Source organism: Paenarthrobacter sp. NPDC057355 (assembly GCF_042667405.1).
Lineage (GTDB): Bacteria > Actinomycetota > Actinomycetes > Actinomycetales > Micrococcaceae > Arthrobacter.
The window spans coordinates 1-55,892 of sequence record NZ_JBHVAL010000020.1 but is presented as its reverse complement, the minus strand read 5'-3'; the positions used below and the strand labels follow the sequence as shown (position 1 = coordinate 55,892).

General features: G+C 62.4%; 52 protein-coding genes and 2 pseudogenes (1 of these 54 running past the window's edge). 29 read left to right on the top strand and 25 right to left on the bottom strand.

The window, feature by feature from the left end; translation table 11 throughout:
* The 3 genes from ACFUOZ_RS18285 to ACFUOZ_RS18275 all read left to right on the top strand — a co-directional run.
* A protein-coding gene (locus tag ACFUOZ_RS18285) for a substrate-binding domain-containing protein (RefSeq protein WP_377550694.1) crosses the window boundary here: on the top strand, nt 1-786 show its 3' portion. 312 nt of this gene lie to the left of the window's left edge; only the last 786 of its 1,098 coding nucleotides appear in the window; the start codon falls outside the window, past its left edge; its stop codon occupies nt 784-786.
* A gap of 180 nt (nt 787-966) precedes the next feature.
* Nucleotides 967-2,400, top strand: a complete 1,434-nt coding sequence (locus ACFUOZ_RS18280; protein ID WP_377550692.1) for an ABC transporter permease — start codon at nt 967-969, stop codon at nt 2,398-2,400.
* 2 nt (nt 2,401-2,402) lie between these two features.
* A complete protein-coding gene (locus ACFUOZ_RS18275; protein ID WP_377550690.1) occupies nt 2,403-3,095 on the top strand; it encodes an ABC transporter ATP-binding protein in 693 nt (230 codons plus the stop codon).
* Here the strand turns inward: ACFUOZ_RS18275 and ACFUOZ_RS18270 are convergent.
* The 4 genes from ACFUOZ_RS18270 to ACFUOZ_RS18255 all read right to left on the bottom strand — a co-directional run bounded on the left by ACFUOZ_RS18270 (nt 3,073) and on the right by ACFUOZ_RS18255 (nt 6,707).
* A complete protein-coding gene (locus tag ACFUOZ_RS18270; RefSeq protein WP_377550688.1) occupies nt 3,073-4,254 on the bottom strand; it encodes an ABC transporter permease in 1,182 nt (393 codons plus the stop codon). The two genes, ACFUOZ_RS18275 and ACFUOZ_RS18270, sit on opposite strands and share 23 nt — an antisense overlap.
* Complete coding sequence (locus ACFUOZ_RS18265; RefSeq protein WP_377550686.1) at nt 4,251-5,027, bottom strand: ABC transporter ATP-binding protein; 777 nt, start codon at nt 5,025-5,027, stop codon at nt 4,251-4,253. Before ACFUOZ_RS18265 ends, ACFUOZ_RS18270 begins: the two co-directional genes overlap by 4 nt.
* Before the next feature lie 2 nt (nt 5,028-5,029).
* The gene (locus tag ACFUOZ_RS18260) at nt 5,030-6,130 is read right to left on the bottom strand and encodes a biotin/lipoyl-binding protein (RefSeq protein WP_377550684.1); all 1,101 of its coding nucleotides are present in this window, start codon (nt 6,128-6,130) and stop codon (nt 5,030-5,032) included.
* Between the two features lie 124 nt (nt 6,131-6,254).
* Nucleotides 6,255-6,707, bottom strand: coding sequence for a hypothetical protein (locus ACFUOZ_RS18255; RefSeq protein WP_377550682.1), 453 nt, complete (start codon nt 6,705-6,707; stop codon nt 6,255-6,257).
* On the opposite strand from ACFUOZ_RS18255, the gene ACFUOZ_RS18250 reads away from it, so the two are divergent.
* Nucleotides 6,706-7,776 carry a Gfo/Idh/MocA family protein gene (locus ACFUOZ_RS18250; protein ID WP_377550680.1) on the top strand — a complete coding sequence of 357 codons (1,071 nt, stop codon included), beginning with the start codon at nt 6,706-6,708 and terminating at the stop codon, nt 7,774-7,776. The genes ACFUOZ_RS18255 and ACFUOZ_RS18250 overlap by 2 nt on opposite strands.
* A gap of 21 nt (nt 7,777-7,797) precedes the next feature.
* Here the strand turns inward: ACFUOZ_RS18250 and ACFUOZ_RS18245 are convergent, their stop codons facing one another.
* Nucleotides 7,798-8,232, bottom strand: coding sequence for a DoxX family protein (locus ACFUOZ_RS18245; protein ID WP_377550678.1), 435 nt, complete (start codon nt 8,230-8,232; stop codon nt 7,798-7,800).
* Nucleotides 8,233-8,412: 180 nt separating this feature from the next.
* On the opposite strand from ACFUOZ_RS18245, the gene ACFUOZ_RS18240 reads away from it, so the two are divergent.
* Nucleotides 8,413-9,522 carry an FAD-dependent oxidoreductase gene (locus ACFUOZ_RS18240; RefSeq protein WP_377550676.1) on the top strand — a complete coding sequence of 370 codons (1,110 nt, stop codon included), beginning with the start codon at nt 8,413-8,415 and terminating at the stop codon, nt 9,520-9,522.
* Nucleotides 9,523-9,643: 121 nt separating this feature from the next.
* Here the strand turns inward: ACFUOZ_RS18240 and ACFUOZ_RS18235 are convergent, their stop codons facing one another.
* Entirely contained in the window at nt 9,644-11,863 is a 2,220-nt protein-coding gene (locus ACFUOZ_RS18235; protein ID WP_377550674.1) for an NADP-dependent isocitrate dehydrogenase, read from the bottom strand.
* A gap of 318 nt (nt 11,864-12,181) precedes the next feature.
* Between ACFUOZ_RS18235 and ACFUOZ_RS18230 the strand changes: the two genes are divergently transcribed.
* Entirely contained in the window at nt 12,182-13,183 is a 1,002-nt protein-coding gene (locus tag ACFUOZ_RS18230; protein WP_377550672.1) for a trypsin-like serine peptidase, read from the top strand.
* Nucleotides 13,184-13,281: 98 nt separating this feature from the next.
* Here ACFUOZ_RS18230 and purH read toward each other — a convergent pair whose 3' ends face one another.
* Both purH and ACFUOZ_RS18220 read right to left on the bottom strand, forming a co-directional pair.
* Nucleotides 13,282-14,952 carry a bifunctional phosphoribosylaminoimidazolecarboxamide formyltransferase/IMP cyclohydrolase gene (gene purH / locus ACFUOZ_RS18225; protein WP_377550670.1) on the bottom strand — a complete coding sequence of 557 codons (1,671 nt, stop codon included), beginning with the start codon at nt 14,950-14,952 and terminating at the stop codon, nt 13,282-13,284.
* Between the two features lie 361 nt (nt 14,953-15,313).
* Complete coding sequence (locus ACFUOZ_RS18220) at nt 15,314-16,243, bottom strand: endonuclease domain-containing protein (protein ID WP_377550668.1); 930 nt, start codon at nt 16,241-16,243, stop codon at nt 15,314-15,316.
* Between the two features lie 236 nt (nt 16,244-16,479).
* On the opposite strand from ACFUOZ_RS18220, the gene ACFUOZ_RS18215 reads away from it, so the two are divergent.
* Genes ACFUOZ_RS18215 through ACFUOZ_RS18205 form a run of 3 tightly spaced genes read left to right on the top strand, consistent with a single transcriptional unit; the run spans nt 16,480 to nt 19,742 of the window.
* Nucleotides 16,480-17,424 (top strand): N-acetylglucosamine kinase, encoded by a 945-nt coding sequence (locus ACFUOZ_RS18215; RefSeq protein ID WP_377550666.1) that lies wholly within the window; start codon nt 16,480-16,482, stop codon nt 17,422-17,424.
* A complete protein-coding gene (murQ, locus tag ACFUOZ_RS18210) occupies nt 17,399-18,349 on the top strand; it encodes an N-acetylmuramic acid 6-phosphate etherase (RefSeq protein ID WP_377550664.1) in 951 nt (316 codons plus the stop codon). Before ACFUOZ_RS18215 ends, murQ begins: the two co-directional genes overlap by 26 nt.
* Nucleotides 18,350-18,389: 40 nt before the next feature.
* Nucleotides 18,390-19,742, top strand: coding sequence for an MFS transporter (locus ACFUOZ_RS18205; protein ID WP_377550662.1), 1,353 nt, complete (start codon nt 18,390-18,392; stop codon nt 19,740-19,742).
* A gap of 57 nt (nt 19,743-19,799) precedes the next feature.
* Here the strand turns inward: ACFUOZ_RS18205 and ACFUOZ_RS18200 are convergent, their stop codons facing one another.
* Both ACFUOZ_RS18200 and purN read right to left on the bottom strand, forming a co-directional pair.
* On the bottom strand, nt 19,800-20,546 hold the full coding sequence (locus ACFUOZ_RS18200) for an endonuclease domain-containing protein (protein ID WP_377550660.1): 747 nt from the start codon (nt 20,544-20,546) through the stop codon (nt 19,800-19,802).
* Between the two features lie 308 nt (nt 20,547-20,854).
* Nucleotides 20,855-21,436 (bottom strand): phosphoribosylglycinamide formyltransferase, encoded by a 582-nt coding sequence (purN, locus tag ACFUOZ_RS18195; protein WP_377550658.1) that lies wholly within the window; start codon nt 21,434-21,436, stop codon nt 20,855-20,857.
* An 11-nt stretch (nt 21,437-21,447) separates the two neighbouring features.
* Here purN and ACFUOZ_RS18190 point away from each other — a divergent pair, with 11 nt between their 5' ends.
* Nucleotides 21,448-21,897, top strand: coding sequence for a hypothetical protein (locus tag ACFUOZ_RS18190; RefSeq protein ID WP_377550656.1), 450 nt, complete (start codon nt 21,448-21,450; stop codon nt 21,895-21,897).
* A 24-nt stretch (nt 21,898-21,921) separates the two neighbouring features.
* On the opposite strand, the gene ACFUOZ_RS18185 is transcribed toward ACFUOZ_RS18190, so the two are convergent.
* From ACFUOZ_RS18185 to ACFUOZ_RS18170, 4 genes are all read right to left on the bottom strand, one after another.
* On the bottom strand, nt 21,922-23,253 hold the full coding sequence (locus tag ACFUOZ_RS18185) for a DUF6350 family protein (protein ID WP_377550744.1): 1,332 nt from the start codon (nt 23,251-23,253) through the stop codon (nt 21,922-21,924).
* 299 nt (nt 23,254-23,552) lie between these two features.
* A complete protein-coding gene (locus tag ACFUOZ_RS18180) occupies nt 23,553-23,930 on the bottom strand; it encodes a hypothetical protein (RefSeq protein WP_377550654.1) in 378 nt (125 codons plus the stop codon).
* On the bottom strand, nt 23,927-24,322 hold the full coding sequence (locus ACFUOZ_RS18175) for a J domain-containing protein (protein WP_377550652.1): 396 nt from the start codon (nt 24,320-24,322) through the stop codon (nt 23,927-23,929). The genes ACFUOZ_RS18180 and ACFUOZ_RS18175 overlap by 4 nt, the downstream gene beginning before the upstream one ends.
* 226 nt (nt 24,323-24,548) lie before the next feature.
* Nucleotides 24,549-24,971, bottom strand: a complete 423-nt coding sequence (locus tag ACFUOZ_RS18170) for an Hsp20/alpha crystallin family protein (RefSeq protein ID WP_377550650.1) — start codon at nt 24,969-24,971, stop codon at nt 24,549-24,551.
* Between the two features lie 142 nt (nt 24,972-25,113).
* Between ACFUOZ_RS18170 and ACFUOZ_RS18165 the strand changes: the two genes are divergently transcribed.
* Nucleotides 25,114-25,545, top strand: a complete 432-nt coding sequence (locus ACFUOZ_RS18165) for a MerR family transcriptional regulator (RefSeq protein WP_377550648.1) — start codon at nt 25,114-25,116, stop codon at nt 25,543-25,545.
* 79 nt (nt 25,546-25,624) lie between these two features.
* Here the strand turns inward: ACFUOZ_RS18165 and ACFUOZ_RS18160 are convergent, their stop codons facing one another.
* Nucleotides 25,625-27,511 (bottom strand): FG-GAP-like repeat-containing protein, encoded by a 1,887-nt coding sequence (locus tag ACFUOZ_RS18160; protein WP_377550646.1) that lies wholly within the window; start codon nt 27,509-27,511, stop codon nt 25,625-25,627.
* Nucleotides 27,512-27,691: 180 nt separating this feature from the next.
* On the opposite strand from ACFUOZ_RS18160, the gene ACFUOZ_RS18155 reads away from it, so the two are divergent.
* Both ACFUOZ_RS18155 and ACFUOZ_RS18150 read left to right on the top strand, forming a co-directional pair.
* Nucleotides 27,692-28,861 (top strand): glycosyltransferase family 4 protein, encoded by a 1,170-nt coding sequence (locus tag ACFUOZ_RS18155; protein WP_377550644.1) that lies wholly within the window; start codon nt 27,692-27,694, stop codon nt 28,859-28,861.
* Nucleotides 28,858-30,240, top strand: a complete 1,383-nt coding sequence (locus tag ACFUOZ_RS18150; RefSeq protein WP_377550642.1) for a UDP-glucose dehydrogenase family protein — start codon at nt 28,858-28,860, stop codon at nt 30,238-30,240. Before ACFUOZ_RS18155 ends, ACFUOZ_RS18150 begins: the two co-directional genes overlap by 4 nt.
* A gap of 4 nt (nt 30,241-30,244) precedes the next feature.
* Here ACFUOZ_RS18150 and ACFUOZ_RS18145 read toward each other — a convergent pair whose 3' ends face one another.
* Nucleotides 30,245-31,498 carry a plasmid pRiA4b ORF-3 family protein gene (locus tag ACFUOZ_RS18145; protein WP_377550640.1) on the bottom strand — a complete coding sequence of 418 codons (1,254 nt, stop codon included), beginning with the start codon at nt 31,496-31,498 and terminating at the stop codon, nt 30,245-30,247.
* 187 nt (nt 31,499-31,685) lie between these two features.
* Between ACFUOZ_RS18145 and ACFUOZ_RS18140 the strand changes: the two genes are divergently transcribed.
* Nucleotides 31,686-32,126, top strand: coding sequence for a hypothetical protein (locus ACFUOZ_RS18140; RefSeq protein WP_377550638.1), 441 nt, complete (start codon nt 31,686-31,688; stop codon nt 32,124-32,126).
* 247 nt (nt 32,127-32,373) lie between these two features.
* Here the strand turns inward: ACFUOZ_RS18140 and ACFUOZ_RS18135 are convergent, their stop codons facing one another.
* The 3 genes from ACFUOZ_RS18135 to ACFUOZ_RS18125 all read right to left on the bottom strand — a co-directional run bounded on the left by ACFUOZ_RS18135 (nt 32,374) and on the right by ACFUOZ_RS18125 (nt 36,851).
* Nucleotides 32,374-33,624: an APC family permease gene (locus tag ACFUOZ_RS18135; protein WP_377550636.1), complete on the bottom strand. Its 1,251-nt coding sequence runs from the start codon at nt 33,622-33,624 to the stop codon at nt 32,374-32,376.
* Nucleotides 33,625-33,699: 75 nt separating this feature from the next.
* A complete protein-coding gene (locus ACFUOZ_RS18130; RefSeq protein WP_377550634.1) occupies nt 33,700-36,150 on the bottom strand; it encodes a LuxR C-terminal-related transcriptional regulator in 2,451 nt (816 codons plus the stop codon).
* 497 nt (nt 36,151-36,647) lie between these two features.
* Nucleotides 36,648-36,851 (bottom strand): cold-shock protein, encoded by a 204-nt coding sequence (locus ACFUOZ_RS18125; RefSeq protein ID WP_011773907.1) that lies wholly within the window; start codon nt 36,849-36,851, stop codon nt 36,648-36,650.
* A 362-nt stretch (nt 36,852-37,213) separates the two neighbouring features.
* Here ACFUOZ_RS18125 and ACFUOZ_RS18120 point away from each other — a divergent pair, with 362 nt between their 5' ends.
* The 5 genes from ACFUOZ_RS18120 to ACFUOZ_RS18100 all read left to right on the top strand — a co-directional run bounded on the left by ACFUOZ_RS18120 (nt 37,214) and on the right by ACFUOZ_RS18100 (nt 40,498).
* Complete coding sequence (locus ACFUOZ_RS18120; RefSeq protein ID WP_377550632.1) at nt 37,214-37,537, top strand: hypothetical protein; 324 nt, start codon at nt 37,214-37,216, stop codon at nt 37,535-37,537.
* Nucleotides 37,538-37,587: 50 nt separating this feature from the next.
* Nucleotides 37,588-38,832, top strand: coding sequence for a flavin-containing monooxygenase (locus ACFUOZ_RS18115; protein WP_377550630.1), 1,245 nt, complete (start codon nt 37,588-37,590; stop codon nt 38,830-38,832).
* 152 nt (nt 38,833-38,984) lie between these two features.
* Nucleotides 38,985-39,254, top strand: a complete 270-nt coding sequence (locus tag ACFUOZ_RS18110) for a DUF1778 domain-containing protein (RefSeq protein WP_377550628.1) — start codon at nt 38,985-38,987, stop codon at nt 39,252-39,254.
* Nucleotides 39,251-39,781, top strand: coding sequence for a hypothetical protein (locus tag ACFUOZ_RS18105; protein WP_377550626.1), 531 nt, complete (start codon nt 39,251-39,253; stop codon nt 39,779-39,781). The genes ACFUOZ_RS18110 and ACFUOZ_RS18105 overlap by 4 nt, the downstream gene beginning before the upstream one ends.
* A gap of 117 nt (nt 39,782-39,898) precedes the next feature.
* Nucleotides 39,899-40,498 carry an HNH endonuclease gene (locus tag ACFUOZ_RS18100; RefSeq protein WP_377550624.1) on the top strand — a complete coding sequence of 200 codons (600 nt, stop codon included), beginning with the start codon at nt 39,899-39,901 and terminating at the stop codon, nt 40,496-40,498.
* 35 nt (nt 40,499-40,533) lie between these two features.
* Here the strand turns inward: ACFUOZ_RS18100 and ACFUOZ_RS18095 are convergent, their stop codons facing one another.
* From ACFUOZ_RS18095 to ACFUOZ_RS18085, 3 genes are all read right to left on the bottom strand, one after another.
* Nucleotides 40,534-41,154, bottom strand: coding sequence for a dihydrofolate reductase family protein (locus tag ACFUOZ_RS18095; protein ID WP_377550622.1), 621 nt, complete (start codon nt 41,152-41,154; stop codon nt 40,534-40,536).
* A gap of 800 nt (nt 41,155-41,954) precedes the next feature.
* Complete coding sequence (locus ACFUOZ_RS18090) at nt 41,955-42,155, bottom strand: hypothetical protein (RefSeq protein ID WP_377550620.1); 201 nt, start codon at nt 42,153-42,155, stop codon at nt 41,955-41,957.
* Nucleotides 42,156-42,223: 68 nt separating this feature from the next.
* Nucleotides 42,224-43,615 (bottom strand): APC family permease, encoded by a 1,392-nt coding sequence (locus ACFUOZ_RS18085; RefSeq protein ID WP_377550618.1) that lies wholly within the window; start codon nt 43,613-43,615, stop codon nt 42,224-42,226.
* A gap of 549 nt (nt 43,616-44,164) precedes the next feature.
* On the opposite strand from ACFUOZ_RS18085, the gene ACFUOZ_RS18080 reads away from it, so the two are divergent.
* Complete coding sequence (locus ACFUOZ_RS18080) at nt 44,165-45,367, top strand: YDG/SRA domain-containing protein (RefSeq protein WP_377550616.1); 1,203 nt, start codon at nt 44,165-44,167, stop codon at nt 45,365-45,367.
* A gap of 215 nt (nt 45,368-45,582) precedes the next feature.
* On the opposite strand, the gene ACFUOZ_RS18075 is transcribed toward ACFUOZ_RS18080, so the two are convergent.
* Together ACFUOZ_RS18075 and ACFUOZ_RS18070 are read right to left on the bottom strand one after the other, a co-directional pair.
* Complete coding sequence (locus tag ACFUOZ_RS18075; protein WP_377550614.1) at nt 45,583-46,743, bottom strand: serine hydrolase domain-containing protein; 1,161 nt, start codon at nt 46,741-46,743, stop codon at nt 45,583-45,585.
* A 211-nt stretch (nt 46,744-46,954) separates the two neighbouring features.
* Nucleotides 46,955-47,288, bottom strand: a pseudogene (locus ACFUOZ_RS18070) (EamA family transporter).
* Here ACFUOZ_RS18070 and ACFUOZ_RS18065 point away from each other — a divergent pair.
* The gene (locus tag ACFUOZ_RS18065) at nt 47,239-47,739 is read left to right on the top strand and encodes a hypothetical protein (protein ID WP_377550750.1); all 501 of its coding nucleotides are present in this window, start codon (nt 47,239-47,241) and stop codon (nt 47,737-47,739) included. The pseudogene ACFUOZ_RS18070 and the gene ACFUOZ_RS18065 overlap by 50 nt on opposite strands.
* A 179-nt stretch (nt 47,740-47,918) precedes the next feature.
* Complete coding sequence (locus tag ACFUOZ_RS18060) at nt 47,919-48,047, top strand: hypothetical protein (protein WP_377550612.1); 129 nt, start codon at nt 47,919-47,921, stop codon at nt 48,045-48,047.
* A gap of 896 nt (nt 48,048-48,943) precedes the next feature.
* Here ACFUOZ_RS18060 and ACFUOZ_RS18055 read toward each other — a convergent pair.
* Nucleotides 48,944-49,672, bottom strand: coding sequence for a hypothetical protein (locus ACFUOZ_RS18055; RefSeq protein ID WP_377550610.1), 729 nt, complete (start codon nt 49,670-49,672; stop codon nt 48,944-48,946).
* Between the two features lie 360 nt (nt 49,673-50,032).
* Here ACFUOZ_RS18055 and ACFUOZ_RS18050 point away from each other — a divergent pair, with 360 nt between their 5' ends.
* The 7 genes and pseudogenes from ACFUOZ_RS18050 to ACFUOZ_RS18020 all read left to right on the top strand — a co-directional run bounded on the left by ACFUOZ_RS18050 (nt 50,033) and on the right by ACFUOZ_RS18020 (nt 55,576).
* Complete coding sequence (locus ACFUOZ_RS18050) at nt 50,033-51,547, top strand: purine-cytosine permease family protein (RefSeq protein ID WP_377550608.1); 1,515 nt, start codon at nt 50,033-50,035, stop codon at nt 51,545-51,547.
* Nucleotides 51,540-52,145 carry a TetR/AcrR family transcriptional regulator gene (locus ACFUOZ_RS18045; protein WP_377550606.1) on the top strand — a complete coding sequence of 202 codons (606 nt, stop codon included), beginning with the start codon at nt 51,540-51,542 and terminating at the stop codon, nt 52,143-52,145. The genes ACFUOZ_RS18050 and ACFUOZ_RS18045 overlap by 8 nt, the downstream gene beginning before the upstream one ends.
* Nucleotides 52,146-52,229: 84 nt before the next feature.
* Entirely contained in the window at nt 52,230-53,219 is a 990-nt protein-coding gene (locus ACFUOZ_RS18040) for a nitrilase-related carbon-nitrogen hydrolase (protein WP_377550604.1), read from the top strand.
* Nucleotides 53,216-54,235 (top strand): agmatine/peptidylarginine deiminase, encoded by a 1,020-nt coding sequence (locus tag ACFUOZ_RS18035; RefSeq protein WP_377550602.1) that lies wholly within the window; start codon nt 53,216-53,218, stop codon nt 54,233-54,235. Before ACFUOZ_RS18040 ends, ACFUOZ_RS18035 begins: the two co-directional genes overlap by 4 nt.
* A 90-nt stretch (nt 54,236-54,325) precedes the next feature.
* Nucleotides 54,326-54,682, top strand: a pseudogene (locus ACFUOZ_RS18030) (SRPBCC domain-containing protein); the annotation flags it as partial.
* 58 nt (nt 54,683-54,740) lie between these two features.
* On the top strand, nt 54,741-55,313 hold the full coding sequence (locus tag ACFUOZ_RS18025) for a hypothetical protein (protein WP_377550600.1): 573 nt from the start codon (nt 54,741-54,743) through the stop codon (nt 55,311-55,313).
* A 47-nt stretch (nt 55,314-55,360) separates the two neighbouring features.
* A complete protein-coding gene (locus ACFUOZ_RS18020; RefSeq protein WP_377550598.1) occupies nt 55,361-55,576 on the top strand; it encodes a PLDc N-terminal domain-containing protein in 216 nt (71 codons plus the stop codon).
* Nucleotides 55,577-55,892 lie beyond the last annotated feature (316 nt).

Below are 55,892 nucleotides of genomic sequence, written 5' to 3'. Positions count from 1 at the left end.
ATCGTAGGTGCCATCGACGGCGCCCAGCTGGGCACGCAGCTCAAGCAGGCCAAGGATGCCGGCGCCACCGTCATCGCCTACGACCGCTTGCTCCTCAACACTGAGAACGTGGACTACTACGTGGCCTACGACAACTTCAAGGTCGGTGAGCTGCAGGGCCAGGCCCTGCTGGACGGTCTGAAGGCCAAGAAGCCGAACGGTCCGTACAACATCGAGCTTTTCGCCGGCTCCCCGGATGATGCCAACGCGAAGGTCTTCTTCGATGGCGCCATGAGCGTCCTGAAGCCGAAGATCGACGACGGCACCCTTAAGGTCCTGTCCGGCCAGACGGCTTTCGAGCAGGCTGTGACCCAGGGCTGGAAGGCAGAGAACGCCCAGCGCCGCGCTGACACGCTGCTCACCGGCAGCTACGGCACCGCATCGCTGGACGGCGTCCTCTCGCCGAACGACACCCTGGCCCGTGCAGTCCTGACGTCCGTCAAGGCTGCCGGCAAGCCGCTCCCCGTCGTGACCGGCCAGGACTCCGAGGTTGAGTCCGTCAAGTCGATCATGGCTGGCGAGCAGTACTCCACCATCAACAAGGACACCCGCAAGCTGGTTGAGCACGCCATCACCATGGTGAAGGACCTGCAGGCCGGCAAGGAACTGGAGATCAACGACAAGGACTCCTACAAGAACGGCGTCAAGACCGTTCCGGCTTACCTCCTGCCCCCGCAGATCGTGACCAAGGAGAACGTCAAGACGGCTTACGTCGACGATCCGGTACTCGGCCCGATCACCAAGTAACACCCCTATACAGGAAGCCCCGGTCCGCCAGCAGGCGGGCCGGGGCTTTTTGTTGTGCCGGGCGTCTTTTCACAGCCCACGCATAGCTTGGGCCGGTGCACCGCACAGCAGCGCTCAGCAATGTTGGACCTGCAGCCCGCGACCAGTGGGCCCACAAACCTGCAGGTCAAAAGGAGAAACGTGAGCGTCCTTGCCCGAAGCGTAGGCAACGCCTTCCGCAACAAAATCAGAACAGCGGCGGTGGTCGCCGTCCTTGCTGTAGCGATCGGCCTGGCCTTGGCCATGCTCGTGGCCAACCAGGCCGTGGGCGCGAAGGTGCAGGAGCTCAACGCTTCGGTGGGCACCACCTTGACGGTGAACCCCGCTGGCGGGCAGGGCTTCGAAGGCGGCGGCGAACCGCTGACGACGGCGCAAGCCCAGACTGCTGCGTCCGTCACCAATGTCACGTCCGTGGTTGGAACGAAGGCGCTGCGCTTGCAGACGGCAACAACGGGCACCACCACCCAGCAAACCGGCCCGGCCGGGGGCTTCGGTCCCGGCGGACAGCAGGCATCGGTCAGCACCAGCCTCACAGCTGCCATCGACGCCGGAACCTTGGGCAACCGGAACAGCGCCAGCGGATCCACCGGTGCAACGGGAACACAGCCGGCACGCGCCCTTCCCATCACTGCCACTGGCATCGGCGCGGAGGTGGACAGCACCGGCAAGGCGCTGAACATTACCAGCGGCAGCGGGCTGGGCGACTACACCACGGCGTCGGACAAGGCACTGGTGGGCACGTCATTGGCCGAAAAGAACGGTCTGGCCGTTGGATCCACCTTCACTATCCAGGACAAAACCTTCACTGTGGCAGGCCTTTTCGACGCAGGAACCACTTTCGGCAACAACGCCGTCTACGTGACACTTCCTGAAGCCCAGACGCTGGCAGCCACACCCGATGAGCTCTCCACCATGATTGTCACGGTCAACAGCATGGAGAACGTGGACAGCACCAAGGCCGCCGTCCAAAATGTCCTCGGCACGGACAAGGCAGACGTCACCCAGGGCCAACGCAATCTGGAAACCGCAGTCAGCTCCCTCGACAGCGTCAAGAACATCTCGCTGGTCGCCTTCATCGCAGCCCTCGCGACGGCCGGGATCATCATCCTGCTGATCATGGTCATGCTGGTCCGCGAGCGTCGTCGGGAAATCGGCGTACTGAAAGCCATCGGCGCCCCCAACCGCACCATCGGCCTGCAATTTGTGCTTGAATCCCTGGTTCTTGTCGCCATGGGCAGCGTGGTGGGCGCAGTCGTCGCTTCATTCGCCAGCGGCGGCATAGCTTCGGCGTTGATCAGTTCGAATACCAGCACGACGGCGACACCCACCCAGCGTGCGGGCGGCCTCGCCGGTGCCGTGCCCAATGGCGCGGTCCCAGGGGGCGGCGGCTTCGGTGGACGGGGCGGCGCGTTCGGCGGCGCTTCCCAACTGCTCACCTCCGTTACCGCCAGTGTCTCCCCCGGCGTCCTTGCGGCGGGCATCGCAGCCGTGTTCGCCGCCGCCATTATCGGCGCGCTGGTTCCGGCGCTGCTGACTGCCCGCATCCGCCCCATCGAAGTACTCCGAGGAGAATAGCCGTGATTGAAGTCAAGGACCTGGTCCGTCAGTTCAAGTCCGGTGACCGGACCGTCAAGCCGGTCAACGGTGTGAGCTTCGAACTGGAAAGGGGCTCACTGTCGTCGATCGTGGGCAAGAGCGGCAGCGGCAAGAGCACCCTGTTGTCCCTCCTGGGTGCGCTGGACAAACCCACCTCAGGGGACGTCGTCGTCGATGGCGTCAGCCTTGCGGGGCTGCCCGACAGCAAACTGACGGAGTACCGGCGTCGGGACATCGGGTTCGTGTTCCAGCAGTTCAACCTGATCCCCAACCTCAGCGCCGTGGACAACGTCATGCTTCCCATGGAGTTCGCCGGGGTGCGGAAGCCAACCAGGCTGAAGCGGGCCAAGGAGTTGCTGGAGCAAGTGCAGCTGGATCCGGAGAAGCATTCGCGCCGGACCAACCGCCTGTCCGGCGGGGAGCAGCAGCGTGTTGCGATCGCGCGGGCGCTGGCGAACGAACCCAAACTGATCCTGGCGGACGAACCCACCGGAAATCTCGATGAGCAGACCGGTGAGCACATCATCGAGCTGTTGAGCTCCCTGAGCCGCGACCACAACACCACCATCCTGGTGGTCACGCACGACCGCAGCCTGGCGCAGAAGACGGAACGTTGCTTCCGGCTTCAGCAGGGCAGGCTGACCGAGGAGGTCAGAAGCGGATCGCGTCGATGACCTTGACGCGCACCGCCACGAGCGCGGGAATGGCTCCGGCGAGTGCGCCCACCATGACCGCTGCGCCAAAGCCCAGGAGCGCGGCGTCGATGGGGAACGGCGGATATTCCGTCAGGCCTGGGGCTACCTTTGATTGAATCCACGGGTTCTTCACCACGGCGATGGCCACCATGACGCCCACCAGACCCGCGACAGCGGTGGCCACCACAGATTCCATCATGACGCCGACGAAGATGCGTCCCGAGGTAGCGCCGAAGCTGCGGCGGATGCCGATCTCCCGGACGCGGTAGCGGACTGTGACCATGGAGATGTTGAGCATTCCCACTGCTCCAAGGAGAAGCACCAGTCCGGCTACGCCGCCGATGATCCACTGGGCAGGACCCAGCGGATCGCCATAGGCGGCAAAGTCTACGCGTTGGGCCTGGGCGAAATAGCCCGGGAACTGGCCCTGCAGGTCCGCAGTGATCGCGGACTGCAGGGCCCCGGCCTGTTCCTCCCCCACCCAGAGCTTGAACTCCGACATGTCCGGCTTCATGCCCGTCATGGCGGCAGCCTTCGTGAGGATGAAGGCGGCCGGAGGGGTGTCAGGCCAGGTGTCAGGAACGACGCCGATGATCACCGCCGTCGCCGGAAGGTCACCGGGGATGCGAACTGTGGGATTGGTAGCCAGGTCTGGCCTGCCCGCCCGGTTGTAAAAGCCTTCCGAGACCACGACTGCGGGGGCGAGCCTTTGGTCGTCATCGGCGTCGAACCATTTACCTTGGGTGAGCGGCACTCGGTGGATGATGCCGTAGCCGGAGTCAACGATGGTCATGTTCACGGCTGTCACGCCGCGGGGAAACTGGAAGCCTGCCTGGGTACGGCCCACGTGGGTGGAGGTGGTGATCCCATAGCGCTGCTGGATTCCTTCGTAGACTTTGTCCAGTTGTTGCGCATCCGGAGCGGATGGGCCGTTGACACTCAAGGTCAGGGTTGCAACCCGGCCGCCATCGCGCTCGGACTGCACCTTCATGCCTTCGCGGGCGAGGTTACCAAGGCCGACCACGGACGTCAGCGCCGCCACGGACAACGCCACCCCCAAAAGAGCCAACAGTATGCGGACTTTGTTGATGCGAAGTTCCTGCCACGCTTCCACCAGCGTTGATATGAAGCCGGTCATGCGTGGGCTCCCGATTCTGCGAGCGGTTCTGCGAGCGGATCTGCGCGTGGTTCTGCGAGCGGTTCCGCGAGCGCCAGCGGGGTCAACACTCCGGAGTCGAGCCGGTAGCAGGCACGGGCGAGTGCGGCGACGTTGGTGTCGTGGGTAATGGTTACCAGGGCCGCAGAGGTTTCCGTGGCGACAGTGTCCAGCAACGCCATCACCGCCTGGCCGGTCTCGACGTCCAGGGCACCGGTTGGCTCATCGGCCAGGATTAGCCTCGGCCGGCGAACCAGCGCACGTGCGATTGCAACACGTTGCTGTTCACCGCCTGAAAGCATGTTGGGCATCGTGTCCGCCCGTGCAGACAACCCGACCCGGTCCAGCATCTCCATTGCAAGTTCGCGGCGACGCCGGAATTCCCTGCCCTGGGCATAGAAAAGCGGAGTAATGACGTTGTCCAGGGCGCTTCGGCCCGGCAACAGGTTGAACTGTTGGAACACAAAGCCCACTGTTGAACCCCGGAGGCGGGCCCGGGCGTTGCTGCTGAGCCGTTGCGCTGGTTGGCCCATGAAGTCCATATCCCCGGAGGTCGGGACATCAAGCAGGCCGAGGAGGTTGAGCAGCGTTGACTTGCCGCAGCCGGAGCGTCCCACGATCGCGGTGTGGTCCCCGCTGAGTACCTCAAGATCAATGCCGCGAAGAATGTGCAGCTGTTGATCATCCGGCAGGGTGACTGACCGCGTGACCGATCGAAGGCTGACGAGGGTTTCGTTGCTGGCAGTGGCATCCATGTTTAGCCTGCCGGAATGTAGGTGCCTTGCCCTGGACCCATCATGGGCTCCGGGCCAGCGGGGGTGCCGGGCACAAACTCGAGGACCTGCTCGCCCTCGGTCAGCCCGGAGGTCACTTCAACCACGTTGCCATCGTTCAGACCGAGCTGCACGGTGCGCTGTTCGGGAGCGGCCCCGGCTCCTGCCTTACTGGCGACCCACACGATGCCGTCCTTGACACTGCCCTTGACCGAGGTAAGGGGAACCGTCACCACGTCAGGCGCGACGCCGGCGCTGACCGTCATGGTGGCACCGAGGCCAGGGAAGACCTGCTGGTTAGCCGGAACTGCGCAGCTGATGGTCCCTGTCGGATTGCTTCCGTCCGGTTGGGTTGAAGAACCTCCTCCCGGTCCAGCAATTGCCCCGCCGACTGCCATACCGGCTCCCCCGCCAGTGGCGGCCAAACCGCCCGAGGAGGCTCCGCCGTCGTCGGATGCGTTGTTCTTGAGCGTCACTTCGGCGCACTGGAACGGAGCCGGTCCGCCCACCAGGGCTATTTCTGCCGGACCGGGTTTGCCGAGGAGGCGGTACTGCTGGGCGGCAGAAACCGGGCCCGCCACTGTGTACGTACCGGGATCGATCTTGCCTACCGCCTCACCCACGCTGACCTGCTGGTCCACGAGCGTGGTCAACTGCTGCAGTGTCCCGGCGCGTGGGGCCAGGACGTTGAAGTAGTCGTAAGCGGGTTTCGCGGCAGTTGTGGGTCCATCCGGGGACGACGGCTGGGCGCCCGCGACCGCGCGCTCGGCCCTTACTTGGAAGAGAGCGTCGCCCTTGGCGACAGTAGCCCCTTGGTCCACAAAGACCTGCACAACTTTTCCCGCCGATGTGCTGCGGACGGCTTCGGCCGGGTCACTTTGGACGGTGCCCTTGATCTGGACGGTGTTGCTGACGGTGGCCCTGGTTGCCGGGACCGTCGGAATATCCACCTGGGCCAACGGCGCGGGCTCCGAAGCGGCAGATTTCAAACCGTCCACAAAGGCGATTTTGACCAGAGCCACCGCGATTATCGCGAAAACAAACAACCAGGCAACCGGCAAAATGACGCGCCGAAAAATACCCATCCCTGCTCCATTTCGGTAACTCCCCACAGAACCTCTGCGAGGGATGATTGCCATCAGCCTAAGCGAGGTAGTTGCCGGCGTCGGGCATTCGCGGGACGGACAGTGTACTTACTGTGTCGGCGCTTCAGAGGGCGCCCGGTGCCACCAACGCGAGAACGGCGCAGAGGACAACCACCACTGCCGGTACAAGGCACAGCACGATCAGAGGCATGAAATCCGGGACCCCGCGCCTCTTTCGCTGGAGAAGACTGATGGTGGCTATTGGCAGCAGAAACGGCAGGAAAACGAGGGCAAAGAGGACAGCGGCGTTCAGAAGATCGCCTTCGTAGCACCCCGAGCCGAGGGTTTCGGTGGTGCATTCCATCCGGGTTGGGTAAAAGCCAAGGGCAAATCCGAGCAATGCAGCCACCGGTAGTGAAAGCACCGTCCCCACCACTGCGAGCACTATTGACGCTATCCGCGGACCCGCTGACGGTTTCTTGATTTCTGCTTCCACAATTCCCCCAATGACGTTTTCCAGATGGACGCTATCAGAGCTTTCTGTCGGCGCTTTGGGAAATGAGAGGATGAGACTCATGACACTTCCAATCGCCGTGCCGTGGCTTTCCTCCCAGACCACCCAGGATCCCCGGGCAGCCACAGGCCGGCGATTGCGCTGGGGCGTGGTGTCCACTGGGAATATCGCCAACAGTGTTTCCCAGGACCTGTCCCTGCTCGAAGATGCTGAACTCTACGCCGTCAGCTCCCGCACCCAGGCTGCGGCCGACGCCTTCGCCCACACGCTTGGCTTCACGAAGGCCTACGGGGACGACGCCGGTGTTCCCGGCTACCAGCGGCTGTTCAACGATCCCGCCGTGGACGTGGTCTATGTGGCGACGCCCCATGCCCAGCACTTCCAGATAGCCTCGGCGGCTTTGCGGGCCGGGAAGCACGTCCTCTGCGAGAAGGCTCTGACCATCAACGCCCGTGAGGCCATGGAGCTGGTGGCGATTGCGCGCGAGCAGAACGTGTTCTTCATGGAAGCCGTGTGGAGCCGATTCCTTCCCAGCATGCAACGGGCTTTCGAGATCGCGGCTTCAGGGGAACTTGGTGAGCTCCAGTGGGTCAGCGCGGACCTCGGCTTCCCGGCACCATATGATCCCTCGGCGCGCATCTGGGCCCTGAACGACGGCGGCGGAGCACTTTTGGACATCACCGTGTACCCCCTGCTCTGGGCTTTGGGGACACTCGGTTTTCCGCAGTCCGTCAGCGCGATCGGTTCGTTGAACGAGGACGGAGTGGACACGCAGAACGCCCTGACCCTCGGCTACGACACGGGGGCGCAGGCGCAGTTGACCTCGTCCCTGATGGCGCATGGGCCCAGGACTGCCACAGTCGCTGGCGGCCTTGGCTTCCTCCAGACGGTGGGTTCGGTGAACAATCCCCGCGAACTGCTTATCCGCGTCGGGTGGGACGAGCCACGGACCGAGCGTTTCGACGTCGTGGGCATTGGCTACACCTATGAGCTGCGTGAGGTGACCCGCTGCATTCAACAGGGACTCGTCGAGAGTCCCGTGATGCCGTTGGAGGACTCGATCAATGTGATGCGCCTCTTCGACGGCGTTCGTTCACAACTGGGTGTCCGGTACCCCAACGATGCCCGGTGATTTAACCCACCCAGGTTAAGCTCATCGCCGTCCCGGTTGCCTTGCCAGCTTGCGGTCGAGCGAGAACGCACCGGACCCCAGGAAGACGAAGGCCACGGATACTGCGAAGTAGATGATGAGCAGTTCCGCCGTCACGCCCGCCTTGTCTGTGAGCAGGGGTTTGCCGGCTTCGGTCACGAACCAGATTCCGGCGAACATGATCGCAGCGAGGAACCCGGCGATCCGGGTCAGCGCCCCGAGGACCAGGAGCAATCCCAGGCCCACTTCCCCGGCAATGACCAGCCAGGCCACGATCTCCGGCTTCTGTACGCCCATGGCAGCGACGGACGCGGCGAACGCGGCGTGGCCGGCCATGAGCTTCTGGACTCCATGGATCAGGATGAGGGCACCGAACACCACCCGCAGGATCGTGATGCCGCGGGCAGAGGACGTGGGTGATGGGTGAAGGAATTTCACGGGATCCAATCTTCCATGCCCGTGGGCGCCGCGCCAACCCAACCCCCGCTACCCAACTGAGTAACAGCAAACGTCGCTACGGGGGCTCAATGGGACGTTTGCTGTCACCTAGTTGGGTGAGTGGGGGCAGAATAAGAGGTGGCTCTGGTCGGAGCTGCGGACTTTGTGGATGGAGCGGGCATGCAGGTTGACGTTGTAGTTGTCGGTGGCGGAGCGATGGGGTCAGCGGCTGCATGGCAGTTGTCCCGCGCCGGCAAATCCGTGGTTCTTCTGGAACAGTTCGAAGCGGGTCACCACATCGGCGCCTCCCACGGTGCCACCCGTAACTTCAACACCGCCTACGCCGAGGCCGACTACCTGGACCTCCTGGCCGAGTCCAAAATCCTGTGGGACGAACTCGCTGCAGAACACGGCGCTCCCCTCCTGGACCACGTGGGGCTCGCGAACCACGGCAACGTCCCCAAGTTGGAGCTGGTCCGGGAAGCGCACCAGGCACGCGGCGTCGAAAGCTACTTCATTTCCGCCTCCGAGGCCGCCGACCGTTGGCAGGGCATGAACTTCGCAACGGATGTCCTCTTCGTGCCAGGCTCAGGCCGGATCCGTTCGGCCGACGCGTTGGTGGCACTCCGTAAATCGGCCGAGTCCCGCGGCGCTGTTTTCAAGTACTCGACGCCGGTCCGGGACATCCGCGTCGACGGCGCCGACTCAGTGGTAGTGGTGACGGAGGAGACCGAATACACAGCACACCGCGTGGTGGTGACCGCAGGCGCCTGGACACCCAAAGTCCTGGATGGCCTGGTCAAGCTCCCAGCCATGGTGGTGACACAGGAGCAGCCGGCCCACTTCACCCCCACTGACAAGACACTGGTGTGGCCCAGCTTCAACCACAATCCTGACCCCGACCCGAACAACGAACTGTACGAATACTGGTTCAGCCCCGTTTACGGCATGCTCACCCCCGGCGAGGGCGTCAAGGCCGGCTGGCACGGCGTCGGCCCCGTTATGGATCCTGACGAGCGCACGTTCGAGCCCATCCCCCAGCAGCTCGACGCCTTGGTGCGGTACGCAGAAGAGTGGCTGCCCGGCGTCGACCCTTCCACTGCCGTTCCCATCAGCTGCACCTACACCACTACGCCCAACGAGGACTTTGTGCTGGACCGTTTCGGTCCTTTGGTGGTGGGCGCGGGTTTCTCGGGACACGGGTTCAAGTTCACCCCGGCCATCGGACGGGTACTGAAGGACATCGTCGACGGCGGGGTGGCACCAGAGAGGTTCCGCGCCGACCGCTAGCGAGTTTTTGTACAGATAACGCTCTTTAGAAGGGCTTTTTAGGGCGTTATCTGTACAAAAACTCCAGGGGGACGCAAAAAGACCCCGCAAGCGTGATGCTTGCGGGGCCTTTTCGTGGAACCTAGTTCAGGGTGGAGAGCACCTTGTTGAACGTAGCCGACGGGCGCATGATCTCAGCGGCCTTGGCGGCATCCGGACGGTAGTAGCCGCCAAGGTCGACGCCGGGGCCCTGGACCGCGGCAAGCTCGCCGACGATTGCCTCTTCGTTGGAGGTCAGGGCGTCCGCGATCGGTGCGAAGGCTGCTGCCAGCTCTGAGTCGGAGGACTGCTTGGCCAGCTCCTGGGCCCAGTACATGGCCAGGTAGAAGTGGCTTCCACGGTTGTCCAGCTCGCCGACGCTGCGACGCGGGGACTTGTTTTCCAGCAGGAACGTGCCTGTGGCGCGATCCAGCGTGTCGGCAAGTACCTGCGCACGGGCGTTGCCCGTGGTGGTTGCCAGGTGCTCGAAGCTCACAGCCAGTGCCAGGAACTCACCCAGGCTGTCCCAGCGGAGGTGGTTTTCCTTGACCAGCTGCTGGACGTGCTTGGGAGCAGATCCACCGGCGCCGGTCTCGAAGAGCCCGCCACCGTTGATCAGCGGGACAATGGAGAGCATCTTGGCGCTGGTGCCGAGCTCGAGGATCGGGAACAGGTCCGTGAGGTAGTCGCGCAGGACGTTGCCGGTGACGGAGATGGTGTCCTGGCCCTTGCGGATACGCTCCAGGGTGTAGGCCGTAGCCTCGACCGGGGAGAGGATCTTGATCTCGAGGCCCTCGGTGTCGTGGTCCTTGAGGTACTCGTTGACCTTGGCGATGAGGTTGGCATCGTGTGCGCGGCCCTCGTCCAGCCAGAAGACAGCCGGGGTCTGGGAAGCGCGTGCACGGGTAACAGCCAGCTTGACCCAGTCACGGACCGGGATGTCCTTGGTCTGGCAGGCGCGCCAGATGTCACCGGGGAAGACCTGGTGTTCGGTGAGGACGTTGCCCTTGCTGTCCACGAGCTGGACGGTGCCGGCTGCCTGGATCTCGAAGGTCTTGTCGTGGCTGCCGTATTCTTCGGCTGCCTGTGCCATGAGGCCCACGTTGGGGACGGTGCCCATGGTGGTGGGATCGAACGCGCCGTTTGCACGGCAGTCGTCCAGCACAACCTGGTACACGCCGGCGTAGGAGCTGTCCGGGATGACTGCCAGCGTGTCGGCTTCCTGGCCGTCCGGACCCCACATGTGGCCGGAGGAACGGATCATTGCCGGCATTGAGGCGTCAACGATGATGTCCGAGGGAACGTGGAGGCTGGTGATGCCCTTGTCGGAATCAACCATGGCCAGTGCAGGACCGTCTTCGAGGCCCTTGGTGATGGCTGCCTTGACGCCTTCGCGGACGTCCTCGGGCAGGTCTTCCAGGCCGCTGAGGATGGCTGCGAGGCCGTTGTTCGGGCTGATCCCTGCGGCTGCGAGCTGCTTGCCGTAGGTGTCGAACAGCTCGGAGAAGTAAGCCTTGACCACGTGGCCGAAGATGATGGGGTCCGAGACCTTCATCATGGTGGCTTTCAGGTGCGCGGAGAAGAGGATGCCCTCTTCCTTGGCGCGGGCAACCTGGGCCTTGAGGAATTCATCCAGGGCATCGGCGCGCAGGACGGTGGCGTCAACAACTTCGCCGGCGAGGACAGGGAAGTCCTTCTTGAGGACCTTGGTGGTGCCGTCTTCGCGGACCAGCTGGATGCTCAGGGCGTCGTCGACTTCGATGACAACGGACTTCTCGTTGGAGCGGAAGTCGTTCTGGCCCATGGTGGCAACGTTGGTCTTGGAGTCAGCGGACCAAGCACCCATGGAGTGCGGGTTCTGGCGGGCGTAGTTCTTGACCGACAGCGGAGCGCGGCGGTCGGAGTTGCCTTCGCGCAGCACCGGGTTTACGGCGGAGCCCTTGATCTTGTCGTAGCGCGAGCGGATGTCCGTCTCGGTGTCCGAGGAGGGGTTGTCCGGGTAGTCCGGGAGGGCGTAGCCCTGGGCCTGGAGCTCGGCGATGGCGGCCTTGAGCTGCGGAACTGAGGCGCTGATGTTGGGGAGCTTGATGATGTTGGCTTCCGGCCGCTTTGCCAGTTCGCCAAGCTCGGCAAGGGCGTTGCCCGTGCGCTGCTCTTCGGTCAGGAAGTCGCCGAAGACCGCGATGATGCGGCCCGCCAATGAGATATCACGGGTCTCAACCTCTACCCCTGCGGTGGAGGCGTACGCTTCCACGATCGGCAGGAATGAGTAGGTTGCCAGCATCGGCGCTTCGTCTGTGTGGGTATAGATAATCTTGGCCATTGGCGGGGTTCTCCCTGAAAGTCTGCATATTTCAACACTCCTAACTTACCCGAGTAGACCGTTTTGGCGGTTCTTCGTGTCCGGGATCACGTGTTCGTTACCCGGTTCCGGTGATTAACGCCCGACGGCGGCCCGCCCACCACCGCCGACTGCCGCCGTCGTGCCTTCCTCCCGCGAGCATGACAAGCAAGTGACAGTAAATTATCACAAACTCTGAAACATCTCTTTACAAACTTGTCATACGCCCGGTAGCTTCTAACTCGTCAGTCGGCGGTCGCCATCACTGGCCGCCTCACTCCCTCGATAGGTAGGAACAACGTGACAAAAACCAAGACCCTGGCCACAAGCCTGCTGAGTCTGTCCGCTGCCGCAATCCTGGCGCTGGTTGGAACCACCGGCGCCAACGCAGCACCGTCGAAAGACGCGGACACGTCAGGCGCAGCGGTCAGCAGCCATGCAGTCTCCGACGCCGGCGCTGCAGATTACTGGACACCGGAACGGATGAAGAACGCCAAGTCCGGCGACATCCTCGGCGCCAAAGCCCTTGAACGCGGCCGGCTCCTGAACCCCGGCAAAGCCCCGGTCACCGAAGCCCCGGGCGCCATCAGCAGCATCGCCGGCCAGCCCGCGGCCACAGACTCCACCACCATCGACCGCAAGGTCAACCAAAGCGAAACCCCGGTCAAGCACATCGGCAAGATCTTCTTCACCCTCGGCGGCTCCAACTACGTCTGCTCCGGCAACTCCGTGACAGCGGCCAACAAGAGCACAGTGTCCACCGCGGGCCACTGCGTCAATGAAGGTCCGGGAGCCTACGCAACCAACTTCGTCTTCGTGCCCGCCTACCTCAACGGCGCTGCACCCTACGGGAAGTGGACGGCAAAGGCGCTGTACTCCCCCAGCCAGTGGGCCTCCAACGGCAACATGCAGTACGACACCGCTTTCGCAGTCATGAACACCCTTAACGGCCAGAAGCTCGCCGACGTCGTGGGCTCCTCCGGCGTCCAGTTCAACGCCGCCCGCGGCCTGAGCTACAAGTCCTTCGGCTACCCGGCAGCCTCACCGTTCAACGGCGAATCCCTGAAGAGCTGCTCCGGCACCGCCACCAATGATCCCTACAACCCGCAGTTCGCCACCCAGGGTATCCCCTGCAACATGACCGGTGGGTCCTCGGGCGGTCCGTGGTTCATCGGCAACAGCTCCACCGGCTACCAGAACTCGGTCAACTCCTACGGCTACGGCAGCAACTCCACCACAATGTACGGCCCATACTGGGGCACCGTAATCCAGTCCACCTACAACACCGCGGCGGCTTCGTAACTTTTTGGCAAGTCCCTGTTAAGTACGACGGCGGCCGTCCCCTTGAGGGGCGGCCGCCGTTGCGTTGTGCTGCCTTTGCGCTCTGGGCGCGCCGCTTCTTAGTGGAAGAAGTGGCGTGCGCCCGTGAAGTACATCGTGATGCCGGCAGCGTTTGCTGCGGCGATGACTTCCTCGTCGCGGACCGAGCCACCGGGCTGGACCACGGCGCGGACACCGGCGTCGATCAGGATCTGCAGGCCGTCAGCGAACGGGAAGAACGCATCCGAAGCTGCCACGGCACCGCGTGCACGCTCAGGTGCGTTGGCACCGCTGGCGTTCGAGGCACCGCCGGCACCGTCGACGTCGGACTCCACCTGGACGCCCAGCGTGTTGGCGCGCTCGACGGCAAGCTTGCAGGAGTCGAGGCGGTTGACCTGGCCCATGCCGATGCCCACCGCTGCACCGTTGTCGGCCAGGAGGATCGCGTTGGACTTCGCTGCGCGGCAGGCGGTCCAGGCGAACGCGAGGTCGGCGAGGGTCTTCCCGTCAGCAGCTTCGCCGGCGGCGAGGGTCCAGTTGGCGGGGTTGTCGCCTTCGGCGTCCACCTTGTCGCTCATCTGGACCAGGACGCCACCGGAAACCTGGCGCATCTCTGACGGGTAGCGGCCGTAGCCCTCGGGCAGGGCGAGGAGGCGGATGTTCTTCTTCTTGGAGAGGATCTCAACGGCTTCCGGCTCGAAGTCCGGGGCGATGACAACCTCGGTGAAGATGTCGGCAACGGTGCGGGCCATGCCTGCGGTGACCGTGCGGTTGGCGGCGATGACGCCACCGAACGCGGAGACGGGATCGCAGGCGTGTGCCTTGGCGTGGGCGTCGGCGATCGGGTCGGCTGCGTCGGCTGAACCAACGGCAACGCCGCAGGGGTTGGCGTGCTTGATGATCGCAACAGCCGGCTCTGCGAAGTCGAAGGCTGCGCGGAGGGCGGCATCGGCGTCGACGAAATTGTTGTAGCTCATGGCCTTGCCGTGGAGCTGGTCAGCCTGGGCGATGCCGACCGGAGCTGCCTTGTCCACGTAGAGCGCGGCCTGCTGGTGCGGGTTTTCGCCGTAGCGGAGGACCTCGGAGCGTTCCAGGGCCAGGCCGGCGTAGGCGGGCCAGTCGATGACGCCGTCGCCGTCTTCATCCAGGAACTGGCTTGCGGTCCAGGAAGCAACCGCATTGTCGTAGCTGGCTGTGTGGGCGAATGCCTTGGCAGCCAGGCGACGACGGGTGTTCAGGTCGAAGCCGCCGTGGGCTGCGGCGTCAACAACAGCACCGTAGAAGTTGGGGTCCGTAACGATGGCGACGGCGGCATGGTTCTTCGCGGCCGAACGCACCATGGCGGGGCCTCCGATGTCGATCTGCTCGACGACGTCGTCCTGCGCAGCACCGGACTTGACGGTTTCTACGAACGGGTAGAGGTTGACCACCACGAGGTCGAAGGTTTCGATCTCCATTCCGGCCAGGGTTTCCATGTGCGCTTCCACGCGGCGGTCGGCGAGGATGCCGCCGTGGACGCGCGGGTGCAGGGTCTTGACGCGGCCGTCGAGCATTTCCGGGGAGCCGGTGACTTCTTCGACTTCCTTGACAGGGATGCCTGCGGCGGCGATCTTCTTGGCGGTGGAGCCGGTGGACACAATGGCGACGCCGGCTGCGTGCAGGCCCTTCGCGAGTTCCTCCAGTCCCGTCTTGTCGTAAACCGAGATCAGTGCACGGCGGATGGGAACACGGTCAAGCTGCGTCAAGCTCACAAAAGTCTCCGTCTTAGTTCGCGTAGATGTCGCGGGTGGTGTCGCGTAGGGGTGGGATACGGAGAGTTTATCGTGTTTCGCTGTGCGGCTGGTTTTGCGTCTTTCTGCGTTGCGAGGCCCGCTCTGCGCTCCATGGCTCGCGTTTGGCACGCAAACCAGGCCGCGCAAATCCACCCCCAGGCTTACGAGGCCCGCTCTGCGCTCCACCGCTCACGTTTGGCACGCAAACCAGGCCCCGCAAATCCACCCCCACGTTTGCGAGGCCCGCTTTGCGCTCCACGGCTCACGTTTGGCACGCAAACCAGGCCCCAGCAAATCCATCCCCACCCTTGCGAGGCCCGCTCTGCGCAAGCAACCCGACTTACGAGGGCAGGCGCCGCCAGCCGCGGGACAGCAAAGCGTCCTGGATCTTCTTTTCAGCATGACCCCAGCCGCCCTTCATTTGCACGTCTGAGAATCGGAGCACGGTCCAACCCAACGCCCGCAGCCGGTCGTCGCGTTCAATGTCCTTGCCCCATTGGACCGGGTCCGATCGGTGATGGTCGCCTTCGTATTCGAGGGCGATCTTGTACTCCTTGTATTGCAGGTCAGGAGTCGAAATGTAGTTTCCGTGATCATCGAAGACCGGCTGCGTTACGGCAGGCTCCGGGAAACCGGCGTCGAGAATCTTCAAACGCAAGCGTGACTCCCGGGGCGAGTCGACACCGGCTCGTAGCAGGGGAAGGATGGCCCGCGCCATCTGGATGCCTTTGACCTTTGGACGGCGGTCGATGACTTCCTGAATGGCTTCAATTGAGGTGAGCGGGTCCTTACGTTTAAGTAGGGCGTCCCCGGCCGCTACGAGAGATGACCTCCCAAGGTGCCGCGCCAGGTCCACCCAAGTCCATTCGGGCGAGGTGAGTTGAACTCCATTCACCACCCGAACATCCCTGGCCAGCAGCGGCGCCCGATGTCCGACCACGCCGCGACGCTTCACCCGACCGATCTCGTGCCGGCGAGTGACGTGGATCGGCCCTGTCGCCCCCTCGTCCTCCAGATACATCGGGAGCGGGATCGACCACAGGAGAGCTGCCGTGACGTGGCTGACTGCGCATCTCGGAGTGACAGCCGTGTGCAGCCGAGCAACGATTGCAAGATCGCGTTCCCCCGCCTTGGCCAGTCGGATGCCACGACTGGGAGTCACGAGCTCACTGGCTTGGAGCCGCCAACGCGGCACACCAGCGGCGTAAGCCTCAGCGACCAGGAAGCCTCGGGGGTCAACGTTTACCGGCAGAGGGTTGGGTTTCCGCATTGAACAATGCTTGCGGAAAACGAGGGTCCGCATTCGGTTATCCACAGAAATCGTGCCGATGAGCGGCCGGGACTTCTCCTCCACAGGCGTTGTGAGGCCCGGTCTGCGTTTCAAGGTGGACGAATAGGGCGCAGAGCGGGCCTCACAACGAAAGGGGGCACGTTTGTGGGGCCCGCTTTGCGCGGCAAGCCCACGCCGAACCACGCAGAGCAGGCCGCGCAACATAGGGTGGATTTATGGAATCCCCCAATGAGGTCATTCTTGTCGCCGATATAGGGAAGAGTTGCTGCCGCGTGGAACTGCGCCGCGGCGACGAACTCCTGGGCGCCGCCGACCAACACGGCTTCCCCGGCGTCCACGTCGACAACGGGCCCACCCAGGCGTTCGAGCTCCTCGTTGAGACGGTCAGCCTGCTCCCGCCCGGGCTCCCGGTCAGCACCCTGACCGGCATCGGTGCGGCCGTTGCGGGCGTGGAAGCATCAGCGGAAAAGTCGCGCGAGCTGGCCACGATGCTTTCGAAGCGGTTCGGTGTCCCGGCGGCTGTCCTCTCCGATGCCACGGCCGCGCAACTCGGTGCGCTCCAGGGTGCGCCTGGAACTACGTTGATCGTTGGAACTGGCGCCGTCGCGTTCCGTTTTGACCAGGCCGGCGTCCTGCACCGCGCCGATGGTTGGGGACCCTACCTTGGCGATCAAGGCAGCGGCCGGTGGATCGGCCAGCGTGGTTTGCAGGCCGTTCTTGAAGCGCACGACGGCGGCCCCTCCACATCGTTGTCGGCTTCGGCCGGGGCTCTGGTGGAGTCGCCGGAGCATCTGCCGGGATGGCTGGCGGAACAGGAGAACCCGTACAGGGCGATGGCCCGGTTCGCGCCGCTGGTTCTGCAGGCAGCGGAGGCGGGTGACGCCGTCGCACATGGGATCATCGGCGAGGCCTGCCGCATCCTGACCCGCACGGTCCAGCTCGCATCAGGCGGCGACGTTTCACCGCGGGTGGCGCTGCTGGGCGGGGTTGTCAGTTCCGAGTTCTTCGCCGAGCTCTTGCGGAAGTCCCTGGCTTCGGCTGGGATTGAGGTGGTGGCCCCGCTGGGCGACGGCTTGGATGGCGCTGCCCTCGCTGCGACGCGCCGCGGGCTCATCCAGGAAAGGTACATCCACCGTGACGGAACAAACTGGCCCGACTGACGCTGACAAACTCGCGGACCTCCGTACGGAACTCGCCGGACTTCAGACCGAAGCCGCGGCCGAGAACCTTAAGGACCTGGACATCCTGGGCACTGAGGAACTGGTGTCCGCCATGCTTGCCCACAGTGCAGGAGTACACGCGGCCGTTGAAGCGGCCAGCGACGCCATCGTGAAAACGGTCGACGCCGTTGCGGAGCGGCTCCAGCGCGGAGGTCGCCTTTTGTACGTGGGAGCCGGGACCGCCGGGCGTCTGGGTGTGCTCGACGCAAGCGAGTGCCCGCCGACCTTCGGCACCCCGCCGGGACTCGTCGTCGGACTTATCGCCGGCGGCACACAAGCGATCCAGAAGCCCGTTGAGTACGCCGAGGACAACGCAACCGCAGGCGCACGGGACCTGCACGATATCAACGTGACGGAAGCGGACGCCGTCGTGGGCATTACGGCCTCCGGGAGGACGCCCTATGTGATCGGCGCACTGGAGGAAGCACGGAAGCGCGGCGCGTTCACGGCGTCGTTGGCGTGTAACAAGGGCTCGGCCGTGAGCCATCTGGCGGATGCGGCGATCGAGGTGGTGGTGGGGCCGGAGTTCATTGCCGGGTCAACAAGACTGAATTCGGGGACTGCGCAGAAACTTGTCCTCAACATGATCAGCACGCTGGTGATGGTGAAGCTCGGCAAGACCTACGGCAACCTCATGGTGGATCTGCGGGCTACCAACGAGAAACTGCTGGCCCGTTCCCAGCGCACTGTGCAGCACGCAACCGGTGTGTCCGCAGAGGAAGCAGCTGCGGCGCTCGACTCGGTGGGCGGCTCGGTGAAGGCAGCGATTTTGGTGGTTCTGACGGGTATCGACGCTGGTCAGGCCAAGGCTGCGCTCGAAGAAGCCGGCGGTTTCCTGCGAAGGGCCATCGAGAACCAGAAGTAACGTTGCCCGGCAGCGCATAAGGTTGCATGCAGGAGGCCCAATGAATACATACACTGCCGTGCCCAGCGGCGAACAAGTAGTGCAGGAACTGCCGTGGCGTTGGAAGGTCCAAGGGAAGATTTTCCTGATCGGCGGCCTCGGGTTCATGTTCGACGCGTGGGATGTCACGCTCAATGGCATCCTCATCCCGTTGTTGTCCAAACATTGGTCGCTGCAGCCGGCTGACGCAGCGTGGATCGGCACGGCAAACCTGATCGGCATGGCAGTGGGCGCGTTTGCGTGGGGCACCATCGCTGACACCATCGGGCGCAAGAAGGCCTTCACCGCCACCCTCCTGATTTTCAGCATCTTCACGGTGCTGGGTGCGTTCGCGCCGGACATCGTGTGGTTCTGCCTCTTCCGCTTCATGGCCGGGTTCGGGCTCGGTGGCTGCATTCCCGTGGATTACGCCTTGGTGGGTGAGTTCACGCCCAGGAAGCAACGAGGCAAAGTGCTGACGGCCATGGATGGTTGGTGGCCCGTCGGCGCTGCTTTGTGTGGCTTTGTCTCGGCTGGGCTCGTGGCTTTGTACGGGGATTGGCGCCTGACCATGCTGGTCATGGTGATCCCGGCGCTCCTCGTTTTCTGGGTTCGGCGTTCAGTACCCGAGTCTCCGTTGTTCCTGATCAAGGCCGGTCGCAGGGCCGAGGCCGCCGCTGTGATTGATGGCCTGGTTGAAGCGACGGGAGCCTCCCCCCGCGCCTACAGCCTGCCTGATCCGCAATCCGCTCCCCGCCTTTCCCCCGGCAGTGCCTGGGCCCAGCTTCGGCGGATTTGGCAGTTCAACTGGAAGATCACCACCGCTGCGTGGGCCCTCTTCTTCTCCGTGCTCCTGGTCTATTACTTGTCCCTGACTTGGATGCCGCGCATTCTCATTGGCGCCGGGTTCGAGGAGTACAAGGCGTTCGTCACGACGGCGGGCATGGCCGCCGTCGGACTTTTGGGTGTGGTGGTCGCCGCGGTCCTGGTGGAGCGTGTGGGACGCAAGTGGATCCTTGCCATCACCGGTCCGCTGTCCGCGGTGACGCTGGTGATCGTGGCCTTGGTGGTTGACGTGCCTTCCGCAGCAGTGTTCTGGCTGCTGACGTTCGGCTTCGTGGTGCAGGTGGCAATTCCCGTCCTGTATGCCTATGTTTCCGAGCTCTATCCGACTGAGCTCCGTGGCTCTGGCTTCGGGTGGGCGTCGACGTTCTCCCGCATTGGCGCGGGTTTTGGGCCGCTGGTGTTTGCCTCGTTCTTCTGGCCGGAGTTCGGCCTGGCGACGTCGTTTGCCCTGGCGGGTGGGCTGGTGCTGCTGTCCGTGCTCTGGATGGCCTTCTTCGCCCCCGAGACCAAGCAACGCGTCCTCTCCTAACCCAACCAGGTAACAGCACCTGTTCCATTGAGCGCCCATTGGAACATGTGCTGTTACCTACTTGGGTGTCCACCCGTGTTCCTCAAGCGCCCGCCGGATCTTTCGTACCGCGGTTGTTGCGTCGGTGGACATGTGGCGCTTCGAGACCCTTATCAAGGTCCATCCTGCACGCGCAAAGTCCTCCTCCCGTTGGATATCCCTCACGATCTGCTCCCGCTGCGAATGGCCCTCACCCTCATATTCGACCGCAACCCGCCACAGACGGTAACCCAGGTCTGGTTGACGCACGACGCCGGGACTCAGCTCGGTGCGCACGTTGACTTCCGGTATAGGCAGCCCAGCCCGGCCCAGTGCCAGCCTCAGTCGCGTTTCCGGGGCCGAGTCGGCACCAACGCAGGCCTGTTCCAGGGCCAAACGGGCCTTTCGGATTCCGGGTGTTCCCCAGTGGCGGTCCAGCATTTCTTCCAATTCGCCTGGAGTGCAGTACGGTGCCGTTCGGTTTTCAAACTCAGGCCTGGGGATTCGGAGCAAGTGATCCGCCACGACGGTGATCTCATCAATGTCCATCTTCCTTGCGCAATCCAGCCACGTCCGTGCACGGCTGGTGATGTACAGGCCGTTCAGCGTGGTGATCTCGTCCTCGAAGAACTGTCCCCGATGTCCAATGACGCCCCTGCGCCGCGGTATGCCCATGGTGTCCGGCCGCGAGATGTGGATGCCTGTCTCGTGGCTCCCCGGCAGGAAACCTGGGAACTCCCACAGGAGGAATGCGGTGGCGTGTGAGGCGGCAGAAAAGGGTGACACTAGGGTCAGAGGCCGTGTGAGGTCTGCCAGTGGGGCTTCAGCGCTTGAGCCGGGAACGAATATTTGCCGGCTCGGTGAGTCCAGGTCCCTGAAGCGCAAGCGCCCCACTGTTACTCCGGCGTCGAGCGCTTCTCGCCGTGTAAAGGGTTTCGCTGAAAGGTTGTAGGCAGCGGCCGTGGGATCTTCATGGACCCATGCTGGCAAATCAATGGAGAGCCTGGGGCGTTATCCACAGCCTCACGGCACCCGGATGAAACTAGGTGACAGCAAACGTCGCTCTGAGCCCTCAGTGCGACGTTTGCTGTTACTTAGTTGGGTACACGGGAGGAGGCGGCGGCGAGGTCGGCCAGGGTCTGGACCAGCAGGCGGCGCTCCACTACCTTGATGCGCTCGTGCAGGCTTTCCTCGGTGTCCTCCGGAAGCACAGTGACGGCCTCTTGGGCAATGATGGGTCCCGTGTCCACCCCGGCGTCGGCCCAGTGAACCGTGCAGCCGGTGACCTTCACGCCGTAAGCCATGGCGTCGCGGACTCCGTGTGCACCGGGGAACGAGGGCAGCAGGGCCGGGTGCGTGTTGACGTACTTTCCGCCGAAAGCATCGATGAAGTCGGCACTCACGATCCGCATGAACCCGGAGGAAACAACAACATCGGGGTTGTAGGAGAGCACCTTGTCGCGCAGTGCGGCATCCCACTCAGCGCGGGTCTCGAAGGAGTTGAAGTTGACCACGAACGTCTCGATGCCGGCTTCGTCAGAGCGCTCCACACCATACGTGTCGGGACGGTCGGCGCCCACAGCGGCAATATCGACATCCAGCTCACCTGACTTCACGGCGTCGATGACTGCCTGAAGATTGGAACCGGTACCGGAGACGAGGACAACAATGCGCATTGCACTAGCTTATGGGCGGCTCGCGTAGGCTGGAAAACATGAATCCAGACGTCGGTTCCGCGCCGAGCCAGCAGCCCCGCTCCGAGGCGGAAAAGTCCGCCCTCGGTGTGACCCAGATCCTGTTCCGCGCCTTCCTTTTTTCGGCTGTGGGAGCGTTCTTCGTGTTCTCGCTGAACGTGAACTACGTGTGGTTGAGCGGCATCCTGACGCTGGCGGCTCTGGTGCTCGGCATCGTGGTACTGGTACGAACCATCAAGTACAAGCACCCCCGACTGATTCTGTTCGGCACCATCTCGGGGCTGGTGGTCACGGCCATCATGTGCCTGCTGGTCCTAACGTCGGCGCTCTTTTTCCGTCAGGTCAGCACGTATCAGGATTGCGCCCGCTCAGCGTTGACGGAGTCCGCAAAGACGCAGTGCCTCATGCAGCTCGAAAAGTCCATGCCGGGCTCGCTCAGGTAGCCCGACTGTCCCAAGCTTGACCGCTCAGGCGTGCTCGTCGTCGTACGCGTTTTCTTCCAGGTTCGCCTCGCGCAGCTTCTGGCTGCGTTCCAGCCACGGCCCCACCGCGTAACCAATTACGACGCCGATCCCCACTTCGGCGGCCAGCCAGACTGCCGTCCACAACGGATGGGGTCCGATTTCCGTGAGCCGCCCAATGCCGGCGGAACCGCGTGCGATCCAAGCCAACGCTCCGCCAAGCAAGCCCGCAACCGCGCCTATGAAAGCCCCCAGGAAAAGGGTGGAAACGGTGGCGGTGAACCAGCGGGCTTTGATCTTGATGGAGAGCCACTCGTCAAAGTGGTTTTCGCCTTCGCGCAGGAACCACCAGCCAGCCAGGATCCCGGCGACAACGGGCAAAGCCAGTGCCATCGCCCCAAATTCGAGCTGGCCTGCGGGGAGGCTGCCAAGGATGGGGACGGCCGGCAGCGGTCCCACCGCGGTGCCCAGCGGACCGGCTGTGGAGCCGATGCCGAGCGAGAAGCCCGCCCCCGAGGACCACGCCAAGGCGAAGATGACCAGGTTCGGCAGGAAGCCGAGTTGGGCAATGGTGAGCACGGCGCCTCCCAGAGCCCCGGCCTTCAGCCCTTCGTAAACAGCGATGATGTCGGTCCAGTGCCACACGATCGTGACGGCCAGCAGCACAGCCGACAGGCACACGGCGGCCATCGCCGCCACGAATCCAGCCTTCAGCACCGAGCCCACATAGGAGCCAGCCCACCGAGAGTGCTGACTGGTTTTGGCGAGCCAAGCGACGGCGTCCACGCCGATCAGTCGGCTCCACGAGCCCGCCTCCCGCCGGGCTCCAACGACCATGCCCAAGCCAAACGAAATCAGGGGTATGGCCATGGCCAACCAAAGGTTGATGACAACTTCGGTAGTGCGGCACACGAATCCGGTGGCAGCTCCGAAAGCCGCGTAGACAAGGAAGGCGCCGAAAAAGGCCTGCCACAGCTGGTCGGTGTAAGAGGCACGGGCCAGACGACGGCCTGCCCGCCACGCCAACAGGAACGGGATGAGCGTCAAGCCCAACGGGATCAAGGAAAGCAGCCCTGATCCGGGGTGGGCCGCGGGGCCGATATTCACATGAGCGAGCTCCAACGGAACACCGTGAATGAGCAACCAGGCCTGGCCTCCCATCCGTGCCAGGGCGTCCACATTCCGGTTCTGGAAACCATCGGTCGCCCATACGCCGACCAGCGGAAGCACCACCACGATGGCGGAAATGAACGCCGCCTGAGCCGCTTCCAGACCGCCCTGCAGCCAAAGGGGCATAGGGAGGCCACGGTTTCCGGTCTGATCAGCGCGCAGTTTCATCGTGATCAATCGTGCCACGGCCAGCTCTCCAAGCCCGTCAGGCGCCCCTGAAATACCGCGAATTCAAGCGCTTTTTCCTGTTGGTCGCCGTAAGATGGGAGGTGTTCTCCCGGGGCAGGCGAGCGCCCCCCGCTGATGTTGAAGGCCCGGAAAAATCGAAGCCGGGAACTAGGAGCGGCCAATGGATAGGTGTCATAACTTCTAACAGAAAGTCGTACTAGCAGCTGGTGCAGCCGCCTTAGGATTTTTCCCAGGCTGCACCAGCCTTCTTTTGTACAGGCCTGGTGCCGGGACTCCATTCACAACTGGGGCCCGTAGATGAACTCCTTGGCATGGTTGACGGCCTTTTTGAAGGCGTCGTTGCGGAGTGTCACCTGTTCCTGGTTGGCTCCCCCTCGAGGTTCAACGAACGTGGTTGGACCGGGGCGCAGCATCCAGATGTCGCCCGCCGGCGGGAGGTAGAACACCCCGAAGGAGCGGTGCTCGGGGTCATTCGTCCAGATGGGCACTACGGCGATCGCGGCCCCCGTATCCGGGTTGATCCACTGGGCGCGTGGCAGGGGTTGTTCGTGGACTTCGGGGTCCAGGAACGGCGCTGTCCCTCTCCCCCAGCGTTGTTCGAACCGTTCGTAGAACGCGGGAATAATGTGGTCGTCATAGGGACGCCAAGCACTCATGGATTGCTCCTCGGTGTTCTCAGGTTTCTGGACGAAGGTTCCCAGCGGGGTGGCCCGAAGGACAACGGTGACTGGCCGCCGTCGTTCCGTCCGGGCTGCTGCGCACGCTTGTGCACCCGGACGTTCACCGGCGTCCCGCCGCTTCCGAATCCGTTCCGCCGCGCCCGGTCGTATGCCGCCCGCTTTCCTGGGTCCGACAAGACGACGTACGCCTGCATGATGGCGTGCAGTTCCTGGAGGTCGGCCGCCGAGGTGGTGTCGCCGTCGTCGGCCTTTGGGCGCGTGTCCGGATGGTGGGTCCGAAGCAGCGCGCGATAGGCGCGGGCGATGTCGCGGGCCGTGGCGTCGGGCGCGACGCGGAGGGTGGCGTAGTGGTCTGGCTGCGTGTTCACTGCTGTGTCCGGTTCATGCTGCGGATCAGGAGATGGCCCCCGGCCGGAGCCGGGGGCCATCCATCGGGAGACGACGGGCGGGGACCGCTTTCATGTGCGCTAAAAAACGCTGTGACGTGGCGCGAAGCCTGCGCCCAACTATTCCGATGCGGCCGCCTCCGTTGTTCCCGGTCGCTGCCCTGCCGGTCGGCCACCCCCGGGTGGGCCTTCCGGCAGGGCGGACGGATCAGGCGTTGATTTCCTGCTTTTGCCCGCTGGATGTGATCTCGATGCGCCGCGGCTTGGCCTTCTCGGCGACGGGGATGCGGAGTGTGAGCACACCGGCGTCGTAGTTGGCTTGGACGCCTTCGGTGTCCAGGGTGTCACCCAGGATGAGCTGCCGGCTGAAGACGCCCTGAGGGCGCTCGGCGGCGATCATCTCGTTGTTCTCGCCCGCGGGCGACTTGCGTTCGGCCTTTACCGTGAGGACGTTGCGTTCGACGTCCAACTCCACTGAATCAGGGCTTACACCTGGCAGATCGAAGGCAACAACGAATTGTCCGTCCTCCTGCCATGCATCCATCGGCATTCCGGCCGGGCGTGCTGTTGTGCCAAAAACCTGTTGGGCGAGCCTGTCGAATTCGCGGAACGGGTCAGTGCGCATCAGCATTTGGTTCTCACTCCTTTGGATCTTGATGCTGATTCTGTTGTTGTTACCAGCCTCCAGATCTGTGGTGGTTGGTATAGATTTTTTATAGCACTGGTGAGAGAGTGGTGCAAGTAGGTTTTTGGAAGATTTTCGGAGGTTTTTGATGGCAGGTTCGGATCGCTCGGCCGCCGCCGCGGAGCACGACGGCGGACTGGTCGCCTCCGCTTCGGGCGCGGGTTCCGATGACGGACGGGGCGTTTACGCGATCTCGGTTGCCGCGGAACTGGTGGGCACCGGGCAGCAGAACATCCGGCAGTACGAGCGCAAAGGCCTGCTCACTCCCGAAAGGACCGACGGCGGCACTCGCCGCTACAGCGAAAACGACCTCGCGACTCTGCGTCGGATCGGGGTGTTGCTCGATGAAGGGCTGAACCTGGCCGGCGTGAAACGTGTGCTGGAGCTGGAGGAGGCGAATCGGGGGCTGACGGCGGACAACCGCGGGCTGAGTGAGCACAACGAGGAGCTGCGGGCGGACAACCGCGGGCTGCGGAAGGATTTGAAGGCGGCGCGGGGTGGGGCGGGAGCGGCCCCCTAAGCCATCGCCTAGGGGGCACATTCCTACGTTTATCGAGTCAAAGATCCATCAGCAGCGATCTCCGGACGTAACTCGTTGCCTACAAAATGGCAGTCATCACGTTCCATCCGGCCCCCGCTAGGCTTCCATTAGGCCACGCAGGTCCTCCGCTTCCCGCAAAGAGCCACAGCGCACCGGATGAGTCCCGCGACAGGATGTCAGTCTTACCGTCACCGTTGAAGTCCCCCGGTCCCACCAAGGCGTTCATCACGTTCCAGCCGGAGCCAGTTTGACGCGGAGCCAACCATCCACCGAATCCGTTCCCGGGATAAAGCCAGAGGGTGCCGGCACCGTCACGCGAGACGACGTCAGCCGTACCGTCGCCGTTGAAGTCGCCGACGCCTGTGATGGCCGACATGCCCGACCAGCCAGAGCCAACCTGGACGCGCGACAACCAGCCGCCCGAACCATTGCCTGGGTACAGCCACAGAAGCCCGGAACCATCCCGGGCCAGGACATCAACCTTTCCATCCCCGTTAAAGTCGCCGGCAGCAGTAATGGCGGTCATGACAAACCATCCGGCGCCCACCTGTTTGCGCGGAAGCCAGCCACCCACGCCGTCCCCCGGATACAGCCAGAGGGTGCCGGCATTATCGCGGGCGAGCACATCTGAGGTTCCGTCCCCGTTGAAGTCACCTGGAGCGATCAAAGCGGTCATGACATTCCAGCCTGAGCCCACTTGAACCTTCGGCAACCATCCGCCAGCACCGTTGCCGGGATACAGCCACAGCAAACCTCCGGCGTCCCGCGCCAGTACGTCAGTTGTTCGGTCACCGTTGAAGTCATTCTTGACGGGCGCAGGAATGTTTTCGTCGATGACCGTCACCGACGAACTTCCCCTGTTGGCGACGTAAGCCTTGCCTGATTTCGCATCGACTGCAGCAGCGACAGGTTCCGTTCCGGTCCGAACGGTGGAGGTGACGTTGCCTTTATCGAGGATGGTCGTTCCACCCCCGAAAGTAGGGATATAAGCTTTTCCGCGAAGAGAGTTCACACCCATTGCGCCCGGCTGTCCAGCGACGCCCACCCTGGCGATCTTTGATCTGTTCTTGGCATCAATCACCAACACTGACGCTTCGCTGTTAGTACCGGCAGCTTCAACGTACAGGACGCTGTTCGCCGCGTTGACCGCAATCTTGCCCAGCTTCTCAGAAGTGGAGTAAACCGTGTCCGCTTGGTTGATGTCGTGAATTGCATAAACTTCGCTGCCCCGGATGCCAGTCGTTACGGCATACACTCGCTGGTTCTCGGGGCTCCAGGTCATTCCAGAAACAGTTCCCAGGAAAAAGGTCCAGTTGGATGCCTCATTCGTCTGCCCGTTAATAATGGTCACTACATTCGAATATCCGACGTAGATGGTGTTCGTGGTCGGGTCGACAGCGATGCTCTGGGGGGCGTAGTTGTAAAAAGGGATGGTGTCAGTGGCGTGGGTGTTCCCGTCGATTACCGTGACGCCGAAGCTAAAGCCGACATAGATTTTGCCCGTCGCCTCGTTGATCGCGATGTTGCGTGGGTCCACACCGGTCGGGATCTTTGCCGTCAACATATTTGTCGAACCATCGATGACGGCTACTGATCCCGGCGCACCAGATGCGCCCGCCACACTCGCGTAAATCTGACCGTTGGGGTGGACAACTACTCCGCCGACAGGACCACCGGTGTCAATGATGCTGGCCTTGTTAGTCACGCCATCGATGACTGAAAGTCCACTCGCCGTCGCAACATACACCTTTCCGGTTGCGCCGACAGCCAAAGCATGAGGCGCCGTTCCCACCGGTATATCCGCCACGAGCACGTCAGCCACCGCAGGCGGACTGAGCAACAGCGAAGCTGCAAGCGCTCCGGCAACGGCAAGGGCCGCCGTCGTAATCCTTCGATATTTTTTCCTGGCTCCGGACACAGCTGTTCCGAGCGCGACAGACCTCATGGGACCCCCATAAATTGAGACGCGACTGTCGCGTCGTTGAGCGGAGTCTACAGCGCGCACAGGTAACTCCCAGCATTGAGTGCTTCAGCGCTCACCCCAACCCGCCTGTTAACCAACTCTTCCCCCACCGGCCACCCCCGCGCACCCAGTAAGCCAACCGCCGCGACCACCGTGGAAGGCGTGAGGATCGCAATCGTCGCCGAATCATTCCTGCCACTGATGAATGGGGTAACCCACTCGATACTGCGGGTGCTGGAGCATCTGCAAGAGCGCGGGGACGAGGTGATGGTGATCGCGCCGTCGACGTCGGACACTGATGTTACGAGCGTCGAGAAGGGTGCGTATGTGCACCGGCTTCCCTCGGTGCCGCTGGCCAGATACACGAATGTGCGGGTTGCGTTGGGTGGTGTGAATCGGGTCAAGCGAATCCTTGCCGATTTCGCCCCCGACGTCGTTCATCTTGCCTCACCGTTCGTCCTCGGCTGGCGCGCCGTGCAGGCCGCCCATCAGCTGGGCATCCCGACTGTCGCGATCTACCAAACCGAGGTTCCCGGCTACGCGGGCCGCTACGGTGTGCCGTTCCTGGAGAACTGGGCCTGGAACCGCGTGGACAACATCCATCTCCTGGCCACCCGCACCTTGGTGCCGTCCACCTTCGCGCTGAACCAGTTGCGCGGACGCGGCATCCTTCGCGTGGACATGTGGCGGCGCGGTGTGGATACCGCGCGCTTCAATCCCGCGAAACGTTCGACGGCGTGGCGCAGCTCGGTCGCGCCCGAGGGTCAGCGCATCATCGGCTACGTCGGCCGGCTCGCCGTCGAGAAGCAGGTTGAGGACCTCGCGGTGCTGGCGGATGTGCCGAACACCAAGCTGGTCATCGTTGGTGATGGCCCGCAGCGCGAAGCACTCCAGTCCGCACTTCCCCAGGCCCATTTCACTGGCTTCCTGGGCGGCGAGGCCCTCGCGGAAGCTGTGGCCGGCTTCGATCTTTTCGTCCATCCCGGCGAGTTCGAGACTTTTTGCCAAACCATCCAGGAGGCCATGGCGTCCGGCGTTCCGGTGGTGGCCACTGGCCGTGGTGGCCCCTTGGATCTGGTGGAAAACTCGCGCACCGGCTGGCTGTACGAACCGGGCAACCTCTCCCAACTGCGTGATTACGTCCAGGACCTGATGGGCGACGACGCCAAGCGCCGCGCGTTCGCAACGGCAGCTACCGCTTCGGTTCAGGGTCGGACGTGGCCGGTGCTCAGCGCGGAGTTGGTTCGTCACTACAACGACGTCATCTCCGGCGTGCCCAGCGAAGCAACGGGCCATTCAGAACTCACCTCAAGCAAAGGACCATCTTCATGAAGATTTCCGTGATCGGCTGCGGCTACCTCGGCGCAGTCCACGCCGCCACGCTCGCCTCCATGGGCCACACCGTGGTGGGGATCGACGTCGACTCCTCCAAGGTGGAGCAGCTCAACAAGGCGCTGGCTCCCTTCCACGAACCCGGTCTCGATGAGCTCCTGAAGGATGGCCGCACCACGGGCCGGCTGGCGTTCACCACGGACTTCGCCGAGGCAGCGGACGCGCAGGTGCATTTCCTCTGCGTGGGCACACCACAGTCCAAGACTTCGGACACCGCGGACCTCTCCTACCTGATGGGCGCCACGAGGAGCCTCCTGCCGCATCTGGCGAAGGGGGCCGCCGTCGTCGGTAAATCAACAGTGCCGGTTGGCACGGTGGAGACCGTCCGCTCGGTCCTGGCCCGCCGGCCGGACGTGCTGCTCGGCTGGAACCCGGAGTTCCTGCGCCAGGGCACCGCGGTGAAGGACTCGCTGGTCCCCGACCGGCTGGTGTATGGGGTGCCGGGCGGAAAGGGCGCCGCTGCCGGTGCACCTGTTACTGCCGTGCTGGATGCTGTGTACGAGCCCCTGATTGCGGCCGGAATCCCGCGTTTGGTCTGCAATTTCGCGACCGCGGAACTGATCAAATCGGCGTCGAACGCGTTCCTGGCCACGAAAGTCAGCTTCGTCAACGCGATGGCGGAGCTGTGCGACGCGTCGGGCGCCGACGTCAGCGAACTCAGTGAGGCGATGGGCCTGGACCCGCGCATCGGCAACCGGTATCTGCATGCGGGGCTGGGCTTTGGCGGCGGTTGCCTGCCCAAGGACATCCGGTCGTTCCGGGCGCAGGCGCGTGAACTGGATGTGCCCTCCGTGGATGAGTGGATGGCGTTGGTGGATTCGGTGAACCTGGATCAGCGTTCCCGCACTGTGGAGATCGCCCGTGACATGTGCCGCGGCTTCCTGTCCGGCCGCACGGTCACCATCCTCGGGGCCGCTTTCAAGCCGGACACCGACGACATCCGCGACTCCCCCGCCCTGGACGTCGCACAGCAACTCGCCGATGCCGGCGCGCACGTGACTGTCACGGACCCCAAGGCCATCAACAACGCCTGGATCCGCTACCCGCAGATCCGCTTCGAAGCCTCCACCAATCGCGCGCTGGAAGGCGCGGAGCTGGTGCTGCTGCTCACCGAATGGGACGAATACGTCTCCCTCTCGCCTTCGGTTGCGGGATCACTCGTACGACGCCGGATGGTGCTGGACGCTCGGAACGTCCTGAACGCTGATGCTTGGCGGAGTGCTGGGTGGACGGTCCGCGGGTTGGGAACGGGAGCTGCTGTGCTTGAAGCCAGCAACGCTCCCAAGCCTGCCGACAGGAAGAAGCACGCTCGGGCGTAGCTGGTTAGTCCCCCCAGCGACTCTGAACGTCGAGCAGGAAATTTATCCCGGCGGGGGACAATTCATTTTCATCTGTCCCCCATTTCTTAGTATTCCAGAGCCGTAGGCAGAGGAACGACTGGTGAACATCAATCCTCAAGCCGCGTGCCCAATCGAGCGGAATGTCGGCTCCAGCTACTGTTCGTAAACCGTGCTCGTGGAGCGCAAGCTGAATCACCTCGTCCCTGAGGCCCATGGGCGGATAGCTTCCCGTCAACTCCCAGTGCACTTTGAGCTGTGTTCCAATTTGTACGCCTGGGTGCCCAGGCGATGCCAAACGGTCAGCGATATAGTGCCAGAGCATTGCGGGTTTGTTCACGAGCTTTCGACCCGCTGGCGTCAGGAGAAGCTTGTCCTTGCTTTTGCGTAGAAGTTTCCATTCCTGAAGCCGTTCGCGTACCACCCGAACGGGTGCAGCATGGCTCTCGGTCGAAACGCTCCCCTGCCAAGGTTCGGTCCATTCGAGGTCTGCCATTGCCCTCTTGACCACCACGGGCTTTAGGTAGCCCGCCGTCGTCAGCGGCAGCCCGTCCGGGTTTGCTTCATTCAAGAACCAAAGGATCGGTCCCAGGACGAATTCGATGTCGGCCTCTGTGGTCTCCGCCGGCCACAACCGCCGCGCCAATAGTTCCAACTGACGGTTGATGGCCGCCATATCAAAAGCACCTGGATCGAACTTTGAGATGCCCTCCTGGGTCACGAACTCCAGCCATTCCACGGCTTCCCGGTGCTCGGGATGCCCCGGAGTGCCAACGACTCGAACCACGTTGGCGTACCCCTGCACTCCCCCGGAGTCCTCGACAGGGCCGCGCATCGCCCCAGCCACGCAGGTGATCGCCGGCTTCTGCAAGACAGCCTGTCCCACAACCTCAATCTCGTGGGTCCAGCTGTCGCCGAAGTCGTATTCATACTCAAGATCAGACAAGCCCACAGCGGCAGGATCGAACAGCTCCAGCAGCCGCACGTTAGCTGCCACTTCAGCGCCTGCGGGGCCATCGCCGTCGTCGAGCGCGAAAATCAGGCGCTTCTTGCCGGACTTGTTGTGGCCCGCCAAGGCGTATAGATGCGAGTTCTTCCATCCGAAGGCGCATTGGATAGCCTCATGCAGCTCGGCAACGGTAGAAGACTCCGGAAGGACGAGTTGCCGCCAGATCAGGGGTTCAGTCTCGCTGATGGAAATGCGCAGCTCGATGGCCGCGACGGTGGTGGATGGCTGCATAACCGCCATTCTGCCAGTTGATTGGCCCGACAGGATTTCAGCACCCTGGTCACGTTAGGGGCGGGGTTGCTGCCGTCCCGGACGGACATGCGTCGTGCAGTTTCGGTGAACGGGACGTCCAAAGTAGGCCCCCGAAAACAGCGTCACACATTCGCCCTTTGGGGCACTACCCCTATATCCGGGGGTAGTGCCAACGAACGACGAGGACTTGCCTGTGATCACGCACTTCTACCCAGCCGCACTTCGAATCCTGACCTGCGTGGTTGCCGTCTGTTCGGCTATAGCAGCCACGCTACTTGGCACAGCGCCGCCGCCTGAGGGGCTGAAGGTGCTGGACCCCTCAGACTTACGGACGACGGCGGTAGTACTCACCATGGCGTTGGGTGTGGTTGCACCGGTGGCCATGATGATCATGGATCCGCTCAAGTGCCTGCTGCTGAAAGCCTGCGTGTTCACGGCGTCGGCCATGGGAAACGCCATGATGCTCAGCCCTCTGTTGGTGGTTCCGTTTCAGGAAACCCCTACGGCGATGGCGGTGACGTGTTCAATTGCCGTCACGCTCGCCAGCATCGTCACGTTCATGGAATCGGTGGAGCGCAGGAACGCGCGACGCCGGGCCAACACCTAGACGGGCACAGTCACCACTCATTTTTGGGCCTTTTTGGGGATGAACGCGTCCGCGCACCACCTAGTTTTGGAGTTTGAGCACCTAGAGGCCGAAATTCGCCCATAGTCTTCCTATGTGCCTCCGGAGCGGGGATCCCGATGTCCGGCGGGTAACCCCACCCGCTCCAGACGTAGGCGGCACTACGGCACGGCTCCACCTGACTACCCCCGGGTGGGGTCGTGCCCAGCCTGCCGGTTCAGCCGTTGAATCAGTTCCGGCGCAGCCGCAGAAAACGGTAAAGGATCCCGACGGCGAACATCAGGACACCCAACCCCACGGACAAGGGCGGCAAGGTGGTCACCAGAACCACGCACGCAATGGCGCCTGCCACCTGGAGTGCTTTCGGGTAGCGGCGATCTTCAGCGGGCTGCGTGAACGCGGCAATGTTTGCCACCAGGTAGTAGAGCAACACCCCGAAGGATGAGAAGCCAATTGCCCCACGTAGGTCTGCCACGGCAATGACCACACAGATCACCGCACCGATGGTGATCTCGGCTTTATGCGGAACCTTGTACTTGGGATGCACCGCGGCGAGGGCATGCGGCAAGTCATGTTCGCGGGCCATGGCCAAGCTGGTTCGGCCAAGGCCGGCGACCAGAGCCAAGAGCGCCCCCAGCGACGCAACGGCTGCACCGACGCGAACCACTGGCGCGGCCCATGCCAGCGACCCGTTTTCGACGGCAGCGGCCAACGGCGTCGGGTTTCCGGCCACGCCGTCGGGGTCGAGCGCCGCGAGCAGGGTGATAGCTACGGCTGCGTACAGAACCACGGAAATAGACAAAGCGATTATTATGGCGCGTGGGATGGTCCTGCGCGGTTCCCGCACTTCTTCTCCCATGGTCGCAATGCGCGCATACCCCGCAAAGGCAAAGAACAACAGCCCCGCCGATTGCAGGACGCCGTACCAGCCCTGCGCGAGCAGTCCCTCGCCAAGCACGTTGCCAAAGTCGGGCCCCGAGCCACCCCACACAGCAGTCAGCGAGACGGCCAGGGCAGCCAGCACAGCGATCACCAGCACACGCGTCAGACCCGCGGTTCGGGTCACGCCGTGATAGTTCACAGCGGTAAGAAGTACGACGGCGGCAATCGCCACCGGGCGTTCCCAACCTTGCGGGGCAGCATAGGCGGCGAACGTCATTGCCATGGCTGCGGCGCTGGCCGTCTTGCCGATGACAAATCCCCAGCCGGCAAGGAACCCGGGCCAGGGCCCCAGCCGTTCGCGACCGTACACGTATGTTCCGCCGGATGTGGGGTAGGCGGCCGCCAGCTGGGCTGACGAGGTGGCGTTGCAGAAGGCCACGAAGGCAGCCACGACCAGCCCGATCAACAGCCCCGAACCTGCAGCCGCGGCTGCAGGAGTAAACGCGGCGAAGACACCAGCACCGATCATGGACCCCAGGCCGATCAAGGATGCGTCGAAGGTACCAAGACGTCTGGCCAACGTGGGTGGCTGGTTCACAAAGGCCCTTTCAGCATCAGGGCTCCCGGCACTTGGGTGAGCGCCGGGAGAGGGACGCTGACAGCATATCCAGCGTTACTCGGGCGGCAGTGAATTCCTGGCGAGGATGAAGAGACTATTGCGCGAAGTTGCACCGGTCTTTCGCAAAGCGTTGGAAATGTGGTTCTCGACGGTTCTGGCACTGATGCCGAGTTGTTCGGCTATTTCCACGTTGGAGCGGTATCCGGCCAGCACGGCTATTTCGGTTTCCCGGTCCGTGAGGAGCAGCGATTTAACCGCGCTGAGGGAGACCGGTTCAAAAGCAGCCGGGAAGCTGGCCGCGAACTGTGAGGACGCCGTCGCCAGAAACTCCGCAGTGTCAGGGTTGCCTTCCAGAACCTGGCGTTTGAGGCCGCTCTGGAGCAACATGCCAACCTGGTACAGGTCGATGTCCGGTTCGTAGTTCTTCAACAAAGCGCTGAGCAACTCATGGTCTCCCTCCACGACAGCAGTTGCAATGGCCAGAAACTGTCCGTGAACGGTGATGTTGCTTTTCCTGAGAATCTTTTTCAGCAGGTCCAGCACGGGTCGCCCCGGACTCAGACAGGTGCAGAGCATCGCGGTCATCATTCCTTCCAGAATGTATCCGCTCTTAAGCTGGCGTTTGATCAGCTGTGAGGCCCGCCGGTCAAAACCCGCAGCGTGTGCGTTTCTGCTGGTTACCAGCACGTAAGCCCCTTTACCCACCCCCGGCAACGGGCCGACGTCGGGCACTTCCGACCGTGCCTGGGTGGCGATGGACAGTTCCGGCGCCGACGAGGACGTGGCGTGCCGCAGGCCTGCGAGACGCAGCATGGCGTCGTAGAGTACGTCCACCACGAACCCAGGCCGGCCCATCGCGAACACGCTGCTCATCAAGTATTCGGCTTCCTCGAAGTAGCCACGGTAGAGCAGCCCGTGCACCGCGATGTAACTGCTGGTGACGACTCCAAATTGGTCGAGGTTTTTGCGGGCTTCGGCACGCCAGTCCAACGCGAACACCAGCGATTCGTCGATCCTGCCATCGGCAAAGAGTGAGAATCCATTGATGAAGGGTCGTAAGTGCGGGAAAGTCTCGTCGTCTTTCGCGTCCTTGATGACCTTCAGGGCCATCGTCGGATTGAGGCGGTAAAGATGCATCAGGCCTTCGATCAGCTTGCCGATCCCCGGCACCTGGTCTGCTCCCGCCTCAAGCCGGGTCGGGGGGACACGACCGTGGGATCCACTGAAGAACAGCATTGCAGCGTCAGCGCCGGCCTTTAGTCCTGGATGCGCTTCACTCAAGTTCCTGAGCACCTCGACACCAGCGTTCAAACCCCTGCCCGTGTTGATGGCGAGGAGGGCCTTGGAGATGGTAAACAACAGCAGGTCCGAAGAGTCGGCGTCGTTGGTTGATGTTTCTGTACAGACGCGCTGGGCGCGCTTCACGTCCACAGGTGCGCCCCAATAGATGCGCAGCAGCGCGGCCGCATTGGCGACCGATTTGTCGGCTTCCCACCGTTCAAACCGCGTCCGCTCACGGACCGTGCTGTGTTCATGAAAGTGCCTGGCTGTGATGGCGTCATCGCTGCTCCGCTCCCGGCGGAGTGAGGTGAGCACACGGGAAAGACAGTCGGCGGTGGTAAAGGTAACTGCGGCCGGTGGCGTTGTCTCCAGCACACCAGCAATCCTGCTTCGCAGCAGGTGCCTATCCCTCAGGGATTTCTGGCCGCGGAAATAATCTGCCACGACAGGCGGGCTGACCGCCGCCGTGGGTCCGTTGTGGTGATCGTCCATAACGGACAGCAGCCCCTTGCGCTCAAGCGCATCCAGAACGTCGGGGTGCACGATCTTCTGTAGAACATCGATGCGGGCCGTACCCAGAATGGCCATCGTGTTCAAGCCCGTGAACTCGTCCGCGGTGAGCTCCGCCAACAAGGCCTCGATGGTTCCGCGCAGATGGTCGCTCCACAGCGTCTCACCGGTCATGCGCCACATCCCGCCGCGCCTGACCAACAGATCGCTTAGCGATGCGGTCTCTGCGATCTTCACTATGAGCCGTGGGTTTCCGGCAGCTTTGGTGAGAATCCGCGCTGTGGTGTCGGCGTCGGCTGATCCACCCAGGACTTGCGAGAGGAGGGTGTGGACTTGCTCGTAGTGAAGCGGGTCCAGCTGGAGGACGGCTTCCCGCCCGTGGTTGAGGACAGCGAGTTGGCCCTTTGAGAAGTTGAGCGTCTCCGGAGCCGTGGCGACCAACGGGCTGCTGGAACGGCTGCGGACGGCTTCCAGAACTGCCAGCGATTCGCTATCTACAAAGTGGATGTCATCCACTACCAGGACGTGTTTGCCGCTCACGGCCAAGCGGCTCGAAAGGACGTCAGCCAGATCCAGCACGCCGCTGCGGCCTGGACGCAGGTCCAGTCCCAGACTCTTGATGGCCGAGTAAGGGATGTTCTTGTGGGTCCGGAGACCAGCGATGACGTGGACAGTCGCGCCCGATTTCTCGAGGTTGGTGACGACGTTGCGCACTACAGAGCTTTTGCCACTGCCAGGTACCCCAACTATGCGCACACCAATGCCGTGCGCTATATAGTCCAGGACGCGCTGAACCTCTATATCGAACACCCGATCCAACCTTCTGCTTTTCTGCATGACCGACATTCGGCTCACCTCGCAGGCTAGATCTTGAACAGCGGACTAGGTGTTGAAAATGCCTTGCACAGGCGAGATCGGCCAAATCTAGGTGGTAATTGGGGCCAAGTCGGCTGGTTGGCGGCATCATCTAGGTGGTGGCGACGTACTTCGCGCTGGTATTTGGTGTTCGGGCAGGTCATCGGTACCCCTTGCGTCATGGTCTCTTGTTATCGACGCTACGGTCTGCGCGGGGAGAATTACATGGGTGTAATTCGCTATGTGGATATGTGTTCGAAGGAAGTTTTGGGAACTAGTACACATATTCCCAAATGAGGGCGACAAAAAAGCAGGGCCGGTCAGTGACCGGCCCTGCTTTTTGCGTTATCCGAAGACTAGATAGCCTGGATGTTTACTGCCTGGGGACCCTTGGGGCCCTGCTCGACGTCGAAGGAAACCTTCTGGTTCTCTTCGAGGGAGCGGTAACCCGAGGAGTTGATCGCAGAGTAGTGAGCGAAAACGTCCTGGCTGCCATCTTCAGGAGAGATGAAGCCGAAGCCCTTTTCGGAGTTGAACCATTTCACGGTACCTGTAGCCATTTTTTCAGTCCTTACTGAAGGTGGAGATGCTCCCGACTTTCGGGTCTCCGGTGTGGGGTGTTCTCCACCGTTACTTCAGAAGGTCGCGATCCGGAGGGATCGCGGGACTGCCTGAACTACCAAATGCCAAACACAACAACACCGTCAAGTCTACAGGGATTCGAGCGTATGGCTAGTGCTGGGAAATGTTTAATCCATCGGATGTTGCAAGGAAGGCCGCAATGCGCACAGTCCCAGGCCTTCTCCGGAGCCTCTGATAAGTGATCCGAGGCTGCAAGATATGACGGCATTCGCGTCACGACCCGGACTCGCCCCGCACTCCTCCTACAGGAGCACTGCGAGCGCCGAGGGGGCCAGCCACATTGAGTACCAACGAAATCCCGCGTGGCGGACCGCTGTCCGCTCCCACCCTCAGGAGCTTCGGTACCGGTCATGTGCTGCGGGACTTTGACCTGAAGGTGATCATGCAGATCTCCGGCTGCGAGCGCGGTGCACGGCGCCTGCTGCGCGGCGAACCATTGTCGACTGCCGACGTCGGGCCCCTCACCATGGCGAACCACGCGGCCCGCCACATGGGCTACTTGCCTCTGTTCGAGCTCGGCGGTCAGGGACCGTCGATCGGGCCGGAGGTGGAGGCTGTGCTCTGCGAACTGCTTGAAAAACCGGGGCGTGGCCAACAGATTTAGGGTCCACGATCCCCTGTCCGCGTGCCATGCCCGGGCGTAAAGTCCACTTCATGGGACGCATCCCGGACACGGTAGTCATCGGCGCAGGCCAAGCAGGCCTCACCACGAGTTACTGGCTGTCGCAGTTGGGCGTGGAGCATCAGGTTTTGGAGCGGCGGGATACTTTGGGCGGGGCGTTTCAGGACCGCTGGGACGGCTTTTACATGAACACGCCCAACCTTTCGCTGGACCTTCCGGGGATGCCGTTCGACGGCGGCGACCGGGACGCGTTCATCCCCCGGGACGCTGCGGTGAACCTTTTCAGGCACTATGCGGAGCTGGTTGCCGCGCCGATTCATACCGGCGTCGATGTGACTCGCTTGTCAGCCGCGCCGGACGGCGGGTTCCTGCTGGAGACGTCGCTGGGCAGTGTGCGCGCCGGGAAGGTGGTGTTGGCGACGGGCGCGTATCAGGTCCCCAAGACGCCAGCCGTCTCCGCAAAGCTGCCGCCGGGCGTGACCCAGCTGCACACGCACGACTACCGCAATCCTGAGCAACTGCCCGACGGCGCCGTGTTGATCGTGCGGACCGGGCAGTCGGGCGGGCAAATCGCCGAGGAACTCCACGACGCCGGCCGCGACGTGCACCTCGCCGTCTCCATCGTCCCCGAGGCGCCCCGCCGATACCGCGGCCACGACCTCATCTACTGGATGCTCGAAACCGGCAAACACGGACCCGACTACGGCATCCACGCCCTCACCCGCGAGGCCCTGCCCTCCCCCGCGTTGCGGTTTGCGCCCAATCCCTTGCTATCCGGCACCGACGGCGGCCACAGCATCCACCTCCGCAAACTCGGCCGCGGCGGCATGCACCTGCACGGTCACCTTGAAGCAATCGACGACGGCGACCTCACCTTTAGCGACGACCTCCCCGAACGCCTCGCAGCCGTTGAGTCCGCGTTTGGACAGCGGACAGGCAAAGCGATTGATGCTTACATCGCGGCGGCGGGGATCGATGCTCCCGCCCAGGAACCTTTGGAGGCCGATGACTGGCTGCCTGCGGAGCCGTCGCGAGTGAGCCTTGCGGAGGCGGGCATTACGTCGGTTCTGTGGGCCTCGGGTTACCAGCTGGACTTTGGGTTCGTGGACCTGCCCCTTGTGGACGAGTGGGGCTATCCGAAGCACTCACGCGGAGTCACGGAGTTTCCTGGGCTGTATGTGGTGGGGCTGCCTTGGTTGACCCGGCACTACTCGTCGATTGTTGGAGGCGTGGGGCTGGACGCAGAGTACGTGGCGGGGCGGGTTACTGGGGATTGACGGCATAAGGCTCGCTGCACGTCGCGGTTAGAGCAGGAGCTGATCGGCTGGGAGTGGGCGCTAGCGAGGCTTGCCACGGCCAACCTGACAGGCCACTAGCCCTTACGCGGCACCGTACAAATGCCGTACACTCAGAGCTGGAGGTAGGAATTATGGGGCTCCCAAAAAGCAGACGACTCGAGCTGCGCACGGACGAGAGCACGGACCAACTGATCTCTGAGGCCGCCGATCTTCTACACGTCTCAAAGACAGCGTTCGTCACCAACGCTGCACGACAAGCCGCAGAACGTGTAGTCGCTCGCGCGGATACCACTCTCATGGCGCCGGAGGTTTTTGACGCCATGATGGCTTCACTGGATGTTCCCGATGACTCTGCGGAACTGGAAAATCTGTCCAGGCTCCCGAGACTGATCCGTCGATGACTCAGCCAAGCTATTCCGTAGTCAAGTTGGCCCCCGGATTTGATCTGGGGGCCTTCGACTGCGGCGAAGAGGGCTACAACCTGTGGCTTACCCAACACGCCTCCAAGTCCATGGAGTCGGGCGCCAGCATGGTCTACGTCCTCATTGAGAGCCGAACCTCAACCGAGCAGAAAGTTGTAGGGTACTTCGCCATTTGTCCCACACTGGTGGTCCGCGATGACATGCCCAAGCCGATACAACGAAACCTGCTTCGGAGCACCCCGGCATGGCTGTTGGTAAAGCTGGCCCTGGACCGTTCTCTTCGTGGTGACGCTGAAAGGCAATGGGGGTGGCAACTGCTACGGGCCGCCCTCGAAACGATCGTTGAGGCGGCTTCGCTGGGAGGGGGGCAAGTCATAGTGGTCGACGCCGACAATTCTGGACTGATCGGCTGGTACTCCCGCCATGGTTTCATATCGACAGGGGGAGATAATCTCCGCCTCTATATGAAGGTTGCGACGGCATACAAGTATCTAGTGGATAGCTAGAGCAGGCCGATCCGGCCTCACCACTGGACGCGGAGTATGTGGCGGGCCGGGTTACTGGGGATTGACGTTGATGCGGTCCTGATTATGAACAGAGGGCGTTGCTGCTAACGTCTCGTCATGGCAGAAAGCCAGTCTTTTCGATCGGAATTGCGGCGCATCTATTGGACGCGCCAAGTTCTTCGCCTGCTTGTCGCTGTCTCCGGCGTCTGGCTGTTACTTGCCGCGTATTCATCCTTGTCAACGCCGCGGGACATTCGCGACTTCGGTACGGGGTCCGTCGGAACCGTCGTACAGGGGATATTTGGCGGGCTCTGGATCGCCATTTGGCCACTTGCCGTCTTCATTGCGTTGTTGCTGCTTGTAGCTACCCTCTTTCGGACAAGCGATGTTCGCCGTCGAGATCCGCAACGAAGGTTCACGCGGTATCAGCGTCGCGAAGGAATGCTTCGAGCTGGCGGCCTATGCGAACTGGAATCGGGTTACCGCAGGCGCTGCACGCGAACTGCCGAACACGGAGATCACTTCTATCCCTGGTCCAAAGGTGGAGCAACCTCGCTCCGAAACTTCGTTGCCGCTTGTAGCCACTGCAATCGGCGTAAGAGCGCCCGCATCCCAAGCCCTGGGATGTTGACGCGCCTCGAACGACGGCGTGCAACCTATGTAGCGACTAATACTGCGGTTCCTGTGGGCGAACGACGCAGGCTTCGATCGGCGTAACCACAAACCATGTCAGGCTGCCCGTTTGGCAGACTTTACGCTTGATCAATCTCCGCCATGTTCCCTACAGCCGGAGTCCCCTCAACCAGTGCGTAGCGTTGCATCACTGCGCCCTTGGGTGAGGCCACCACGGGTTCGATCAGCCGTAGGTTCGTTGGCACCACCCCATCGGCGAACACTTTCTTCCCGTGGCCCAGGAGGATCGGATAGACCCACAGGTTGAGCTGATCGAACAGGCGCTCAGCGAAAAGGGTTTGGACGAAGTCGAGGCTGCCGATGACGTGGATGTTCTGGTGCTTGTCACGGAGTTCCCGCAGTTCGGCTACCGTGTCGGCGCCGAGCAACGTGGAGCCCTCCCACTCAAGCTGTGGCGATTGGCGCGAGGCCACATACTTCGGAAGCCGGTTGAACAGCTCGGCGATTTCGCCACCCTGGTGCGGCCAGTACGCGGCGAAGATGTCATAGGTCCGCCGCCCAAGGAGCAGCGCGTCCATCCCCGCCATGCCGGAATCGATCTGTTCGCCGACAACCTCGTCAATCAGGGGCGCCTGCCAACCACCAAAGACGAAGTCATCGGTGGGGTCTTCCTCCGGGCCGCCGGGCGCCTGCGCGACGCCGTCGAGCGTGGTGAACAGGTCAATGTGGATCAGTCCCATGTCGGGTTCCTTCCGCGCTGCCCGTCGTCACCCCGGCGACAGGATCAAGTCGAGGGTTCCACAGGAGGCGCGCCCAATCAATGGGCAACTGGGAGAAGAACGACGGCGGCACAACAGTTGGCGCGTCACGAACCTACGGTCGTGGCCACCTAAGACATGGAGGGGATAGCTGGGTCCGGGCGCAAAAGTAAGCCCAGGAATAGCGGACAGACGAGAGAGATGGGAGGAACGCTTGAAATCGCTTGTTCCGTTCTACAGCTCCTGGGCAAGCAACGACTGGAAGGCTCTTGGATACCCGTCGCCGGAAGTAGCCCGATTCTGGGACACGCGTTCATGCGGTGTGGCGTGTTTGCGCATGGCGTATGGCTACCTCGCCCCGAGCGACAGATTGTTGCCCGCTGCCCTCACGGAGGAGCTCCTCCGAATTGGCGCTTACTCAGAGGCAAGCGGGTGGAGTCATCTGGGCTTGGCTCGTCATGCCCGAAACCGCGGTTTCAGTGCCCAGCTTCTGAGGATTCCACGGCCTGACGATCTCTGGGCTGCCGTTACGGCTCCTGGCATCCTGATTATCTCGATTGGTTCTTCCTTTGAAACCGAGGGCTCCGCTGGCCACCTCGCCGTGGTTGCCGGCTTCTCAGAATCCGGTGACGTCATTGTGCATCGGCCATCCAGCCAACATCCGAATGAGGGTCGGGGTTTGCACGTGGATCCCGACTCATTTTGGACGCACTTTTCGGGCAGGGCCATCCACATCGGCCACAAGCATTCCTCGTAGCTCCGGACGTTGGGCGATTGGCAGCCTACACGCCGCCCCTCATCTTCTCCGCGCCCTGGCGCCGCTCAAGAATCACCCAAGCCACCGTCGTCGGGGCCCCGATCAGCACGAGGAGTGCCATACTCCAGAACCCGTCAATCATTCTGGTGAATTGCAGAGTCAATATGGCTACCAGCAGGACTGAGGCGGCAATGTTCAATACGCGGATCTTGCGCGTAGTAGTCATTTTCAAGATCGTTCCCCCTACGACGTCGTCCAAGAAGCCTAACGTCATCCGGGGAAAGCAACGACTTTCTAGGCTTCCTTCAAGTCCAGCTGGGGTGCCGGCCTGCGGAACCCACGAGTCAGGTAGGCGAGCCACACTAGGCCGACCGCAGCCCAAGCCAGACCGAAGCCGATCGACAATCCGCTCAGACTCGTCCACAACCAAACCGTCAGCGCGAACCCAATAGCGGGAAGGACCAGGTTGTGCAGTACTCCCCTGGCTCCGCGGGCCTTCTGGTCGAAGAAGTAGTGCTTGATGACCGCCAGGTTCACCACCGAGAACGCAACGAGCGCACCGAAGCTGATCAGCGACGAGATAGTCAGAAGGTCCAAAACGAAGGCCAGGAGAGAAACGGCCGAGGTCAGAAGGATCGGCAGTACGGGAGTGCGGAATCGTTCGTGCAAGCGACCCAAAGCTGCCGGGAAGACCCCGCTGCGACCCATCGAATGAATGATGCGCGACACCGATGCCTGGGACGTAAGAGCCGACCCGAGGCTGCCGGCGATGTATGCGGCGGTGAAGAAAGCGACCAACAGATTTCCACCCGCTGCGCCAATCACTTCAATCGCGGCAGCGTCGACGTCGTTAAAGGTGCTGACCGGGAGAACGAGGTGGCTGATGTACGCGAGCCCAAGGAAAATCACGCCAGCGAGGACCGTGGTGATCATGATGGCACGGGGAAGGTTTCGCTTCGGGTCCTTCGTCTCTTCGGCAAATGTCGAGACAGCGTCGAACCCCAGGTAGGAGAGGCAGAGGATGGCGGAGCCGGCGAAGATCGGCGAGAGGCCATCGGCGCCGTCGACGCCGGTGAAGGGCGCCAACAAGTCGACGGTGCCCGCGCCGGTGATGGACGAGAGTCCCAGGGCGACGAACAGAACTATGAACAGCCCCTGCAGTCCGACGACAACGACGTTTGCCTTGGCGATCGCCGTGATGCCGAGAATGTTCAGCACCGTCACCGCCGCGATTGAGACGATCATGAATACCCAGGCAGGGATCGCGGGGAAGGCAGCTTCCATGTAGATACCGATGAGGAGGTAGTTGATCATCGGGAGCAACAGATAGTCGAGGAGGAGCGACCAGCCGGCCATGAACCCTAGTCCGGCTCCGAAGGATCGGGTTGCGTATGTGTACGCGGATCCCCCGAACGGGAATGCTTGTGACATCCGGCCATAAGAGCGGGCGGTGAACAGCATGACTACCAAGGTCACGGCGTAGGCGGCGGAAAGGCGGCCGCCGGTCAGCTCGACGACGATGCCGTAGGTGCTGAAGATCGTCAGCGGCACCATATAAACCAAGCCCAGCAGGACCAGCGATGGAACGCCAAGGACGCGGCGCCAGCCTTGGGCGGTTGGCTGGTCGGATGTCGGCCCCACAGGCTTCTCGCCTGCTGGTGTGTCTGTATTGAATGTCGGGGTCATGGGGATCCTCGGTCGTGATGCTGACGTGTGCTTGAAGCTGCGACGTTGCAGAACTTCGTAGCAGCGACCGGATCTGCGGGGTGGCCGAGATCCTGAAGTGCTTGGGGGCGGCTGGCGAGTTCTGGGTGGAGGTCGCAGGCCACATGAAGAGGAAATGAACAGCGTTCATTTATTGTGACGGTGAGGCGGGTCACAGTCAATATGTGACGGGCTATGTAACGGCCCGTTGAACGAGGTCTACCCCGAGCGGCGTCATGCCGAAAACCGAGTGACGGCGACGCAAATCGTTGACGCCAAATCCTGGCGTCCTCCAAACACTTGAGTCAAAGCCCCACCCCAACCGCCCTTGTCACTGTGCTCTTCCGAATCCCGAGACATAGATCCCCAACATAAGTGTCAGGAAGAGTCGTTTCGTGACGCGGATCTTCGTATATTTTGGACATTAGATCGTCGGCGCCTGCGCCAGTACTCAGACGATCCGCCGCTTCGTGTTCTCAGGCCGTAGCCGGCAACAAAAGGGACAAAACATTGGGGCTTATTGTGGGGGCATTGACGGAGCTGACCGATCCATCAGCAATTTCGAAAGCAATCGATGAGTTCAGGGCACTTGGGCGGGAGGCTTTCCTAGCAAAGCATGGTCAACAACCGTCGGTGCGCTACTTCGCTGAAGCCGACGGCACCCTGATCGACTCCAAACCGCTCTTGGCCGTTGCGTACGGGATCCAGCATCCCGAGCGAGGACCTTTGTCTGTCCGCCTATTCTCGGGTGGAGAACAGACTCGCAGAGCATTGAGACAGTTCGGGATCGAGCTCGTCGCAAAGACCGGAGACACGCCGGCGCGGGTGTATGGCGACATCCCGGATTGTCCCCCTGGGACAGCGTTCAGGGACCGGCGCGAAGCATACGAAGCCGGCGTTCACAGGACGACGCAGGCAGGCATCGCTGGCCAGGCAAGCGGAACACAATCCATCTGCCTTTCCGACGGATACTCAGATGACGCGGTTCAGGGCGACCTGATTACTTACACCGGCTTTGGTGGTCGCGATGCCAGCACGGGCCGGCACATAGCGGATCAGAAGCTGGAAATGGGCAACCTTGGCCTGGTCGAGAATTACAAACTTGGCAGGCCTGTACGGGTCCTGGTCAAAGAGTCTGTGCTCACACGCAGAAAGTCCAGCCACGAGTACATATACCTGGGGCTGTTCACCGTCACCAGCTGGGGCTGGGGTACGCGAGAGGGATGGAAAGTACTCATCTACCAACTCCGGGCAGTTGCTGGCGAAAGTCTCATCCCCTCCGAGGTTGCCATGTCACTCGTCCGAGGAGAAGACGTGGCGCCGGCTCGCCGCAGCATGCACGTAAATCAAATCATCCGCGACTACGGCGTAGCTGAGTCGGTGAAACGCTTATACGACAACACCTGCCAGATCTGCAGCACAAGGCTTGTCACAGCTGCGGGACCATATTCCCAGGGGGCACACATCCGCCCCCTAGGGATCCCCCATAACGGGCCCGACACCTTGGAAAACATCCTTTGCCTCTGTCCCAACTGTCACGCTCTCTTTGACGGACATGCTCTGACGGTTCGGCCAGACGGCACGGTCATGAATCTTGGGATTGCGACAGGAAAGCTCAAGGTGGCGGAGTCACACAAGTTAAACTACGAACACCTTGCTTATCAAGAGCAGTTTTCGGCGGCAAAGTCTGCACATGCCGCCACGGTACGTCGGGAGGCGGATCGCGGAGTCTAGTTCTGGCGGGCATATCGCGGTTACCGCACGGCTGAAGGGTGTTTTCCGCCGCGGTTCGTGCGGACCAATCGCAATTATCCGGCATTCTGCTTGCCCGTTCCCTGCCGAAGATATTTCTAACAACCGCCCCATCCAGAAGCGGGGCGTCCCCAGCGGGCGCCTAGCTCCAGCGACTCCGAGCACCCTCGTCATAGCTGACCACCCATCGTCACCTCCTACCCACACAACCGGTCCTGCACCTCCATCAGCGCCGACAGTATTTGGCTGCTCATCAGATCACGCTCGTACAACGTGCCAGGGTTCTGACGCGGCGACGGCTCAGGAGCAGGGGAAACAGTCATCGTTGCTTCGTACCGCCCGTCGCTGGAACTTAGTGCGATGGTCCGGAAGTCGAGGAAACCGCCCTTGGCGAAGAAACGGGGCGCTCCCGAGCAGTCCGGGGACCACTTGAACACCCCCAGTGCGAAGGAACCGATGACAGCCTTCTTCATCTCCGCCAAAGCGCCGGCGGAGATGAGCCGGCCACCAAACAGGGCAGCCATGAAGTCGTTGATGTCGGACATGGTCGAGACCACACTTGGCATCGGTGACCCGAGTCGCTCCAGGGCGGTGCCGCCCGAGACCCGCTTGCCCTCAATGCTGACGTAGCCATGAAGCAAGTCGGGCGCGTCCGGCGCCTCCTCGTCGATGGTGGTGTGGGTCAGCCCCAAGGGGTTGATGATGTCATCGCGAAGTATCTGCGGGTAGCTCTTGCCGCGGAACTTCTCCAGAATCAGTCCAAGCGCCAGGTTGTTCGAGTCCGAGTACTGGAATAGCCCAACAGTTCGTGCTTCCCAAGGCAACGTGCCGGCCAGCCTCAAAGCTTCAAGCGCAGTCAGCCCCTGGTTGGAACCGGACACAAAGTCATCCAGGCCCCGGAACATCACGTCACCGTAGGACGGCATTCCCGAAGTGTCGGAGAGCAATTGCCGCAAAGTGATCGGGACAGGAGGCTCGAGGCCAACCCCGAAACCCTTCAACAGCCCATTGACAGGGTCATCCAGACCGATCAATCCATCGTCAACGAGTTTCAGTACAGAAACCGCTGTCATGGTCTTGGTAACACTGGAAACCGGGACTCGATCCTGCGGCTGGGCTGGCTCCCTGGTGTCAAGGTCGCGGACACCGTAAGCCTTCGACCATTCACCGCCCGGCCAGCGCACCTGCGCGAGGACGGCCACAGCGTCCTGGGCCATGAAGGCCTGCATCGCGTACTCGAGCGAGGCGATCGCCTCGGCGTCACGGAACGACGACGGCGGCGACGAGGGTGAGGGCGACGGCGACGGGCCCGGCGATGTGCACCCCGCCAGAACCGTCGCAACCAGAAATGCAGTCAACCGAATCAACCAGCCCCGGCGGCTCATAGAAACACCAACCTTGACCAAATGTCAGACCTCGGAGCCAGCTCCGGCCCCGGCTTACGACTGGCCGATGGGCGCTGATTCCTGGATACGGCTCAAGGCCGCCACAAATCATAACCGCACGCCCTTTCAGCGATGCAGCTACGTTGATCGTCCTCCCACGCCACCCGCTGGACAAGTCTCAGCCTCAGCTGAGCGCTTCCGCCTTCACCAGCTGCCGCCTACCCGCATCAGCCGCGGCCCGCTGCACCAGATACACCGAGGCCAGCACCAACAACGCGCCCACCAACTGCCACCCGGACAACGCCTCCCCCAGGAACACGAAGCCCAGGACCGTCGCGACCAGCGGGCTCAGGAATCCAAGGAACGAGACCACCACTCGGCAGCCTCTGAATCCCCCGGAACCACACCGAGTAAGCGACCAAGGCGCCGATAACGCTGAGGTAAGCAAAGCCCGCAACGTTAGGCAAGGTGACCGACGTCGGAAGTCCTTCAATCACCAGCGTCACCGGCAGAAGCATCGCCCCGCCCATCGCCAACTGCAGGCCCGTAAACCCAAGCAGCCCCACGCCGTCGGGCCTCCCCCAGCGTTTGGTGAGAACAGTGCACGAACAGTGGCTGAATCGACCCGACCAACGCCGCCACCCCACCAGGCAGTTGGTAGGCGGTGAAGAACAGGAGGAAGAAGAACAGCCCGATATTGAGTGCGCCGAGAGCAGCGGCTCTGAACCACCAACTCCCCCGTGGCCAGGTGCGGGTTGCGAGCATCAGGACGATGCCCGCCGGCAAGGCCCGCACGGTCGCTGCCAGGAGCGGCCGGTCGGCGGGACCCCTGGACGGCTCGCCAGCCTGGCCATGATCGGTTCCGCAGCCATGACCAACCGCGTGGACCGCCTGGTCAACCGTGGGCTGATTCACCGCGATACCAACCCCCGAGAATCGCAGGCAGCTCCTGGTCAGCCTCACCCCTGAGGGACTCGCCCTAGTTGAGGAAGTAGTCGAGTATCACGTGGAGAACCAGCAGAAGATGCTCGACGGCCTTTCCAAAACCGAACGCGAGCAGCTGGCGAACCTCCTGCGGAAGTTCCTCCTGGCAAACAACGACGGCGAACCTTCCTAAGGCGCCAGCCTCACCCATGCAAGGATGAGGCGTGGACACTTCCCCTGAACAACTGGCGATCGCCATCGGAAAGGCCATGAGCGGCGGCGCCGGCACTTCCTACGACGCACACTCCTATGCCAAGGTGGGGGGCACGTGGAACGATACTCCATCTCGGTGAACCCCAGAGGTTTCACCTGGTCTGCCACACGGTTGTCGGACGGAAGCACCCAAAGCTTTGATCCGCGGACGCTGACTCTTGACACTGACGCGGGCCAGCTGGTCGTCCCGATAGAGCAAATCCCACGCTCTTTTCCTGAGTCCGTTCAGTTGGCTTTCCCGCTCTCCCTTCCCATTTGGGGCCGGGACGCGGACAGCTATCACCCGATGGCAGTGGAAGAAAACGGCCCGGACACCACCCTACTCATGAGGCACCGCACTGAACCCGACGATCTTCGGATCCCTCACGTTCGAAACCGAAAGCGGTGTCGCGAAAAGCTACTTCACGCCCAGCGAGATCCGGAAGCTGGAGCGCGAGTCAAAACCAGACGACGACGGAATCGATTTCGGATTCGTGTCTGGCCTCGGCCGATGTAGTGATTTTCGCATTTATGGGCGGACACACGTGAAGGCCCGCAAGCCTCGGCCTGCGGGTCTTCACGTTGCCGAAGAACGTTACAACTGCGCTGCACTGGGCACGGTAGTCATTGGCCTTCCTTACGATGCGGCGAAAAGCTCCCGTAAGTTGTCAGCCAGTGATACATGCCAACCGTCACCGCAACACTCAAAAGTGGAACAACGATGAGGGACCAAGCCTGCCCTCTCAGAAGCAACGAACATGTTATTGCCAGCACGCTTCCGAGGCCCACGACAGTCACACCCGCATGTCCTGCTTTGAAGGGAATCCACCGCCAAATCCCGTAAAAGGATGCCACCCAAACGAGGAGGACTATTAGAAGAATTCCGGCGAGGAATACGACAGGTTTGGGAAGGATACCCACTGTTGATACACCAGCACCCAGAATCAACGACAAGAAAAGCGAATATTGCTTAGTCCTGGTCATGTTCGTTAGTCCGTCAGCAACCCCTGTTAAAGTCAATGACCATTCCCGCCAAGCCAAGACCGAGAGCGCAACCGAATGCCGCCGGAGGATAGGCAGCGAAGGGGCCACAGAAGGCAGCATTAAAGGCAAACCAGGCCCAGAATGCTGCCCAAGCAGACGGGCACTGCGGTAAGGATCCCAAGCCAAAGGTCGTGAGATCGCCGGAAGTAGCTTGGTCCGGCTGGAAAGCCTCTTTGTGGACGATCATCGTTACCCAGTTGCTTGATCCTGAAGCAGGTTGAACTTTGTATTCAACGATCTTCCTCTCCATCAGATCGACCATCCCATTCAACGCATCAGTCGGCATTGATGCCGCTAATCCATCAATTTGCATGCTTCGGTCAAGACCTTTGAAACTGGTCACATACTTCAAAACGGCTTTGGAAGACGAGATCAGTTTCACCCGCGCATCGAAGCCGATGGGGTCTACCTCCCGAGCTTTATCGATCGCCTGAAAAAGCGCCTTCGACGCCAACCGATCAGGATTGGCGACGAGGGTCGTCGTACTGACTGTCTTGTCATCATGCGATTTTTTTGGACTTGTAGTAGCCGCTTGAGCGCCGAGAGGTACGGACGCCAGAAATGTGGCAGTCGCCAGAAGGACTGTTGCGGACTTTAGAATCCTGCGCCTCCAGGTGAGAGCCTGCTTGCGGCGGCCGGACGGGACTGCTTCGATCTTACTGATGTAATTCAGGACCATCATTGCTCCTAATCAAGAACGATCTTGCTTTGACTCGCACAGCCTCCACCCGAAAACTGCCGTCTAGGTGTTGAATTGCGCAAACTAGGTGGTCGATGACTCAAATTAGGTGCTCAAATGCCCAAAAATGAGTGCTCATTAGAGTCGTCTAGGGGTCGACGAAGCACGTTCAGCAATTCGCCGATAGCAGGCAGCTAACGATTCAGACACCACTTCGCCATCAGATCGACCGCCGTCGCGACCTCTTTGAGTTACGGCTTGCTCAGAGCGCGTGGACCAACCCATCCCACCTTGACTGAAAATTCAGTCAGGATTACAGTTGTCACCAACGCATCGAGTGATGCAGCTCACGAAAGGCTTGCAATGATCAGCACGCGCATTCGCAAAGACGCGGATTCCGCCGGTGCAACATCCGCGCAGAAAGACCGCTTTGGCCGCATTGAGTCGGCCGGCATCGAGTACATTCCCGACGACCAACGCACCTCCCGTCCCCGGAACCTCTTCACAGTGTTCTTCGGCGGCAACTTCGCTTTTTCCGTCATCGTTTTCGGCTGGCTTCCCATCACCTTCGGTCTGGACTTCGTCGGAGCAGCGACGGCCAGCCTCACCGGGCTCATTGTGGGCACAGCCCTCATCGCCCCCATGGCCCTGCTGGGACCCCGGACCGGCACCAACAACACCGTTTCAAGCGCCGCGCACTTCGGTACGCGCGGACGGTTGATCGGTTCAGGACTTACTCTTTTGTTCGCGCTGGCCTACGCGGCCATCGCGGTTTGGACCTCCGGTGACGCCCTGGTCGCTGCGGCCGAACGGCTGTTGGGGATACCTATCGACGGCACCACCCTGGCAATCGGCTATGCAGTGATCTCCCTGGAAATCGTCCTTGTAGCCCTCTTCGGCCACGGAACAGTGGTGGCCATGCAGAAGTTCGTGGCGCCCGTCGTCGGCATTCTGCTGCTCATCGGCGTCGTCGCTTTTGCTCCGACCTTCAGCCCCACGAACGTGCACGCGGACTTTCTCCTGGGCGACTTCTGGCCCACATGGATCCTGTCCGCCGTCATTTCCGTGGGAGGGCCGTTGTCCTACGCGCCAACTCTGGGCGACTACAGCCGTCGGATCTCCCGGAAGGACCACTCGGACCGTTCCGTTGTCGCTGCCACCTGCCTCGGCGTCTTCCTTGGCCTGTTTGTCACAGCGCTTTTCGGCGCTTTCACGGCGTCGGCCATCCCCGAGCTTGGTGGTTCCTACGTCGCCGATCTGGTGAGGTCGGCCCCGGCCTGGTACCTGCTGCCGATCCTCATCATCGCGTTGGCGGGCGGTCTCGGCCAGGGTGTGCTCAACCTGTACGCCAGCGGCTTGGACCTCGAAGCCCTTTTCCCCCGCCTGCGCCGCATCCACACCACCCTCATCACGTCGGTCATCGCCGTCGGACTGCTTTACCTGGGGGTGTTCGTCTTCAACGCGGTGGACTCCATCACCGCCATGACGCTGGTGCTCAACGGGTTCGCCGGGCCGTGGGTGGCCATCAACGTCCTGGGGTTCCTGCTGGTCCGTCGCGGCAAGTACCACGCCAAGGATCTCCAACTGTTCCGCGCCAACGGCCCGCGTGGTCGGTACTGGTTCAGCAACGGCTGGAACCTGCGCGCCGTCATTCCGTGGGCCATCGGCTCAGCGTTCGGCCTGCTCGCAACCGACACGTCCCTTTATACCGGGCCGCTCTCGCAGCTCGCCGGGGGCATCGACCTCAGCTTCATCGGGTCCACGCTGATAGGCGGTGCCGGCTACCTGCTCGCCGAATGGATCTGGCCGGAAGCTGCCCTCAGCACCGAGTCCGCACAGGCAGGAGGTGAGCACGTATTACTGTCAAACCATGAGTGAAAAATTAGTCAGGATCCTCAACGCCGCCACCACATGCATCGCCCGGAGCGGCGTGCGGGGAATGCGGGTCAACGATGTCGCTGCAGAGGCCGGAGTTTCACCGGGCCTGCTGTACTACCACTTCACTGACCGGGCCGGTCTGCTTGCCGCAACGCTGGAACACATCAACAAGCAGGTCAGCAAGGACGACCCCTCCTCCCCCAACACCGTGGATCCTTCCCGCCACGTCCGGCACCTCCTCCTTGACGAAATCAAGGACGACGCCGACGTCCGCAGGAATTCAGTGGCCTGGAACGAACTCAGGGCCTGCACCATCTTCGAACAGGAACTGGCAGAGCCGCTGTCCCGGACCACCACGGAGTGGAACCGGGAAATCGCACAGGCCCTGGCCGCCGCCAACGAAGGCACCAGCGAGGAAGAAGCCGCAGTGACCGCGGAGATCCTCACCAGCCTGGTCGAGGGCATCTCCGGCCGCTGGCTCAACGGATTCATCACCACCGAGCACGCCCGTTCGCTGCTGACCACCGCAATTGACTCACTCACCGCAACACGCCCCGCGAGCCCCCAGGAAACTGCCACACAGGGGCTGGGCAAATGAACCTCCCACACATCAAACGACGCGATTCCGCCGGAATCGAACCATCATGCAAGGACCCCTAGGGTCCCGTTAGGACGCACCACCATGGACCTCATCGTCAACACCGAACCGCCCGTATCCTTCGCCCGCAACCAGGAAACCACCCGGAAGCCGCTCCGCGTGGCCCTGGTCCAGCACCACTGGCGGGAAGACCCAGCAGAACTCACCTCGGTGCTCACCCAGGCGATCGGCAAAGCGGCCGACGCCGGTGCTGCCGCCGTCTTCCTGCCGGAACTCACCCTCTCGAAATACCCGGCAAACGTCCGGGCCGACAAGAACCCGGGCCGGAATGCCGAAGACCTGCTCACCGGCCCCACCTTCGAGTTCGCCGCCAACGCGGCCCGCACCCACGGCGTCACAGTCCACGCATCCCTCTACGAGCGAGCAGACGCAAGCGACGGCCTGGGCTTCAACACCGCCATCCTCGTCTCACCCCAGGGCGAGCTGCTCGCACGAACCCGCAAGACCCACATCCCGGTCAGTGCGGGCTACTACGAGGACACCTATTTCCGGGCCGGCCCGGCCGAGGACGCCTACCCGGTGTACCGTCCAGCGGAACTGGACCATGCCGCCGTCGGACTTCCCACCTGCTGGGACGAATGGTTCCCGGAGGTCGCGCGGCTGTATTCACTGGGCGGTGCCGAAATCCTGGTCTACCCCACCGCGATCGGCTCTGAGCCCACCTTCCCGGAGTTCGACCACCAGCCGCTGTGGCAGCACGTCATCACCGGGCACGGCATTACGAACGGCACGTTCATGGTGGTCCCCAACCGGACCGGCGACGAAGGCGACATCACCTTCTACGGGTCCTCGTTCATCTCCGACCCCTACGGCCGCGTCCTGGTCCAGGCACCGCGGGACCAGGAAGCCGTGTTGGTGGCCGACCTCGATCTGGATCAGCGCAAGGACTGGCTGGATCTGTTCCCGTTCCTGACCACGCGTCGTCCGGACACGTACGCCGAACTCACCCGCGACGTCGACTTCGACCACCCGCACGGCGCCACCTCTGCCGCCCAGACCACGGGCCGGCCATGAGCTGGATGATGCCGAGCGAGACGGCCCGCCAGGAACGAGTCTGGATGGCGTTCCCGCCGGAGCGCTCTTCGATCGGAAACACTGCGGAGGAAACCCACGAGGCCCGGACCGCCTGGGCCGCCGTGGCTCACGCCGTGCTGGAATTCGAGCCCGTCACCATGGTGGTGGACCCGCCGGATGTAGAGATCGCGCGGACCTACCTCTCGCCGGAGATCGATCTGGTGGCAGCGCCTCTTGACGATGCGTGGATGCGGGACATCGGGCCCACCTTCGTGATCGGCGACGACGGCAGGCTGGGTGGGGTGGACTGGGTCTTCAACGGGTGGGGCCAGCAGGACTGGGCCAGCTGGGACAGGGACTCCCAGGTCGGCGAGCGAGTAGTGCGCCAGGCTGGGGCCGAGTTGGTCCAGAGCCCGTTGGTCAACGAAGGCGGCGGGATCCAGGTGGACGGCCTCGGAACGGTGTTGGTCACCGAGACCGTGCAGCTGGACAAGTTCCGGAACCCCGAGCTGAGCAAGGCCGACGTCGAAGCCGAGCTGGCCCGAACCATCGGCGCCACGCACGTCATCTGGTTGCCGCGTGGATTGACCCGCGACGCGCAGGATCTGGGAACGCGCGGGCACGTGGATATCGTCGCCGCCATCCCATCGCCCGGCGTCCTGCTGGTCCACTCCCAACGCAACCCTGCCCACCCGGACTTCGAGGTCACAGCGGGCATCATCGCGATGCTCGCCCGGACCCGGGACGCGCAGGGACGTGCGTGGGACATCGTGGAAGTACCAGCCCCTGAGACGCTTCGCGACGAGCTCGATTGGGTGGACTACAGCTACATCAACCATCTTGTGGTCAACGGTGGCGTGATCGCCTGCAGCTTCGATGACCCTGCCGACGCCAAAGCCCGGAGGATCCTCGAGCAGGCCTATCCGGGACGCAAAGTTGTCACCGTGGACGCCCACGCGATCTTCGCCCGGGGCGGCGGTATCCACTGCATCACGCAGCATCAACCGGCCGTCTGATGTAGCCGCGGCAGCCCGCCGTCGTGCCTAAAAGCACGACGGCGGGCTGCTGGCGTTAGCGGACCTGGCACCTTCCCCCACCCCAAAGAATCAGTGTGGGCCGCGCTGACGACGCCGGAACTCCTCGCCCGCTGGTGGGCCCCCGGGGACATCGCGCCCGTCGTGGGGCACCGGTTCACCATGGACATGGGCGCCTGGGGCCAGCAGCAGTGCGAAGTCACCGCCGTCGAGCCTGGTGAGTCGATCACTTTCGTCTTCGCCGAAGACACCTTGGATACGACCATCAACTGGACGCTGGAAACGGTCGACGCCGGGACCACACTTCACTGCGAACACGCCGGCTTCAACCTGGACTCGCCCATGGGACGCCAGGCCATCGAGGGCATGGGGAACGGCTGGCCGGGCCTGCTCGCGCGGATCGAGCAGGTGCTGGTGAGCGTGGGCTAGGGATCGCCGCGGTGACGGGTTCCCGCCTATAGCTCGAAGTAGGTGGAGAATCACTCGTATGGGTGGATCTATGTATCAAGCGGCAAACGACTATTCAGTATCGGAGGATGCCCGTCGAGCTCGCAGCTCCCGCGCGGAGGAATTCGGCCAGTTCGCCTACGGATTCTCTGCTACCGCGCCGAGCCCGCTCTCCATCTCGGGTCCATCGGAAGTCGAGACAGGGCTCGTGGTCGATGCACGCTTCGACCATCCGCCTATTGAAAGTGAAACCAGCCCACCGACAGAATGGCTGGTCACCCTCAAGCCCGTTCTCAACCATCCACTGGGTGCCGGGCAGCTTATTGACCTTCTAGCCAAGGAACTTGTTCGATTTGGTCTTGGTCAAATGGTTGCCACGAATCCCACGGAACTGCTCCGGGCACTCGCCAGCGCCAGCGCCCAGCCGACGTCCATAGCCATCAACGGCGTCGCAACCGTCGGGTGGAGTCTTGAACTTCCTGAAGTCCGGGGGTTAGTCGCCGGTTCCCATGGTCGGGTGTTCATGTGGCTCGCCACGCGAGTCCCATCAACTCCCACGCTCTTGGTCACGAAAGACCTGAGCTCATATGTGCGGGCACTGCTCGGCACCTAGACCGGCTGCTACATTGCAGGGAAACAGCAGGTTCAAGGGGGAACGGCATGGAAGCTCTGCAGTTGTTACCAGCGATCCTGGCGGGAGCCGCCGCACTCTTTGTCGTGGGATCGATCATTTGGGGCTTGTTCGATATCCTCGGCGAAACCCGCCTGACTCAAACCGCCAGGGTGCTCTGGGTCCTCCTGATGTTCGCGGTCCCGCTCTTTGGAATTCTGGCCTGGCTGTTTGCGAAGCCCCGGCTGTCCACTTTGCCTCGCTAATACCTAGGTGGGGATGCGTGAGCGCTCATTTTGGGGGCTTTTTGGGTGTTTCAGCACCTAGACGGACCGGATCACCACCTAATTTGGGCCAGATCAGCACCTAGATTGGGCCTTTTCAGCACCTAGTTTGGCTGTACCGCCACCTAGTGTCGGTGGTGTGGGGCATGCTTGGTTGCGGTCGCACAGCTCGCCGGGACACCGGCGTGTGACCGGTCAGTCATAAAAGATTCAACAGCTTGTTAGTGCATCGACTGGACTTAATAAACGGTTTTCAGGATGCTGTTAAGGTGCTCCGGCACCGCCGACCGATGATCAA

Excerpts from the sequence above, each read along its gene's own strand:
- ACFUOZ_RS18270 (WP_377550688.1), bottom strand. The coding sequence starts at position 4,254 with ATGACCGGCTTCATATCAACGCTGGTGGAAGCGTGGCAGGAACTTCGC.
- ACFUOZ_RS18265 (WP_377550686.1), bottom strand. The coding sequence starts at position 5,027 with ATGGATGCCACTGCCAGCAACGAAACCCTCGTCAGCCTTCGATCGGTC.
- ACFUOZ_RS18260 (WP_377550684.1), bottom strand. The coding sequence starts at position 6,130 with ATGGGTATTTTTCGGCGCGTCATTTTGCCGGTTGCCTGGTTGTTTGTT.
- ACFUOZ_RS18250 (WP_377550680.1), top strand. The coding sequence starts at position 6,706 with ATGACACTTCCAATCGCCGTGCCGTGGCTTTCCTCCCAGACCACCCAG.
- ACFUOZ_RS18255 (WP_377550682.1), bottom strand. The coding sequence starts at position 6,707 with ATGAGTCTCATCCTCTCATTTCCCAAAGCGCCGACAGAAAGCTCTGAT.
- ACFUOZ_RS18240 (WP_377550676.1), top strand. The coding sequence starts at position 8,413 with ATGCAGGTTGACGTTGTAGTTGTCGGTGGCGGAGCGATGGGGTCAGCG.
- ACFUOZ_RS18235 (WP_377550674.1), bottom strand. The coding sequence starts at position 11,863 with ATGGCCAAGATTATCTATACCCACACAGACGAAGCGCCGATGCTGGCA.
- ACFUOZ_RS18220 (WP_377550668.1), bottom strand. The coding sequence starts at position 16,243 with ATGCGGAAACCCAACCCTCTGCCGGTAAACGTTGACCCCCGAGGCTTC.
- ACFUOZ_RS18215 (WP_377550666.1), top strand. The coding sequence starts at position 16,480 with ATGGAATCCCCCAATGAGGTCATTCTTGTCGCCGATATAGGGAAGAGT.
- ACFUOZ_RS18205 (WP_377550662.1), top strand. The coding sequence starts at position 18,390 with ATGAATACATACACTGCCGTGCCCAGCGGCGAACAAGTAGTGCAGGAA.
- purN (WP_377550658.1), bottom strand. The coding sequence starts at position 21,436 with ATGCGCATTGTTGTCCTCGTCTCCGGTACCGGTTCCAATCTTCAGGCA.
- ACFUOZ_RS18190 (WP_377550656.1), top strand. The coding sequence starts at position 21,448 with ATGGGCGGCTCGCGTAGGCTGGAAAACATGAATCCAGACGTCGGTTCC.
- ACFUOZ_RS18185 (WP_377550744.1), bottom strand. The coding sequence starts at position 23,253 with ATGAAACTGCGCGCTGATCAGACCGGAAACCGTGGCCTCCCTATGCCC.
- ACFUOZ_RS18180 (WP_377550654.1), bottom strand. The coding sequence starts at position 23,930 with ATGAGTGCTTGGCGTCCCTATGACGACCACATTATTCCCGCGTTCTAC.
- ACFUOZ_RS18170 (WP_377550650.1), bottom strand. The coding sequence starts at position 24,971 with ATGCTGATGCGCACTGACCCGTTCCGCGAATTCGACAGGCTCGCCCAA.
- ACFUOZ_RS18165 (WP_377550648.1), top strand. The coding sequence starts at position 25,114 with ATGGCAGGTTCGGATCGCTCGGCCGCCGCCGCGGAGCACGACGGCGGA.
- ACFUOZ_RS18160 (WP_377550646.1), bottom strand. The coding sequence starts at position 27,511 with ATGAGGTCTGTCGCGCTCGGAACAGCTGTGTCCGGAGCCAGGAAAAAA.
- ACFUOZ_RS18150 (WP_377550642.1), top strand. The coding sequence starts at position 28,858 with ATGAAGATTTCCGTGATCGGCTGCGGCTACCTCGGCGCAGTCCACGCC.
- ACFUOZ_RS18145 (WP_377550640.1), bottom strand. The coding sequence starts at position 31,498 with ATGCAGCCATCCACCACCGTCGCGGCCATCGAGCTGCGCATTTCCATC.
- ACFUOZ_RS18125 (WP_011773907.1), bottom strand. The coding sequence starts at position 36,851 with ATGGCTACAGGTACCGTGAAATGGTTCAACTCCGAAAAGGGCTTCGGC.
- ACFUOZ_RS18115 (WP_377550630.1), top strand. The coding sequence starts at position 37,588 with ATGGGACGCATCCCGGACACGGTAGTCATCGGCGCAGGCCAAGCAGGC.
- ACFUOZ_RS18110 (WP_377550628.1), top strand. The coding sequence starts at position 38,985 with ATGGGGCTCCCAAAAAGCAGACGACTCGAGCTGCGCACGGACGAGAGC.
- ACFUOZ_RS18105 (WP_377550626.1), top strand. The coding sequence starts at position 39,251 with ATGACTCAGCCAAGCTATTCCGTAGTCAAGTTGGCCCCCGGATTTGAT.
- ACFUOZ_RS18100 (WP_377550624.1), top strand. The coding sequence starts at position 39,899 with ATGGCAGAAAGCCAGTCTTTTCGATCGGAATTGCGGCGCATCTATTGG.
- ACFUOZ_RS18095 (WP_377550622.1), bottom strand. The coding sequence starts at position 41,154 with ATGGGACTGATCCACATTGACCTGTTCACCACGCTCGACGGCGTCGCG.
- ACFUOZ_RS18090 (WP_377550620.1), bottom strand. The coding sequence starts at position 42,155 with ATGACTACTACGCGCAAGATCCGCGTATTGAACATTGCCGCCTCAGTC.
- ACFUOZ_RS18085 (WP_377550618.1), bottom strand. The coding sequence starts at position 43,615 with ATGACCCCGACATTCAATACAGACACACCAGCAGGCGAGAAGCCTGTG.
- ACFUOZ_RS18055 (WP_377550610.1), bottom strand. The coding sequence starts at position 49,672 with ATGATGGTCCTGAATTACATCAGTAAGATCGAAGCAGTCCCGTCCGGC.
- ACFUOZ_RS18050 (WP_377550608.1), top strand. The coding sequence starts at position 50,033 with ATGATCAGCACGCGCATTCGCAAAGACGCGGATTCCGCCGGTGCAACA.
- ACFUOZ_RS18045 (WP_377550606.1), top strand. The coding sequence starts at position 51,540 with ATGAGTGAAAAATTAGTCAGGATCCTCAACGCCGCCACCACATGCATC.
- ACFUOZ_RS18040 (WP_377550604.1), top strand. The coding sequence starts at position 52,230 with ATGGACCTCATCGTCAACACCGAACCGCCCGTATCCTTCGCCCGCAAC.
- ACFUOZ_RS18035 (WP_377550602.1), top strand. The coding sequence starts at position 53,216 with ATGAGCTGGATGATGCCGAGCGAGACGGCCCGCCAGGAACGAGTCTGG.
- ACFUOZ_RS18025 (WP_377550600.1), top strand. The coding sequence starts at position 54,741 with ATGGGTGGATCTATGTATCAAGCGGCAAACGACTATTCAGTATCGGAG.
- ACFUOZ_RS18020 (WP_377550598.1), top strand. The coding sequence starts at position 55,361 with ATGGAAGCTCTGCAGTTGTTACCAGCGATCCTGGCGGGAGCCGCCGCA.